Genomic DNA, 57,671 nt, shown 5'->3' with positions numbered 1-57,671 from the left:
ACCTTCGGTGGACGCGTGACAAATATGGACGCGACCGCCATAGTCCCTGGTCATAATGGAATCACGAGCGACAATTGATTCTTCAGCAACGCGTGGCCATCCCCGAAGGCCGAGCTCAGCAGCAACCGTCCCCTCATGGGCAACGGCCCCCTGTGTTAACCGTGCGTCCTCACAATGCTGGGCGAGTAAAACGTCGAGCCCCTTGGCATATTCCACAGCTCGCCGCATCACCTCGGGGTCATTCACGCATGTTCCGTCGTCGGAGAACATCCGGACCTTAGCTTCTGAATCCCGCATCATGCCGAGTTCAGCAAGCTCTTTCCCTTCACGCTGTTTCGTGATGGCACCGACGGGATGGACATCGCAGAGGCCGATATTTTGGCCCTTGTACCACACCGATTCGACGATGGATGGGTCGTCCATCACCGGTTTGGTATTCGGCATGGTGAATACCGCAGTAAAACCGCCACGCGCGGCAGCTTGGGCCCCGGTCAACAACGTTTCTGTATCTTCACGGCCCGGTTCGCGCAGGTGGACATGGATGTCAACGAATCCCGGCAACAAAACCTGACCGGACAAGTCCAAGACTCGAGCACCCTCGGGTGCGTCGATTGTTGGGCCAATTTCCGCGATGACGCCGTCGGTAATCAAAACCGACGTGGGGTCGCCTTCACCATACGGGCGCACTCCTGCGAGAAGGATCGAACCGCGTGCAGGTGGTGCCTGTGTGCCGGTTTCCGGCCACGACTGAGCACTCAATTTATGACTCCTTCGTTGTGTGAGATTGTCCGTGGGTACCGATGATCAGCGAGAACAAGACCGCCATGCGGACGTGGACACCATTGTTGACCTGTTGCAAAACCGCAGTTCGGGGGGCGTCTGCCACGGAGTAATTAATCTCCATGCCACGAAGCATGGGCCCCGGGTGCATGATGATGGCCTTATCTTTCATCTTGGCCTCACGCGCGGTGCTCATTCCGTATAACGTGGCGTATTCGCGGTGGCTGGGGAAGAACCCTCCGGCCATGCGTTCGGCTTGAACGCGCAACATCATGACAGCATCGGCGTCGGCAAGCTCGGAATCCATGTCATAGGAAATTCGGACCGGCCACGTCTCTACCCCGTATGGGAGGAGCGTCGGTGGGGCGACATAAACGACTTCGGCCCCCAGTTTCGTCAATAGTTCGGCATTAGAGCGCGCGACTCGCGAGTGGAGGATATCCCCCACGATCACGATTTTCCGCCCGTTGATTCCACCGAGGCGTTGACGAAGAGTGAGCGCGTCCAACAGTGCCTGCGTCGGGTGTTGATGGGCACCATCACCAGCGTTGATGACGCTGGGTCCGTCCCCGTTGGGAGCCACCCAGTGGGCCAATTGTTGCGCCGCTCCGGAGCTGGGATGGCGGATGATGAGGGCGTCGGCCCCAATCGCCGTGAGAGTTAACCCGGTGTCCTGGAGGGACTCCCCCTTTTTCACGCTTGAGGATGATGCGCTGATGTTGATGACGTCGGCGCTCATCCACTTTCCTGCTGTCTCAAAGCTGGATCGTGTGCGGGTGGAGTTTTCGTAGAACACGGTGAAGATTGTGCGGCCTCGGAGAGTGGGCAGTTTCTTGAGTTCGCGTCCTTCGAGAGCTTCTTTGAAGTTCTGGGCTTCGTCTAAGAGGCCAGTGATTTCATCGGCAGAGAGATCCGCCATCGAGAGAAGGTGCTTCATGAGTTGCTCCCCTCATGAGTGGAGTTCTTTCCCGCTGTTTCGTCCGCCGATGACGATGAACCGCTGGTAGTTGGTCGGCGCAGCACAACACCGTCATGGCCGTCGAGTTCTTCGAGGGAGACGATAACGTCTTCTGAGCGGGATGTCGGAATATTTTTCCCGACGTAGTCCGCGCGGATGGGCAGTTCGCGATGGCCTCGGTCCACCACGACGGCAAGCTGGACGATGCTGGCGCGACCGATATCACGCAGCGCATCTAGCGCTGATCGCACGCTTCGACCGGAGTACAGGACATCGTCGACAAGGATGACGGTTTTTCCGTCGATTCCGTCGTCGGGAATTGATGTGCGTTGGAGAGCGCGGTGTGGTTTATGACGAAGATCATCGCGGTAGAGGGTGATGTCCAACGCCCCCGTGGCTACTGTAACTCCCGCGAATTCGTGAATGAGGTGAGCTAATCGCTCGGCTAAGGGAACGCCCCCACTGGGAATTCCCAAGAGGACGACGCGCTTGGCGTCGTCGGCATCCAGTGCTGTTTTTTCGATTATCTGGTGCGCGATGCGTGCAACAGTACGGCCGACGTCGTCGGATGAGAGAATTTCTGTCTCCATCGCGTCGGCAGGCGGCGTAGACGTACGTGCTGTATTCATCGTGACCTCCTTCCCTGCCTCTCGGTGCAGTCCGTTAAAGGATGTCACTCCTAATGATGTGAAATTGTTGATATCGCTCAGGACTTTACCACGGCCATGAGATGATTGCAGGCTTTCTCAGCCCTCATTTGTGTGTACCTTTGTGTATCGGTTCACGTGCTTTGACGCATATGAACAGTGTTTCTGGATTACGTCGAGTGAAGCCGAGTACCCTCAACACGTTATCTTTTGTCGGTCGACTCTGCTCAGCATTGTCACCTTTTGAAGAGTAAGGATGTCAGGACTATGACAGAAGGAGAACGTCCCACCAGCGTTCCATCTGTGGAGCCCACACACGAAGCTGAGCGATCTCAATCTTCTCGGCCAGCGAAACAGAGTCCGAAAGAGTATCGCCCCATCCTCCCACCGTTCAGGTACATGTCGACGAAACAGCTCACGTTTACCCGTCGGCTTGCTGTCTCTGTGTGGGTACTTGGACTCATAGCGTGGATCACATTTCGAGGATGGCCTTTTGGCCGATCAACGCTCTTTATCGTGTTGACTAGCGGGCTTGCTGCACTGTCGATCGGACGCCGCCACCTCTATCAATTGATCGTTGATTGGAGCCCGTTCTTCCTGTTTCTCGTCGCGTATGACAACACGAGAACATGGTCTTTGCAGCTTGGACTGCCCGTTCATTGGCACTTAGCTCCGGATATCGATAAGGCGATGTTCGGCGCCGTCCCCACGGTCTGGTTGCAGGAGCAGATTCGCTTCGAGAACCCGCCGTGGTGGGAACTTATCTTGGCCATTGTCTACATCTCTTACTTTGTGACGCCATATATTATGGCCTTCGGCGAATGGCTCCGGTCGCGCGCCGATTTCGCGCGCTTCGCTGCCGGCATGTTGACGGTGTCGTTCATTGGTCTTATCGGCTATGTATTCGTTCCTGCCGCGCCCCCCTGGGCTGCTGGTCGATGCGCACCTGCGGATGTTGCCGACGGGCCGCGCAGTGTCCGATGCATGTTCGTCGACGATCACGCTGGTGAGGGATCCATCCTGGGCCCTGTTCACGCAAAGCACGACGACACTCACCCGTGGGTTGAGCGCCTGAGTGCTCGCGGGTGGGAGAAGCTTAATCACCTCAGTTTCTCGGCGGCCGTGGCCCATGCTGAGGAAACCCCGAGCGATGATGAGACCAAGACGATCGCGGCCGATACGTCGGAGGGTGACTCACAGTCGTCGACCTCGACCTCAGACGAATCTTCAGGGATTGGTGCGCTGATAGAACGCGGTCAAAAGGAATCGAACCTTGTGGCGGCTATCCCATCCCTCCATGCTGCGCTCACTATGTACTTAGCGACGTACATGTTTGCGCGACGACGTAAAAAACTCGGTGTTGTGTGCCTTATCTACGCCTTCGCAATGGGCTTTACTCTGGTCTTTTTTGCTGAGCACTACGTGTTTGACATTTTGCTGGGTTGGGGCATCGCGATCGTTGTTCCGTCCGTCGGCGTCACCCTCGAAAAGTGGTGGATTCGGAATAATCTGAGTAGCCGGCTCCCGTGGGAACGTCGCGCATCGAATCCGAACCGCGAACTAGCCAAATCGCTGAGCTAGTGATCAAAGCTCTATCTAAGCCCCCTTAGGGGGCTTTTTTAGTTTGGCCTCGTGTGAGTGCAAACGGAGCCACAACCGGGGTGTCATCCGCCCCCCTCCGACCCGAAGCGTCTGTCACGATCCGCATTTCTCTATCGACCCAGATAGAGCCCCTCCTGCGGCGCGACGCGCTGTGGGGCCGGGATCCACAATGGTGACACCACGTCTACCGCTCCTTTGGCCCCCTTGATGAGCATGGCCCGGAATAGTGGGTAAACGCTGACTGGCTGTGGCTCCGTCGGCATGGCTAGGTTATACGACCGGCAGTCGTTTTCTACATCCAGTTTTACAATGCCTTTCAATAGACCTTTCTGTCTATTATCAGATTAATCTGGCACCGGTTACACAACGATAAGTTATTTCTATTCCAGCCATACTAAAAGTCCAGCTCTTAGCTGTTATCCATCCGTAACTCGTTTGTTACATTGCTAATCGTAGAAACGACCCTCAGGTCCCTTAACTGAATTATGGTGCGAAAATTACCCTATTTCGGGGTTGATTGAGGTGGCAGGAGGACCGGGATAGACCATGCCGCTCACTTGTCGTTGTGACTCAATTACGCCCGACGCATCGTGGTAGCAGAGCACCCCACCATAAGAAAAAGGCCACCCCACCATAAGAAAAAGGCATAGAAAAACTCCGCCGGTGAGTACCGACGGAGCTATTCGACTATGACTATTCCAGGCGCAGAGACTTCCCTACCGCGCACCGAATGTCATGATTCGTCATTCGACTGCGAACGCTGCACTTCTCCAGCGATATCATCCAAAACCGCGTTGACATACGCCGGGGCAACATCCGTTGAATACTCCGAAGCCAACTCGATTCCCTCAGAAACTGCGACCTTCGGAGGCACTTCCTCATTGTGAAGCAACTCCCACGTCGACACCCTCATGACAGCTCGGTCAACAGCAGGGATACGGTCCAAACGCCACGTCGAGGACAAGTGAGAGGCAATCGCGGAATCTATGCCATCCAGGTTCTCTGCAACGCCCGACACGATCGTCGCCGTGTAATCGGACACGGGTAAGACGCCGGATTCCGGATCCTGAGACAGTTCTCGTCGCTGCTCGACGACATACACAGGATCTTGATCTCTAAATTCCGCCTCGAACAAAATGTCGACGGCACGGCGGCGGGCTTTATACCTCGACCCATGCCGCTTGAATCCACTACGAGTGGACTTTGGCCGCTTCTCGGCGGAAGACTGATCACCCTGCCGGGTATGGTCGCCCGTCTCATTCTCTATGGGCGTGTCCGCAGATGAGGGTGCTCCAACGTTGTCGTCTGCCACGTCCACGTTCCTTAGTTATTCACGCGTGAAAGGTAGGAGCCATCACGCGTATCGATTTTCAGGACATTGCCGGTCTCAATGAAGAGAGGAACCTGCACCTCTGCTCCGGTCTCGAGGGTCGCTGGCTTCGTGCCACCCGTCGAACGGTCACCCTGCAAACCGGGATCGGTGTGCTTGACCTTCAGTTCCACGGAGACAGGCAGCTCGACGAACAGGGGCTGATCCTCATAGAAAGAGACCTGGACAGGCATGTTTTCCAACAAGAACCGAGCACCGTCACCCATCAGCTCCGGCGAAAGAGGAATCTGCTCGTAGTTCTTATCGTCCATGACCACGTAATCTGTGCCATCGTTGTAGAGGTACGTCATATCACGGCGGTCTACCGTCGCGGTCTCAACTTTGACACCAGCATTGAAAGTCTTGTCAACGACTTTCCCGGATACAACGTCCTTGAGCTTGGTACGGACGAACGCTGGCCCTTTACCCGGCTTGACGTGCTGAAACTCCACAATCTGCTGAAGTTTGTTGTCAAGTTTCAGAACTAGCCCATTTTTGAAATCGGCAGTAGTTGCCACTGAAAACTCCTCATCCTTCAGGACACACCATGATCCTGAGATATCGATGTCACATAACCTTGGCACTTCGTGAGTGGATATCGACAATCCGGGTTGGCTCAGCCCATTCCACTACCGTGACGAAGACCTCGTACACGATCTACTCTACTAGACGACGGTCAGCGCCGGACTGCTGGTATTGAGTGGCCGCGAACCGTCCTCGGTGACCACCAACGTGTTTTCAATTCGTGCCCCTGACAGACCGGGTACGTAAATTCCGGGTTCGATGGTCAGGGTTTGGCCGGCGTCAATGGTCTTTGATTTGTCGGTACGTGAGGCAGAGTATGGCCTCTCATGGACGTCGAGTCCCACTCCATGACCGGTCGAGTGGACGAAATACTCGCCATAGCCTGCGTCGTCGATAATGTCGCGGCACACCTTATCGATAGCGAACAGACCTGCTCCGGGCCGTAGCGCCTCACAACCGGCAAGGAAAGCACGATAGACAGTGTCCGCAATCTCGCGCTGCTTCTCCGGGGGCTCCCCGACCGATACCAATCGAGTCTGATCAGAAGCGTACCCGTTGAGGTACACACCAAAGTCAATGGTGATGAGGCCCTTCGGGATCGGGTCAGTACTTGCGCTGTGGTGCGGTTTTGCACCATTAACTCCCGACGCCACGATCGTCTCGAAGGAGATTCCGTCTGCGCCGAATTTCCTCATGCGGTACTCGAGTTCGGCAGCCACGATGTTTTCGGGAACGCCTTCGCGGATGACTTCATCCTCAAGAAGTGACAACCATGACTTATCGGCCACGGCAGCTGCAGCGTCAAGAGCGGCAATTTCGGATTCATCTTTGGTCATTCTCAAATCCTCAATGAGATCTTGAGTGACCGTGTACTCGTCTAAACGCTGTGCTTCACCAAGGCTGAGACTGGTTTCAACGCCTATTTTCCCATCGAATGCTTTCCGAACAGCAGGAACTGTGTCGCGTTCGATAAGAACTTCAATGCCGGGGGCTTCGTCGGCGACCTGGGTGGTGTATCGACCATCGGTACCGAGGAGTTCCTTGCCATCAGTGGTCAGCAGGAGTGCTGCGTTTGATCCACTAAACCCCGTGAGATAACGAACATTTTTTAAATTAGTAACTAAAAGAGCAGGTACATCGGCCTTGTTAAGCAACTCTCGCGCCGTATCTCGGCGTTGAGCATAAAGTTTTTCACGATCCATCAATCAATACCTCCTGAATAGTGAAGTATTAGCAAAGTTTTACTTGTCACCGCGCGCAAGGAAATCCAGGGCGTAGGCGTAGCCCTTAACTCCCAAACCCACAATAACCCCGCGGGCAATCGGGCTCAGATAGGAATGCCGTCGGAAATCCTCACGAGAATGCACATTTGAAATGTGGACTTCTATAAAGCCCGCACCGTCAGCGATCTCAGCCAACGCATCGCGGAGGGCCACCGATGTGTGCGTCCATCCCCCCGGATTAATAACGACGGCTTCGCCCTCATCGGCGGCACGATGAATACGATCGATCATGTCGCCCTCGTGGTTCGACTGATAAAAGCTCACGCTAATACCGAGGGATTCAGCGCGTTCGCGGAGCATATTTTGGACGTCCTCGAGCGTCGTGGATCCGTAAATTCCTGGTTCCCGTTTGCCCAGCCGATCCAGGTTGGGGCCGTTGGCAACTAATACTCGCAAGGCTGGCTTCTTATCAGTAGTCACTACGACTCCCCTCTGTTATTCATGCGCATAAAGGCAGTCTGAAGGTCCTCATAACTAGGCCCTGCTAGCCGAATAGGACGTGGGAGCTGGCTGGATTTATCCGCGGCCGACAACCCACTACCCGTGTCACCATCGTGGGAATCCGAATCATGGGAAGAAAGGATCACGAATCGGATCTTGCCGTCCCTGTTCTTCTTATCCATCTTCATGGCATCGATGAGATCATCGAGCGAGGCAGCATCATAGTGTGTAGGCAGACCCAATGATTGAAGAATCGTTCGATGCTGTTGCACGACCGCGTCACTGAGATGCCCCGTCACGCAGGCAAGTTCTGCCTCAAAACACATTCCCACAGCGACCGCATGACCATGAGGCCATGTGTAGTGCTCGACCTTCTCAATGGCGTGGCCAAAAGTGTGACCGTAATTGAGAATTTCACGCAAGCTTGATTCTTTAAGATCTTGCGAGACCACCGAAGCCTTAACAGCGATGCTTCTGCGAATTAACTCGGGTAGGTCTCCGGCTACATCGAGACACTGATCGGGATCACGCTCATAGAGTTTGGTGATCTCCGGATCCGCAATAAACCCGGTTTTCACGATTTCTGCGCTACCCGCGACGATCGCCTCAGAAGGAAGATCGTTAATGAAGTCGAGATCAACGAATACAGCCGATGGCTCGTGGAAAGCACCAACCAAGTTTTTCCCGGCCGGTGTATTAATGCCGGCTTTTCCGCCGACGGCCGCATCGACCATTCCCAATACCGTGGTCGGCACTTGAATGACATCGATACCGCGCATCCATGTCGCTGCCACAAATCCACCGACATCAGTTGCCGCGCCGCCGCCAACGCTGATAATCGCATCCCGTCGGCCCACGCCATGTTTGGCGCACTCGTCCCAGCACCGAGTGACGACGTCGAAGGTTTTCCCTTGTTCAGCGTCGTCAATTTCTACGAGGAAGGAGGATATATCGCGCGCCGCCAACGTATCGCCTATGCGATGGGCTGCGACGGCAACTGTAGGTTGATGGATAATTCCGACTTTTGAGTAGGAATCGGCTGCAGCTCCGATTGAGCCTACGAGGTCGTGGCCTATCACGACGTCATACGGTTTATTGCCGTTCACCGGGATTGTCCACGGTCCTGTACCGCTTGCCGTGTGGATCGACTCACGACTGGGTGTACTCATAGAAATTCCTCTACTGCAACAGCGGATTCGTCAGCGGTGTCGGGGATCATCGACCCCCGGGACTCGCTGGTTTCAAGATAATTCAGAATGCTGGCGACGACTTTCTGGGGGCCACGGCGGTCACTCCGAATGCGAAGAGTCGCGACCTCCTCGTAAAGGGGGCGACGTTGCTCATCCAAATCGCGATAGCGTTGCTCTGGATCCTCTGACTGCAGCACAGGCCGGGTGAGGGAGCCGCGGGTGCGTCGATAACCTTCTTCTGCGGACACTTCCAGGAACACGACTTCATGGCCGACGAGGCGTCGACGAGTCACCGGCGAAACAATTGCCCCCCCACCGAGCGCAACAATGCCTCCGGTAGTCAAGGCATCGGCAATGACGTCCTCTTCCACTAACCTGAATTGCTCTTCACCCAGATGGTCATAAATTCGGCCACACGTCATTCCGCCCCATCGTTGTTCAATGAGTTCATCAGAGTCAACGAGGTCGAGGCCGAGAGCACGGCTAAGCCGACGTCCGATAGTGGACTTCCCGGCACCAGGCAGACCAATCAATACAACCCGTGGTTTCATTCACTCTCCTACCCCTGAGTCAAATCTCAAGCGTTGACTCACCTGATGAAGATAGCTTTGAACATTGTGCTTAGTTTCCGCAAGGCTGTCACCACCGAATTTATCCAAAGCGGCCTGTGCCAACACAAGGGCTGCCATCGCTTCCGCGACGACGCCAGCGGCGGGAACAGCACACACGTCGGAACGCTGGTGGATGGCAGATGCCACGTCACCAGTTTCCATATCAATGGTGGATAATGCTCGCGGGACTGTAGATATTGGTTTCATCGCGGCCCGCACTCGGAGCGTTTCGCCATTGGTCATTCCGCCCTCGAGGCCACCGGCACGGTTCGTCAGCCTTGTGACGTGCCCGTCGTCGCGAACCATTTCATCGTGAGCTTCCGATCCACGCCGACGAGCTTCGGCGAATCCATCGCCTATCTCGACCCCCTTAATGGCCTGAATGCTCATCAATGCGCCAGCTAAACGGGCATCCAAACGAGTCTCTGCCGACACATGCGATCCCAATCCGATAGGAAGGCCGTCGACAATAACCTCAACGACGCCGCCCAAAGTATCCCCGGCTTTTTTGGCCGCCTTGATTTCGTTAATCATGGATTCTTCGGCCCGCGGGCTAAAAGCGCGTACAGGGGATTCGTCGATGCGCGTGAGATCACTAAAGTGCGGCTGGGCTGTGTCGTCGACCTCCGACGCGCCAATACTGACGACGTGGCTAAAGACTTCAACGCCGAATACTTCACGGAGGAAAGAGCGAGCAACGGTGGCGATAGCTACCCTGGCAGCAGTTTCCCGCGCAGAAGCCCGCTCCAAAATATTTCTCGCGTCATGGGCCCCGTACTTCACCATGCCAGCGAAGTCCGCGTGACCAGGACGTGGCCGAGTGAGTTGCGCTCCCCGGCCGGAGTCCAGAGCTGCCTGGACATCTGGATCGTCACGGTCAATTGGATCTTGCGCCATGACGGTGGTCCACTTGGGCCATTCCGTATTGCCAATCACGATGGTGATAGGGCTACCCAACGTGCGGCCGTACCGTACACCAGTGAGAAGTGTGACTTCATCTTGTTCAAATTTCATCCGTGCACCACGGCCGTACCCCAGACGACGTCGTGCTAGATGATAAGCCACGTCCTGTGTTGAGAGTGGGACGCCAGCAACCATGTTTTCCATTGTGGAGACAATCGCTTCACCATGCGATTCTCCGGCGGTGCTCCAACGCAACATACAGTCATTCTTCCACGTAGTAGCCATGTAAAGCTATCAGAATTCTAAATCTACAAGCTTGGGTTGTCAGAGGGACGATAACGGGTGCATCGTTCCTCGCGGGACTGACCCGGTCTGCCTGTATTGAATGTGACCGTTTTACATCATCCCCGTCATAGTGGCGACGACTACCCCACCCATCATCGCTGGAATGTAGGCTATTTCTGGTGGTCCATGGCGGTACACGGTGTACAGGCTGCATACTATCGAAATGATGTTGACGCAGCCTATAGCCACAATGACCAGCAACACTCCCCCATGTGTGAGCCATGCTCCGCATGCCGCACCAACTAACATATCTGCGCCACCAATTCCCGGCCGTCGGGAACCAAGGAATGCCCCCACTAAGCCAACAGAGGCGTAGAGACCTGACCAGATGGCGGAACAGCACAGCACGTCCTTCCACTCGTGAAAAAGCCACGATTCTCCGGCAACGACCATCGCAGAACCGATCAAGGTTAGACGCCATGGGATGAGGCGATATCGACAATCGAACCACACTACCCCCAGCGCCCAGAGGACGCTCACCACAACGAAAGCGGCCACACAAGTGTCATGGGGCGAGAGGGCCGGGCCTAGTAAGAGCGGATGCTCACTCTGTTGCATGGTAGCGATTTCATCACGATCAGAAAGGGCAGAGTGATCCTATTCGCGCTCACGAACACCGAAGCTGTGGATAAAACAAACCTGTGGATAACTTCCGGCACTATCTCACCGGAATAGCTTTAGGTCGTACTTTCTGGAGTATCGAGCACCCCGACGGGGACCCCGGAAGCTTTTTCCAAGGCCTGTCGCATCGCCGCTTGAGGAGCTTGATGCCCGGTGAACTGCTCAAATTGGCTGAGCGATTGGTAAAAAAGCATCGTCGTTCCGCCGACGCACGGCGTTCCTACCGCGAGGCAGTGCGATATCAGTGGCGTCGGCCATGGACTGTAGATCACGTCGCATACCGCCGAAGCCTTCGCTAATGGCTCTGCGTAGGGTTCTGCTGCCATCGATGGGACTGTTGACACCAGGACGTCGGCATTCGCACACGCCTTCTCTGAGTGCTCGAACAGTGTCCATGAAAAGTCGATACTCAGTTCTTCCGCTAGCGGACGGAGTTGTTCCGCGCGCGATGATCGAGCTACCACAGTGACGTTGCGGCACCCCAACTGAGCAAGAGCCCATAAAGCAGGACGTGCGGTACCACCGTTACCCACGATGACAGCATTCGTGACCATCGCTGAATGGGAGTCGTTCCCGGAGGAAGATGAGGTCTTGGCTGTGAGAAGCTCCCGAACGGCTCCTACTACGCCCTCACCATCGGTGTTATCTGCACGCCACTGAGTTGATCCAGAAATGCTACCTCTTGACGGCCCGTCAGCGCCTGCTAAGGGCTTTTTCACCAGCGTATTGGCAGATCCGATGAGCTTCGCGCGTTCAGTGACTTCGTCCGCAAAATCCAGGGCTTCGAATTTGCCCGGCATGGTGACTGAGAAGCCCTCATACTCAGGGCCCAAGGAATTAATCGTGTTTTTGAGTTCGCCTTTGGGGCAACGGATACGTTCGTACGACCAATTCTCGAGTCCAGCCGCCCGAAAGCCGTTGTCGTGGAGCACGGGCGAAAGAGAATGCTGGATAGGATCTCCCAGCACTGCGGCATAATGCCGATTGAGGTCCTTTCGTCTGTCGCTACCTCGACACTCTTCGGAACTAACGGGCACTGTCAAGCACTCCACTTTCTTGGGCTTTTTTAATCGCGGCCTCGTGATCGGAGAAATCGTGGCTAAACACGGTTGTCCCATTCTTGTTGATCGTCACGAAGTACAGCCAATCGCCGTCAGCAGGCTTTTCCATCGCGTGCACCGCAGATAGCGATGGCGATGCGATGGGTGTCGCAGGCAATCCTTCCATTGCGTACGTGTTCCACGGAGTCTTTTTCTCACGGTCCTCGTTAATCGTCGCGACCTCTTGCTCGTCCAACCCGTAGTTAACCGTCGAATCGAACTCGAGTTTCATCGGTTTATCAAGGCGGTTCTTAATAACTCGCGCGACCTTCGCAAAATCCTGCTGGGGCGCTTCACGCTCGACGAGTGACGCAGCTGTCAGTAGTTGATATTCGGATAGCCCCACGGTTTGCGCTGCTGACGATAATCCCGTGCCTTCGTATGCCTTAGCACCTTCGGTGACCAGTGTTTTGAGAATATCTGTGGGCGATGCTGTGGGGTCAAAAATGTGGACGCCGGGGTTGATAAGCCCCTCCAACCGTTTGGAATCGTTTCCACGCGCAGACACTGCTTTGGATGCCCATGATGGAACGCCCAATTCCTCTAAACTGCTATTCGCCGCCGCTTTTTCAAGATCACTAGTAGAAACACAGTCACTATCTTTAGAAACGCACGCTTGTTTAGCAACTAAAGAAAAAATGCCTGCCCGTGTCTGTCCACCGACAACATGGACATCGTGCAAAGTAGCCCCGCTCGGAATGTCGACGACCCCTCGTCGAGCTTCGTCAGACATCAGCGCGTCGATAGCAGCTTGAGACGACATTTTTTGGTGTAGGACATAATAACCTTGCTGCAAGTTAACAGCATTGCCCTTGCTCTTTGCCGCATTCATCAAAGAACGACGCGACGACACGATCTTCTTGTCCACCAACGTCGAGGACAGCGAGGAAATCGTGTCACCTTCATCCACTCTGACCAGGGCCGACGCTGAGTTTCCGTTCCCCGAAAAATCGTCCTTGTCCCCCGCTACGTTGTGGTACACGACGTAAGTAATCACGCCGGCCAACAACACAGCTAATGCCACCGTCACGGCTATGGCGTTTTGTTTATGCCCAGTAAGATGACGGCGACGACGTGTTCGGCTCGATGGCACAAATTCTCCTAGCTCCGGGGACAGGGAAAATAGATACAGGACAAATAGATAACTGTAGCCATTCCACTAAATCAGAGAGCGTGGACGTATTCAACTACCACAAATGCTCTCTGACTGTCGAAGAATTGCTACTTTTGGTTGGCGGTCAACACCATTCCGCTAACGTCGCGGACGCTGATCTAACCAGGTCTGGAGGATCTCAACCGCCGCAGCTTGATCGATAACCGATCGCCCCTCTTTAACACTGATACCAGCGTCGTGGAGGTTGGATTGAGCCATCACGGTAGTCATGCGTTCGTCGACATATCGAATCGGTACATCGACGCCGTCGCGTTCCAGTCGACGACGGACGCGGAAACCCACATCCTGAGCGTGTTTAACCGATGAGCCGGCGGATCCGTCCAACATCCTTGGCAACCCCACGATGACTTCAACCACCGAGTAGTCGTGCGCGAGCTGAACGATGGAATCAATGTCTTCGCCATCGGGCCCACGCCTCTTAGTCGTCCGCGCGACGGTAGAGACCGGCGTGGCAAGAATGCCATCGGGATCACTCACAGCAACGCCGATACGAACCGTGCCAACATCCAACCCCAAGCGGCGACCGGGTCCAGGATCATCCTCTCCTGGACGGTCAGGGACAATGTTTTTCACCAATAAATTATCCCTGCTTCTTAAGGTCATCGAGGACGGCATCCAGTGCGTGCGAGATGCCGGTGGCGTCCTTACCCGAGCCCTGGGCCATATCGGGCTTTCCACCGCCGCGACCATTGACTGATTGGCCGATAGTTTTCACGAGCGAGTTCGCGTTGATCCCGTTTCCGGTTGCCTGTTCGTTCGCTGACACGACGAAGGGCACTTTATCGCCAGTAGAACTGATCAAAATGACGACTGCAGGCTCATTGCCTAACCGGTTTCGGACGTCTAGCGCCATCGGACGCAAATCCTTGGCCTCCACGTCCGACACACTCTCAGCTACCACCGTCACGTTGTTGAGACGCTGGGCATGAGCCACGAACTCGTCCGCCTTAGATTGGAGAGCCTGCTGGTGGGCACGTGCAACAGCACGTTCAGCGTCGTGAAGGCGAGCAGCTAACTGGTCGACGCACTCAGGAACGTCATCGGTTGGTGCCTTGAGCGACGTCGCCACTGTGGTCAGCGTCGACTGCTGCTGAGCCAGGTAACGGAATGAATCCATGCCTGTATAGGCCTCAATGCGGCGAGCACCGGATCCCACTGACGATTCGCCTAGAACAGCGACGGGTCCAACCTGTGATGCGTGGTCAACGTGTGTGCCACCGCAGAGTTCCATAGAGAACGGGCCACCAATTTCGACGACGCGAACCCAGTCACCGTAGCTTTGACCGAAGAGCGCCAGAGCCCCCATCTTCTTTGCCTCGTCGAGGGAGGTCTCAATGGTGTTGACGGTGTAGTCGGCGTCCACCGCGGAATTGGCGATGTCCTGAATATCTTTCAACTGGCCATCGGTAAGCGGGCGATTGAAATTGAAATCGAACCGCAGGTAGCCAGGCTTGTTCATAGACCCAGCCTGGACCGCTGTTGGCCCCAACACCTGCCGCAGAGCAGCGTGAATCAGGTGCGTACCCGAATGGGCTTGGCGTGCAGCATGCCGCCACTGGGGGTCAACTTTGCCCTCCACTTTCATCCCGACGGCGATCTCGCCACCGGTTACCTCGGTCTTGTGCACCCACAGTTTCTTACCGATCTTCTGCACATCGTTGACCTTCAAACGAGCACCGGCCGTCGATAGTTCTCCATGGTCAGCCATTTGCCCGCCGGACTCTGCATAGAAGGGGGTGCGGTCAAGAATGACGTCGACGTGGTCGCCCTCAGTTACTTTTTCAACGAGCTGACCATTGGACACCATCCCCAGGATGGTTCCCTCATCTTCCAGGGTGTCATAGCCGGTAAAGACCGTCGCATGATTGTCGACGAAGGGGCGATACACCGACAGGTTGGCGTGTCCGTGTTTCTTCGCACGGTTGTCGGCCTTAGCCCGGGCTTTCTGGTCCTGCATGTGACGATCGAAGGCGTCACGATCCAAGGTCAGCCCTTGCTCGCTAGCCATTTCTGCAGTCAGGTCGACGGGGAAACCGTGCGTGTCGTGCAGGGTAAAGGCGTCGGAACCGGGGAAAACAGTCTCACCGCGGGCTTTGAGATCCTGCGCAATGGTCGTGAAGAGCTTTTCGCCCGATTCCAGCGTCGCCAAGAATGCGCGTTCCTCGGCTACGGCGGTGGACCGAATGCGCTCCCAGTTGTCTTCGATCTCGGGGTACGAGGGGGTCATGGTGCGACGGACGGTTTCCATGAACCGCTCCATGGTTTCGTGCGTCGCGCCCAAAAGACGAGCGGACCGAACAATACGGCGCAGAAGGCGTCGCAAAATGTAGCCACGGCCCTCGTTGCTGGGGGCAACTCCGTCGAGAATGAGCATCAATGCGGTACGGCAGTGATCGGCGATAACTCGGAATCGGACATCATCTGCGTGACGTGCCCCGTAGCGAGCTCCCGTCAATTCTTCGGCAACGTCGATAACTGGGCGAAGGAGGTCGGTCTCGTAGACGTTGTCAACGCCCTGCAGGATGCAGGCGACTCGCTCGATACCTAAGCCGGTATCAATGTTCTTCTTCGGGAGTGGCCCAAGAATTTCGAAATTCTCCTTGCCGGTCCCCTCGCCGCGCTCTTTTTCCATGAACACGAGGTTCCAGATTTCGATGTAGCGAGTGCCATCGACAACAGGGCCGCCTTCTTTACCGTATTCCGGTCCGCGGTCGTAATAGATTTCGGAGCTGGGGCCACACGGTCCGGGGATTCCCATCGACCAATAGTTATCCGCCATACCCAGACGCTGGATGTGCTCACGCGGAATACCTATCTTGTCGTGCCAAATGTCGCCAGCTTCGTCGTCATCCTGATAGATAGTGACCCACAACCGATCAGGATCAAGGCCGAATCCCCCGTCGTCAATTGAACTGGTGAGCAGCTCCCAGGCGTGGGTAATTGCGCCTTCCTTGAAGTAGTTTCCGAAGGAGAAATTGCCCGCCATCTGGAAAAACGTGTTGTGACGCATTGTGATACCGACTTCGTCGATATCCAGTGTGCGCACACATTTCTGGATAGAGGTAGCCGTATTAAACGGAGGGGTTTGTTGACCCAGGAAGTACGGCTTGAAGGGAACCATTCCCGCGTTAACAAAGAGCAGGTTCGGATCGTCCAGGATCAGCGACGCGCTGGGGACGGACGTGTGCCCAGCTTTAACAAAGTGTTCCGTGAACCGTTCCCTGATCTCGTGTGTGTACACGAACGAACCTCGCTTTATACATGGTGAAGCTCCACAGTCTATCGGCCGCCGTACGACCCCAGAGGGTGAAAGCCACGCAGCGCATGAGCGCCTGATGGTTAACATCCTCGGATGACCGTAGTCCGACAGGTGCGGGCTGACGTTAACAAAATGGTCGGTAAACACTGTACCGTCTAGCCAACAGAGTACAGCGTGCCGCAGTACTAAGGACAACGGGCTTCGGACTATACAGAACGGGATAGATCAAGTGCGTTAGCCGACGGATCTCTGAGCCAAAATACCCACCGGATGTTTGGAAAGCTGCGCTTGGTCTACTTCACGAAGCCTTCCTCGCGGAGCCAATCCCACGCTACCTCAGAGGGTTCATCGCCATCGACGTCGACTTTCGCATTGAGATCTTGAAAAACGTCATTGGTCAGTTTTTGTGCCACCGGCTCGAAAAGGGGCTCTAGCTGCGGATACTTCTTGATGAGGTCAGTCCGGAACACGAGAGCCACATTGTACTTGGGGAAGAAATGCTGATCATCTTCCAGATTTCGCAAGTTCAGCGCTTTAATACGACCATCCGTTGTGAAGACTTCACCAAAATTGCATCCTCCCCGATCAGTTGCGGAATAAATAGCGCCTGTATCCATTAATGAAATGTTGGACGAAGGCACTTGCGGAATCCCGTATTTCGCGAGCATCGGCTGGAAACCGTCATTACGATTGGCAAACTCTGCCTCGAGGCAGAACGTTCGCTCATTCAGGGGAAGATCCTTCAGCTGAGAAATCTTCGTGATATTGAGCTGCTTAGCTTTCCCCTGCCGTATTGCTAACCCATACGTATTGTTCATTGGAGCCGGCGGTAACCAGGTTAAGCCGTTCTTTCTATCAGCATCGCGAACGGCAATGTACTGCTGATGGCTATCCTCAATAGGATCATCGTGACCGAGATACGAGATCCATCCTGTGCCCGTGTATTCCCACTGCATGTCAATATTTCCGCGAAGCATCGCAGATCGAGCACTATTGGATCCTGGGATATTGGTCAGATCGTCAACATGCGCACCCGCAGATTTGAGAAGTGTGACCGCAATTTTCCCCAATACAATTTGCTCAGTGAAGTTTTTGGATCCCACGGCGACATGGGCTCCATCAACAGACTTTCCTTCGACGGGACCCGCTAGCTCACCATTGTGGGTGAACCCTCCCGACGTGCCCAATCCGCACGCAGTTAGCGAACCGATCAAGAACACCGATAATACGGAAGCAACGATCGTGTACACGGCCCTCCCCACTGAGTAAGTAACGCGCTCACCTTTAACCGGCCATCTTCCGCCGTTCGGGGTTTTTGTGCTGGGTGAACGTACATCGAAGTTCTTTGAACGGTTGTGCGGGCCGGATCTCATGATATTCCCTTCGGAGTCACTGCTATCTCAACTATTCGGCCGATCCAATCCACGAACAATGCCAACAGTGCGACGAGTATCGCTCCAGAAACCAAGACACGGTAACGGAATAAGACGATTCCAGATTGGATCAGAGCACCGAGCCCACCAGCGTCAATAAAGGTGGCGAAGGCTCCGACACCTACTAATAAGACCAATGCAGTGCGAACACCATTGAGAATGACAGAGGACGCCAGAGGAATTTCGATGCGCCACAGTATCTGCCACGGCGTCATTCCCATGCCCTGAGCGCTTTCAATAAGTTCTTTGTCCACGCCCTGGAGTCCGGCGATGGTATTCGCCAATACGGGGAGAAATGCATACAAAGAGAGGGACAAGATAGCGACCGGAGTGCCAAAGCCCAACCACATCGCCAGGAGCACGATCACACCAATAACAGGTGCCGATTGCCCCGCATTACCGATTCCGGTGACGATGGAGACTAAAAACTTCATGCGCTGTCGCGTGAGCACGATCCCCAGAGGCAGACCCACAGCGAGCACGATAATCGCTGAGATCACGACGATGCGGAGATGCTCCAGAGTTCGACGACCAATCACTGACCAGGCCAATTGCCGCATTTCCACATCCGTCAGCGTTGTGGTCGTCCGCCATATGAACCAGGCCCCGAACACCACGAGGATAAGGATGGGCGTCCCAAAGACAAGGAGCTTATCCTCCTTAGTCATCTGCACATTGCGCATCTTGCTGGAGAGCCTACGACGTGGTGCGCGATGGGTATTGTGCGATTGCTCTGGTTGAAGGCTTCGTACCGTGGACAAGTCTTGTTGGTCCATCACTTTAGACATCGACATCACGTTCCGAGTCCGAGTTCCAGAGGATGGGTTTTGCCTCATGATCCGGTCGTGTTTGCTGGTGGACATACTGATTAACTTTGTCGTAGTTAATAGTGCCGACGTATCGATCGCGATCTGTCACCATCGCACCCCCATGGCTTGAGGAGAGCATGGAATCTAAGGCATTGTTCAGAGTGGATCGGAGGTCCACGACGGTTTGAAGTTTCACCGTTGGCGTCGGAACAAAGTCAAACCGTGAAATACCGTCGAGATAAACCCAGTCTTTAGGCGTTCCGCGCTCGTCGAGAATGACGACAGAATCTTCTCCAGCGCGCGTTACCCTTTCGGTAACCTCATCGACTCGATCACCTATGTGGCATATTGGCGGCTGATCGAGCTGCATATCCGATACCCTAAGAAGCGCTAACTGCTTTAACCGAGATCCTGATCCCACGAAATCAGCAACAAAATCATTAGCCGGGGATGCCAAAATATTTGGGGCGTGTCATATTGCTCAACAACCCCACCAACGTTAAAGATGACGATTTTGTCGCCTAGCTTGATTGCTTCATCAATGTCGTGAGACACGCAGATGATCGTTTTGTGCAGATCTTCTTGAATAGAAAGAAGCTCATCTTGCAGGTGGTTTCGCGTGATCGGATCCACGGCCCCAAAAGGCTCATCCATCAAAATGACCGGAGGATCAGCAGCAAGACCACGAGCAACCCCCACACGTTGTTGCTGGCCACCAGAGAGTTCACGCGGGTAACGGTCCCGATAGACCGATGGGTCGAGACCAACCATGTCTAAAAGCTCGTCCGTTCGAGCGCTGATATCACTCTTTTTCCACTTCAAAAGTCCAGGAACAAGCCCGACGTTGTCCCCTACTGTGAGGTGTGGGAGAAGACTTCCGCCCTGAATAACGTAACCAATTTTTCGTCGAAGCTCCGTGGCATTTTTCTTGGTCACATCATCACCGTCGATAAAAATATGCCCCGACGTCGGTTCAATAAGCCGGTTAATCATTTTGAGAGAAGTGGTTTTCCCACAACCTGACGGCCCGACGAACATGACGGTGTTACCGGCATTAATGGTGAGATCTAAATGCGTGACAGCCGGCGTCTCTTGGCCTGGAAACTTTTTCTGTACACCGTCGAGCACAATATCGACGCCGGATCGGCCTGAAGTTTCGACGACAGGGTTTGATCCTTGTCTCGCATGACCCGAATCTTGGATCCGGTGATGATGGGTATTTAATGATGACATTTTTACCTTCTCAAGCCTTGCGGGATTGTGAGCCGACCGAATCCAATAAGCGCAAAATCAACAATGAGCGCGACGATAACCACACCTATTGTTCCGACTACGGCGTAGTTCACAGCGTTCGCGCCGCCAATTTGGCTCAATCCGGTGTAGATTTAGCCACCAAGACCAGGCCCTAGTGCGTAGGCGGCGATAGCAGCGACTCCCATGGACATTTGAGCCGATACACGAATACCTGTCATGATAACTGGCCAGGCGATAGGTAACTTTACTTTGGTTAAAATTCCAAATGAGCTCATACCTTGCCCGCGGGCAGCTTCAACTACACTCGGGCTAACTCCATCTAAACCGACCACCGCATTTCGAAGTATCGGTAACGTGGCATAAAAACACACGACGACGATAGACGGTAGAGTCCCAATTCCGACTATTGGAATTAGCATTCCCAAAAGAGCGAATGATGGAATTGTGAGCCCGATAGCAGAAATAGCATTGGCAATAGGCGCTAGTGTGCGGAAAGACGTGACAATAACTGCCAAAATTAAAGCGATAATGGAAGCGATAATCAGCGACTGGATAACGAGACTTCCATGTTGGTAGCACCGGAAAAGAATGTCTTGCCACCGCGCAGAAATGAATTCCGCCATGCTGTGGTCAACTCCTCGATGACCATGACTTCGCAATGGCCATCAATCGTTAGAAGTACGTAGTGACCACTATAGGCCCCATCAAAGAATTCTGCAGAGTATCGAAAAAGAACAGTAAATGAATTTTTCGGGCGTCGAAAAATTCAACAGTTACGAATTCTTTCCTCTCACAATTTTTTCGATGGCCTCGAGACGCGATTGCAGGGCTCGCTCTTCGCCATGCGCGGTAGGCACGTAATAGTGCTGGTCTACCACCTCATCCGGCGGATATTGCTGTGTGACCACGCCACGAGGATCATCATGCGGGTACACGTATCCAACAGCGCTACCAATACGCTTCGCGCCTTCATAGTGGCCGTCACGTAAGTGTCGGGGGATAGCTCCAGCCTTCCCCTTCCTGACATCCTTGATCGCTGAGTCAATGGCCACAATCACCGCATTTGATTTCGCAGCGGTAGCAAGGTGAATGGTCGCTTGGGCAAGCGTGATACGCGCTTCAGGCATACCGATCATGGACACCGCATGCATCGCCGCGACGGCAGTCTGAAGGGCACGGGGATCAGCCATCCCGATATCTTCACTCGCAAGAATGACGAGCCGACGCGCTATAAACCGTGGGTCCTCCCCCGCTTCCACCATCCGCGCCAGATAGTGCAAAGCGGCATCAACGTCAGATCCACGAATGGACTTGATGAAGGCACTAATCACGTCATAGTGCTGATCCCCGTCACGATCGTATTTCACCAGCGCGCGATCAACATTATTGGCGACGATCTCCGGCGTGATGGTCTCACCATCGTCCAGTGACTGTGCTGACGCCTCCACATAGGTCAGTGCGCGTCGAGCGTCGCCCCCTGCCATTGCGACAATCGAGTTCACAGCGTCGTCATCGATACGAATTCTTCCAGCGAGCCCACGCTGTGATGAGACAGAACGGTGAATGACCGTGCGTATAGCCTCGTCATCCAAAGGCTCCAACTGAACTAGCAATGACCGTGAGAGCAGTGGCCCGACGACGGCGAAATTCGGGTTCTCAGTTGTAGCGGCAACAAGCAGCACGGTTCGGTTTTCGACGGCCGCGAGAAGCGCATCCTGCTGGGTTTTCGAGAACCTATGGACCTCGTCGATAAAAAGGACGGTCTGAACACCGTCGATAAGGGCTTGACGTGCTTCTTTGAGGACGCTCCGGATCTCTTTGACTCCAGAACTCAGAGCGGAGAGTACCCGGAAGCGACGGCCTGTCGTGGAGGAAACAAGGGACGCGATCGTCGTTTTACCGGTCCCCGGTGGGCCAAAGAGAATAACCGACGAATCCCCTGCTCCTTCGACGAGGCGGCGTAATGGCGAACCCTGCCCAAGAACGTGCTCTTGGCCGACCACCTCATCCAAGTTACGTGGCCGCATACGCACTGCTAGAGGCGCCGACGACCCGGGATGAAAATAGTCCGCCGACGAATCCGGTGAGAAAGAAGAGGTATCGAGCGGGTTGCCGAACAATCCGGACTGACCCGGGTTCGTGTCATCATCCGTCATATATGGGGTTCCTCATAAGTTACGAGCCGGAGCGCTCCAGATTTCTCACTGCCGTGCAGACCTCTCGGCTAAACGCTGAGACTGCGGGGAATCTGGGATCCTGGCCGCGCTCGGCTAAAGCTCCGAGAGCTTCAAACGTCTGAATAATGTCGCGACGAATGACCAGTTGATCTCGTGTTCGCGCACGACCGTGGAGGATATGCTGTCCCCTAAAATCAATGGACTGGTCCGGATCCGAATCCTCAGAGTCCTTCGTTCCGACGGTTCCACCGGCAGATGTGCTGTCTTCGCCGCTATCAGTGGTGAGCCGTACCTTATCGATCAGCGCGGTGAGTCCTCCAGCTTCCAAGATGGCTAGTGACAGAAGTGACCACCCCACCAGGGCGGTGACTATTCTCGCCCGCAAGCGTTCATCGTTAAGGACATTGGGCCACATTCCGCTCACTTCGTGACGCCACGCATCAACAAACTTGCGGCTGAGTTCTCCGTTAAGAGCAGTGCCCTCGGCGTATTGAGGGAAGCCAGCAATTACGCACGCAACGTCGAAGGTGACATCGCGGAATCCGGCCCACTCAAAGTCGAGATACGTGATCCTGTGGTTTCCACACAGAATGTTGTCGGGTGAGAGGTCGAAGGGAGTAAAGGCCCTGTGCTGCCCCGACGCCAACCGTCGTGATGAGTCGGCAGCAAAGTCTGACACTTCTGCCGGAACAGAAACGCCGAGCTTCCCCACCATGCTCAATCCGTAATCAATGGCGTCAGTAAGGACGCGTCCACGGGCGACGACTAACTCACGGCCGGCTTTTGCGCGGGACATCATGCGGCGGAGTAGCGTTGCGAAATCGTCTTCGGCTCCAGCGGTCGCACGATGCATGCGCCCCAAGGATGTTCCGAGCCGCCTCACCAATTTCGCTTTGTCGTCGTCAGAGCTGGTGTTCCACACCTCGATCAGATTATCGACGGAACCAGCGTCTGTGGTGACCATCAACCGCTTGTCCAGGTCATATGCCAACATGACCGGACCAGGGCGAGATTCGTTCGCCAGCGAATTGGTGAATTGATAAGCGACGATCTCACGAACGAGTGCTGGATCAGGGCCGCTCAGCGACTCTGGCGGCAGTTGCTTAATGATCACTGTTCGTTCATGCAAGAACGGGTTAGTGGCGACGCGCGCACGTAAGACTAACGCAGACCCTGACCCTCCTAGATCCTCTGGATCGGACAGGTGGGGTTGGCCGCCAAGCCTGTTACCCAATAAGTCAGAGGCTGCGCTCATGACCGCATCAGTGGATAGCACTGTGTGCCACTACTCCTTGTCTACGCCGGGACATTCCCGTTCCATCACGTACAGTAAACCCGCCGAAACGCTGTTCGCATGGAAAATCAGTTCTTCGTTTCTTTCTTCTTCGGTTTAGCGTCGATGCCTGATTCTTTGCGCTGCTCAGGAGTGATGGGCGCTGGTGCATCAGTGAGAGGATCGACGCCACCACCGGACTTCGGGAATGCAATGACATCACGAATGGACTCAAAGCCACCCAACAGGGAGACGATACGATCCCATCCGAAGGCGATACCGCCGTGCGGCGGGGCACCGAACTTCATTGCCTCAAGGAGGAATCCGAATTTCTCCTGTGCCTCTTCGTCCGAAATACCCATGACATTGAACACACGCTGCTGCACGTCCGACCGGTGAATACGGATTGAGCCGCCACCGATCTCGTGTCCGTTACAGACGATGTCGTACGCGTAGGACAGTGCAGACCCAGGATCTTTATCAAAGGAGTCCATGCACTCTGGCTTCGGGGACGTGAAGGCGTGGTGGACGGCGGTCCATGCGGAGTGCCCTAAGGCCACGTCGCCTTCTGCCGTCGCGTCAGCTGCCGGCTCAAAGAGCGGAGCATCAACAACCCAGGTAAATGCCCAATCGCCTTCCTTGATAAGGCCCAGCTTCCGGGCAACTTCACCTCGGGCTGCGCCTAACAGCGCGCGAGATGATTTAGCATCGCCGGCCGCGAAGAAAATGCAATCGCCAGGCTTGGCTCCGACATGGTCAGCGATACCTTCGCGTTCAGCGTCGGTAATGTTCTTTGCGACGGGGCCGGAGAGTTGGCCGTCGTCGCCAACGAGAATATAAGCCAGTCCTTTGGCGCCGCGCTGCTTTGCCCAGTCCTGCCAGGCGTCCAGCTGACGTCGCGGCTGGGAAGCTCCACCCTCCATGACGATTGCGCCAACGTAGGGGTTCTGGAAGACACGGAATGTGGTGTTAGCGAAGAACTCCGTGCACTCCACAATCTTGATGTCGAACCGGAGGTCAGGCTTATCCGACCCGTAGTACTTCATGGCGTCGGCGTAGGTCATGCGCGGGATCGGAGTCGGAATGTCGTACCCGATCTCTTTCCAAATGGCGGTGAGGATTTCCTCGGCAACGCTAATGACGTCGTCCTGGTCGACGAAGCTCATCTCGACGTCGAGCTGCGTGAACTCAGGCTGACGATCAGCGCGGAAATCTTCGTCGCGGTAACAGCGAGCGATCTGGAAATACCGTTCCATGCCGCCAACCATCAGCAGCTGCTTAAACAGCTGAGGAGACTGCGGGAGGGCATAGAACGAGCCCGGACGTAAACGAGCGGGAACAAGGAAGTCACGAGCACCCTCCGGCGTCGACCGCGTCAACGTGGGAGTCTCGATTTCGTGGAAGTCGTGCTTCAGGAGCACTGACCGCGCGGCCTGGTTGACATTCGAGCGGAGGACCAAGGCATCGTGCTGGGTTTTCCGTCGAAGATCCAGGTAGCGGTATTTGAGGCGAGTTTCCTCACCAACTTCACCGGATGATGACTGATCATCAATCTGGAAAGGCAACGCGTCCGACGCATTCAAAATGGTCAGTTCATTGACGTTCAACTCGATGGCGCCCGAATCCAAGTTAGGATTCTCGGAGCCCTCGGGACGAGCGTCGACTACACCCGTCACCCGGATGCAGTACTCGCTGCGAAGGTGGTGCGCCTGTGCAGCAACATCAGAATCGCGGAAAACAACCTGCGCCAAACCCGATCGATCGCGTAAGTCAATGAAAATCACGCCACCGTGATCACGACGGCGAGCGACCCAGCCACTCAATGTCACGGTCTGGCCTACATGGTGAGAACGAAGTTCACCGGCAAGGTGTGTGCGATGCACAGGGCAGTCCTTCCAAAATATCGTGAGAGATCTATCACTAGAGTGAGGCGATACCACCTATAAACGGTTGTTGGCACACTCGGCCCATCACTCTACCCGATACCCAATCCTATTTGGCGTCCGGCTCTCTACTTCTGTGCAGCATTTGGCAGAATATGAGACGTGACGTTTAAGAATGATTTTCAGGCCTCGGGCTCGCGCGCTTCCCACGGTGGTGGACGGATCGCCGCAGGTGGTGGCATAGGCTCCATCGTTATAGTCGGCTTATACCTCCTGCTTGGTGGAAATCCGGCTGATCTTATTAATAGCAGTGGCGGGGGTGGACACGACCAAGCCAACCGCGAGGAATGTAAATCTGGTGCTGACGCGAACAAATATGATCACTGCCGCGTCGAATACACAGGTATTTCGCTGGACAGGGTGTGGAGCAGGATTTTGCCCGAACAGGCGAATATCGACTACACCAAGCCGGGCTTAACTCTATTTTCTGGGTCAACCTCGACGGGGTGCGGACAGGCTAGCTCCTCAACCGGCCCGTTCTATTGCCCGTCAGACTCCACAGCCTATTTCGATACGTCATTCTTCCAACAGCTGAAAGACATGGGCGGCTCCAATGGCCCCTTCGCGCAGGAGTACGTCGTTGCCCATGAATTTGGGCACCATATCCAAAACCTTCAGGGCACGCTGGGATTGAGCGACTACAACAACCCCGGGGAAGACTCCAACGCTGTCAAGATGGAGCTTCAGGCGGATTGCTACGCCGGGATATGGGCGAACCATGCTGCTCAAGGTGATGACGCGATCCTTGAACCACTCAGCGATGACCAAGTCCAGCAAGCAGTGACTACTGCCCAAGCCATTGGCGATGACGCCATCCAAAAACAATCAGGCCAGTCCGTCAATCCAGACCAGTGGACACACGGATCATCAGAAGAGCGTAAAAGTTCTTTCCTCAAGGGGTATAAGAACGGCACGATGAGCGCGTGTAAACAATCGTTTAACGAATAACACGGTGGCTCCTTTTATACCGTCGACCACCGTCGAATACTGATTTATTAATCCTTAGGAGTTCACAATGCCCGTCCATGTCCCGACCCCGCACTCGTCGGCTGACTCAGATTTACCAGAATCAGATCGTGATAGGTTGGCTCGCGAGCTCGCCATCCTCGTCGACGATTTTGACGGCACTATTACCTTTGACGACGATGTTATCGCTGCACATTCCCACGACGAAGCTCCCCAACCGACGAGTGGCCGCGCCTTGGCCCTTGTGAGAGCCAGAAGCATCGCCGACGTCCAAGCTGTCGTTCGATTCGCATACGAACACGGCATCCCCGTCGTGCCTCAAGGAGCCCGAACAGGCTTAACTGGTGGAGCTAATGCTAAAGAAAACTGCATTCTGCTCTCGGTGAAGTCGATGGATCGCATCCTGGAGATTAGTGAACTCAACCAGACGGTCACGGTAGAGCCCGGCATTGTTAACCAGGACCTTAAAGATGCGCTCCGGCCGCATGGGCTACTGTATCCACCTGATCCAGGATCGGTGGGAATGTCCACCATCGGGGGAAATATTGCGACCAACGCCGGCGGAATGTGCTGCGTGAAATATGGCGTTACCCGAGATTTCGTGCGTGAACTCAAGGTTGTCCTTCCCGACGGAACTCTGACTCGAGTAGGCCACAAAACTGCGAAAGGCGTTGCAGGGCTCGAGCTCGCTCAGCTTTTCGTCGGTTCAGAAGGAACCCTAGGGGTCATCGTAGAGGCCACCCTTCGGCTAATACCCCTGCCACCTACCCCGTTAACCGCAGTGGCCACATTCCCCTCGGAACGAGATGCTGTAGAAACGGTTGCCGCCTACATGGGGGCCGGGTACCGACCCTCCATGTTTGAGATGCTGGACGGTCTCACCATTTCTATGCTCAATGAACTCGGGGATTTCGGTCTCGACGAAAATGTCGGTGCCATGCTGATCATGCAATCTGATTCGACGACAGCGAAGGAAGACGCCGAAGAATTTACAACTATTGCGGACAAACGCAATGCCATCGACATTGCGTTTTCGGATAACCCCGCAGACAACGATGCTCTTGTTGCCGCTCGACGGATGGTTCATCCGGCCAACGAGTTGTACCAGCGGAATCACGGTGGCGGACAACTGATTGAGGACATTTGCATTCCTCGATCCTCCATGGCGGATTTCTTCGATGGTTTGGCCGAGATTCGGATGAACACCGGGGTCGTCATCGCGGCCATTGCGCATGCTGGCGACGGGAATACGCACCCAGCCTTGTTCTTCGACGCTGATGACCAGGAATCCTGCGCTCGTGCCCAAGACGCGTTTGAGCAGATTATCCACCTCGGGTTATCCCTCGGAGGCACGATTACGGGCGAACATGGCGTCGGAAATCTCAAAAGCAAGTGGCTCCCCCATGAATTGGATGAGGGAGCGCAAAACTTACACCTTGCTATCAAGCAGGCAGTTGACCCGGATTCGATCATGAACCCTGGGGGTATGTACCACTACCTACACTGATAGCCGGCCACGAATTTCTTGAACGACCTGGTCGAGGGGGACAGCAGTTTGTTCACCTTCGTGTAGGTCCTTGACCTGCACGATGGATTTAGCCAGCTCGTCTTCCCCAAGAACCAGTGCAAAACGAGCACCTGCGCGGTCGGCGGCTTTCATCGAGCCTTTGAGCCCACGATGTCCATACGACATGTCCGCGCGCACTCCGGATTGACGGAGGTCATTAATGATAACGGGCATGCGTCGGTGCGCCTCCTCCCCCATGGCCACGCCGTACACGTCCACTCGGCTCCCGTCCGTCACCGTCTTCTTCTCTGTTTCCAACGCGAGAAGTGCGCGCTCCACGCCGAGCCCGAAGCCCACACCAGAGAGGTCACGCCCACCGAGTTCAGCCATCAGACCGTCGTAGCGGCCTCCCCCACCAATGCCAGACTGAGCACCAAGATCATCGTGGACAAACTCGAAGCATGTCTTCGTGTAATAGTCCAGGCCACGCACCATGCGCGGATTGATCGTGTACGGAACCGACAGGTCATCCAAAATTCCAGTGACCGTCTCGAAATGCGCGCGAGCCTCGTCGGAAAGATAATCAAGCATCAGCGGTGCGTCAGCCGTCATTTCCTTGACTTCTGGACGCTTGTCGTCCAAAACCCGGAGCGGATTAAACTTTGCACGGTGCTGTGTTTCTTCATCCAGTGGTAGCGACGTCAGGAAGGTCTGGAGTTTCTCCCGGTATGCAGGCCGGCAGGTGGAATCCCCCAACGATGTCAGTTCCAGCCGGAATCCCGTGAGACCCAACGATGTAAAGCACCGATACGCAAGCGCGATAACCTCGGCATCGAGGGCGGGATCATCAACACCAATGGCCTCAACACCGACTTGCTGGAACTGACGATACCGGCCGGCCTGTGGCCGCTCATAGCGGAAGCACGGCCCTGCATAAACCAGCTTTGCGGGGAGCTGACCACGATCAAGTCCGTGCTCAATGACTGCCCGCATCACTCCAGCTGTGCCTTCGGGACGGAGCGTCATCGAACGTCCGCCTCGGTCTTCGAAGGTGTACATCTCTTTTGTAACGACGTCGCTGGACTCCCCAACTCCCCGAGCAAAGAGCGAAGTATCCTCGAAGATCGGAAGCTCAACTGGCTCATACCCAGCTACCGTCGCACAATGATGAAAAGTCGAGCGAACAGCGTTGAACTCGTGAGAATTCGGCGGAACATAATCAGGAACGCCTTTGGGAGCAGTGAATTTACGTGGCTTCGAGGATGTACTCACGGATTCACACTATAGCGAATAGGGACAATCGGCTGGCCGACCGACGTCGACACCGCGTGCTGTAACCGCCCCTCAACGAGGTCACACTTGCTATAGGCCGCGGAGAAATGGATTCTGCTGAACCTCCTCCTCGATGGAGGTGCTTGGTCCATGCCCAGGAAGAATCATGGTCTTTTGCGAAAGCTTCTTAACGACGTCGGCCAGCGTCGATTTCATGGAGTGCGGATTGGAACCGGGCAAGTCCGTCCGACCAATGCCTCCGCGGAAGAGAACGTCGCCTCCGAAACACGTCTCCCCCAGAAAAAGCATGGTCGAACCAGGGGAATGCCCAGGTGCCCCAACGACTGTGAACGTGCCGACGGCTGTCTCGAGAGTAGTCTGCCCGCCAATAGCGACTTCAGGATAGCTGCCACGCTGCGGATCGGTGACGGAATCATCCATCCACGAAATGTCGTAATGCTCTACACGTTCGGGCTGCTCCATGTGGCTATGGTCAAGAATGCGATCAATGTCCCGGAAGGCGCCATCGCTGTCTTCGAGCATGAATACATCGGCCTCGTGGAGCCAAACTGGAACTGAAAAACGGTTGGCGATAATTCCCGCATCGCGGCTGTGATCCAGATGCCCGTGCGTCAAATACACTCCAGCGACGGTGAGGTCATGGTCATCCATATACGATAAAACGGGTACATGGGCTCCGTATCCCGGGCAATAACGATGGCCTCGTTGCCACGCGTACATATGTAGCAACTCGTGCTTAAGGCTCCGACTGTGGTCATGGTGATAGTCACGTCGTTAGTCATAAGACCATGGTAGGCATAGTAGGATGTCGGAGCGGGAAACTAGTCGCCGCCTATCACGTGCAATTATTATCACGTGCAACTATGGTTCTGCAGCCCCAACCGTCATTCACAAGACTGATAGAAAGTGATTGTTTGTGAGCACCAACAAAGAAAGGCGCGAGGAAGCCTTCTCAGCGCTAGAGAAAGAGCTGAAAAAGCGTAACCGTGTGGAGAAGGCACGGCCCCTCGGAGTCGTCGTCGCTACTGTCGTCATCCTCGTCGCAGTAGCTGGCGGGATTTATTGGGCAGCAACGTCTGGCGGTGACGACCACGACAACACAGCAGCATCCGCTGAAACAACGACCAACGGCGATTCGGTCACGTGTGACTACACCAAGGCCGACCAGCCTGATTCGAAACAAGCCGATCTCCCTAAGAGCGACAACGTGTCGAAAAAGGGAACAGTAAACGTCACCCTGCACACGAACCAGGGCGATATCCCTCTCACCATGGATCGTTCCAAGTCCCCGTGTACGGTCAATGCGATTGAGTCTCTTGCAAAACAAGGGTTCTACAACGACACAGTGTGCCATCGGCTCACTACAGAAGGCATTTTTGTCCTGCAGTGCGGTGACCCCTCAGGCACGGGCAAGGGCGGCCCAGGTTTCACGTTCAAGGATGAATACCCCTCAAACTCCGTGTCCGACAGCGACAAAGAGGGAACATTTGACTACAAGCGCGGGACTCTCGCGATGGCAAACTCCGGTGAGGACACCAACGGATCTCAGTTCTTCCTCGTGTACAAGGATTCACAGCTACCCCCCAAGTACAACATTTTCGGTTCGATTTCCGACGACGGTCTGAAAACCATCGATGGTATTGCCGCCAAGGGCGCAAAGCCTCAGGATGAAAGCGGCAATACCGCGCCGAATGAAGAAGTTAAGATCACCAGTGCTGCAGTGAGCTAGCGCTTAAAGCTCCATCGCGATCGGGCTTCAGAATGCCGGCATCACCTTCGATGTCGGCATTTTTCATATAACAGTGCTGCGATACAAATGTGCCGCGTGACAGCACACGATCAATGTGTCACGCGGCAGCACATCCCCCGCTAGTACCCTCGTTCAATCCACTCCTCGAGATGAGGAGCTTCCTCACCGATCGACGTCGCATCACCGTGCCCCGTGTACACTTCCGTCCGCTGTGGCAGCGTCAGGATCCGTGTCTTCAACGAATCGATAATTGTCGGGAATGATGAAAACGATCGTCCCGTCGCGCCGGGCCCACCGGCGAATAAGGTGTCGCCGGAAAGAAGGACATGTGCCTCGGGAAGGTACAAGCAGCACGACCCCGGTGAATGGCCCGGAGTGTTAATGACCGACATCGCTGTGTCGGCGATGCTGAACTGTTCCCCATCTTCGAGGCCCTCGTGGGCGACTCCGGGATGGGTTTGCTCCCACAACATCTGGTCACCGGGATGGACGAAGATCCGCGTGTCCAGTTTTTCTGCCAACTCTGGCGCGACCGTGATGTGATCGTTGTGCGCGTGGGTGCACACAATACCCTTCACAGTGCGGCCAGCGACGGCATCGATGATCGGATCGGCCGTGTGGGCAGCGTCGATAATGATGCATTCAGAATTGTCGCCGATAACCCAAATGTTGTTATCGACTTCCCACTCGCCACCGTCGAGTGCGAACACACCGTGCGTGACGACCCGGCTAATTTTTAGGCCCGATTCGCTCTGACCTTCAGTTGTCAGTTTCCAGGAATCCATCGTTATACCACCACCACAGAGCGCAAAACATTGCCCTTTTTCATGGTCTCGAAAGCGTCCTCGACTTCATCGATGCCGACGCGCTCGCTGATGAACTTGTCCAAGGGGAATTTCCCTTGCTGGAAGAGAGAGACGTACATGGGGAAATCGCGTTCTGGTAGGCAATCTCCGTACCAGGATGGCTTGATGGCTCCTCCGTGGGAGAAGACGTCCAGGAAAGGTAGCTCGAGTTTCATGGTCGGTGTTGGAACACCAACGAGAACGACGCGGCCAGCGAGATCGCGCATGTAGAACGCCTGAGTAAAGGTCTGCGGGACGCCGACAGCGTCGATGGCGACATCGACACCGAAGCCATCTGTGAGGTCCTTGACCGCCTTGACGACTGGTTGGTCTTCGGGAGAGGCATCCTCATCGTCGCCCTCGGAGGCCAACGACTCGGGGTTGATCGTGTGCGTCGCACCGAACTCCTTGGCTTTTTCTAATTTGTCATCGGAGACGTCGATAACAATGACCTTCGTCGCACCGGCTAAAGCTGCACCAGCAACGGCGGCCATGCCAACACCGCCAGCGCCGATCACGGCGACGGATTCACCGCGCTTGACCTGCCCCGTATTAACGGCTGCGCCGAGTCCTGCCATCACGCCGCACCCCAACAGGCCTGCGGCGGCGGGATCGACGTCGGGATCAACCTTCGTGCACTGCTTCTCATGGACCAGTGTCTTTTCGGCAAAAGCGCCAATTCCCAGCGCTGGTGTCAGCTCGGTTCCGTCGGTCAGTGTCATGGGCTTCGACGCATTGAACGTGTTGAAGCACAGGTGCGGCTCTCCCCGTTTACACGCGCGGCACTCGCCACACACTGCGCGCCAGTTCAAAACGACCGTGTCCCCCTCGGCCACATGAGTGACTCGTGAACCAATCTGCTCGACGACGGCGGTCGCCTCATGCCCGAGTAAAAATGGATAGTCGTCGTTGATACCGCCATCGCGGTACGCCAAGTCCGTGTGGCAAACCCCGCAGGTTTTAATCGATACAATAACGTCGTTATCACCTGGTTCCGGAATAACGATGTCTGTTAACTCAACGGGCTCCTTTTTTGCCCGGGAGATAACGCCCTTCACTGTTTGTGATGCTGCAGTCATAAAACATCGCCCTTTCTCATTAATGGACCGTCATCGAGTGTAATGAAGTCTTGTACACTCCGCTGTGTCATAGAAAAAGGAGATCAATCAGGGCTTATGCGATCGAGGCTGAGACTGCTGTTACCAGCAAATATACATTACTAAATATAAATTATTTTCAATAACGCGTTGTAGTGCCCAATTACAACTTGTGCAGTTACCCCTCTGGAAGAAGTTAAGGAATGCCCGAAGGCCACGTCATTCATCGGCTCGCTTCATCACTGAACCGCGAATTCGCCGGACATGAAACTGTTGTTAGCTCGCCACAGGGGCGATTCGCAACAGAGGCTGATCAGCTCAACCACACCGTGCTTAAGCACGCCGAAGCGCACGGAAAACACTTGTTCATTGACTTCGCGGCTAACCAGGCGGCACATATCGTTTATATTCATTTAGGTCTCATCGGAAGCCTTCGTATCTCTGACCTCGCGGAGCCACGCGGTCAGGTTCGTTTACGAATAGCCTCCGACTCACGGGCAGCTGATTTACGCGGTCCACAGTGGTGCCGGCTCATCACCGATGAAGAAAAAGACACGGCTATTGGGAAACTCGGCGCTGACCCACTCGACCCACACGCCGACCCCAATCGCAGCTTTCAACGAATCAAACGGTCCTCGAAACCGATTAGTACCTTGCTGATGGATCAGCACATCTTCGCAGGCGTCGGAAATATTTACCGCGCCGAAACGCTATTCAGGTTAGGGTTTAACCCTGAGCTGCAGGGTAAAGATCTTACCGACGACGACCTTCATGCGATATGGGATGACCTCGTCGAAACAATGACGATGGGGTTCCGCGTGGGGAAAATCGACACCGTTCGGCCAGAGCACATGCCTGAGGCCATGGGGCGGGAACCACGCGTCGATGCTCATGGTGGCGAGGTTTATGTTTACCGACGCGCCGGACTGCCTTGCTACATCTGCGGAACCACTGTTGTCGAGCGCAAAGTCGACGGCAGAAACCTCTTTTGGTGCCCCACGTGCCAGGCATGACGCCTCTAACCGCCCGACGTGACCCGGAAAACGTCGAAGACACCTTCAACGTTCCTCAGCTGGGTCATCAAGTAGCCAAGCTGTTTGACGTCAGAGACCTCGAACGTGAAACGGACCACCGCAACGCGATCTTCAGCAGTGTGAGAATTCGTCGCCAAGATAGCGACTTTCTGTTCTGACACGGCCCGGGTGACGTCGGATAGCAACCCTTGGCGGTCAAGCCCTTCGATTTGCAGCGTCACCGTGAAGACAGCTCCACTGCGCTCTGCCGCCCATGATACCGAAATCAGGCGTTCAGGTTCTTCTTTCAGCTTCGGAGCGTTAGTGCAGTCTGTGCGGTGGACACTCACCCCGCCACCTCGGGTCACGAATCCGAAAATGTCGTCGCCGGGGACGGGAGTACAGCACTTGGCCAGCTTCGCCATGTAGTCGGCGTCGCCTTCAACAAGAACCCCCGCCGAATAGGCACGAGAATTCTTCTTTGACCTGAGCTGAGACAAAGGAGTGCGGGCGGCAAGCGCATCTTCCGCCTCCTCTTGTCCCCCAAACTGCTCCATTAACAGGTTAACGACGCGACCAGCCGTGATGTTGTTATTGCCAATCGCGGTATACAACTGGTCGACGGAGTTAAAACTCAGTTGGCCAGCGATAGTTTGCATCGATTCGGGAGTAAAGAGCCGATGCATAGGCAGCCCGCCCCGCTGGATTTCCGCGGCGAGCGCATCCCGGCCCGCCTCCAAAGCAACTTCTCGACGCTCCTTCGCGAACCACTGACGAATCTTCGACTTCGCACGCGGCGACACGACGAATGATTCCCAGTCCTTCGATGGGCCGGCGTCCGGATCTTTCGACGTAAAAACCTCGACCCTATCACCAGTGTGGAGCTCCGACTCGAGCGCGAGAAGCTTGCCGTTCACCTTCGCACCGATACACCGGTGCCCCACTTCGGTGTGGACAGCGTAGGCGAAGTCGATAGGCGTCGATCCCGATGGCAGAGTGATCGCGTCCCCTTTCGGGGTAAACACGAAAATCTGGTTTGAGGAGAGATCAAACCGCAGGTTCTCCATGAATTCGTTGGGGTCGGCAGATTCCCGTTGCCAGTCGAGAAGCTGACGCATCCATGCCATCTGGTCCAGTTCTTTTGCAGAACCTTTGTTGTGTCCCTTGGTCTCCTTGTATCGCCAATGCGCCGCAATGCCGAACTCAGCGTTGTAGTGCATTTCATGGGTCCGGATTTGGATCTCGAGAGGTTTATTATCCGGCCCGATCACCGTCGTGTGGAGCGATTCATAAACCCCATAGCGGGGCGTAGAAATATAGTCTTTGAATCTCCCGGGCATCGGCTGATACAGCGTATGTACAGCTCCCAGTGCGGCGTAGCATTCCTGCACGGAGTCGACGAGGACACGGAGTCCGACGAGGTCGAAGATTTCATCAAAGTCTCGGCCGCGAACGATCATCTTTTGGTAGATCGACCAGTAGTGTTTCGGTCGCCCCACGACCTCCGTACTGATGTGGTAGTCCTTGAGCCGGGCTTGTAGCTCTTTCGACACTCGGGCGATATATTCATCGCGCTTCGGCGCCCGATCTGCCACCAATCGCACGATTTCTTGGTACTTCTTGGGGTACAAAATGGCGAAGGAGAGATCTTCTAGCTCCCACTTCACGGTCGCCATGCCCAGCCGGTGAGCCAGCGGAGCAATGACCTCCAAGGTTTGCCGAGCTTTCCTTGCCTGCTTTTCCGGCGGGAGGAAACGCATTGTGCGCATATTGTGCAGGCGATCAGCAACCTTAATGACCAGCACGCCGGGATCGTCGGCCATTGCGACAATCATTTTCCTGATCGTCTCGGCTTCCGCGGCTGACCCCAAGGCCACTTTGTCCAGCTTGGTGACCCCATCCACCAAGTGAGCCACTTCAGGACCAAAGTCGTGCTCAAGTTGTTCGAGCGTGTAATCAGTGTCTTCCACCGTATCGTGCAGCAGCGCTGCGACAATCGTGGTGGTATCCATGCCGATCTCAGCGCAAATCGTCGCTACGGCAAGCGGGTGAGTAATGTACGGTTCGCCAGACTTACGAAAAACACCGTCATGCAATTGCGCCGCGGTCCCATAGGCACGGTTGATGAGAACAACATCCGCTTTCGGGTGAACCTTGCGATGAATAGTCAGCATCGGTTCCAAAACCGGATTATATTTTGCACGATTCTGCCCCGTCAGGCTTCGAGCCAGACGAGCACTCACCGAACCAACCCGAGAGGGCGACCGATCACTCACTACGCTCCCCTACCACCGTTAGAGGAAGGTCGGCCAGGCGTTTCCGACCTTCCAAAGCTTCAACTTCGAGAATAACGGCCAATCCAGCGACATTCGCCCCGGCTTCCTCCAGGAGAGCCCGGGAGGCACACAAGGTGCCACCTGTGGCAAGAACGTCGTCGATAAGAACAATATTCTTTCCCTGAATATTCAGGCCTTCTCGGGGAATTTCCAGTGCCGCATGGCCATATTCCAAGTCATAGCCTCGATGAAAAACCGGCGGCGGGAGTTTACCTTCCTTGCGCACTGCGAGGATCCCGAGCCCCAGTTGGTACGCCACAGCAGAACCCAAAAGGAATCCACGAGCGTCGAGCCCGCCGATGATGTCTGCGTGATAACTCCGAGCAGCCTCGGCTAATTCGTCGACGATTAATCGGAAGGCGCCCGCATCTGCCAGCACCGGAGTGAGGTCTTCAAAAACCACACCTTCAGACGGAAAACCAGGCACGCGGCGAACTAAGTTTGCCACTGCATCGGCTGCGGATGAATACTCACTGTCGGTCATCTAATTCTGATCTTTCTTCCATCGATCCATGTTCCAGCCGACCCCAACATTCGAGGTGCTAGGCACTAGATTACTCACTGCGTTGTGTACGACCACGGCGCGGGGTTCAGCAGACAATGGGATCGTCGGCATGCTATCCCATAATTCTTCTTCCGCTTGCCAACGCTCATCGATGGTTCCACCGACGAATGTCGAGGTCGAAAAGTACGTTGTGGGGTCAACCGCCTGGAGGAAAATGTCGGCTCTGTCCGTTAGAGCAGTGCTATCCGCATGGTCTGTCGAGACATCATCGACGGTAATTCCACTCTCTTGGCAGGACTCGCGAATGGCATTTGCCATGGCAGCGTACCGATCATTCGCGCGGTCGTACGACAAACGAACTGTGGATCCCTTCGCTGCCTTTCGGGCAGCAGCGGTGTCGTGATTTCCATGCTTTAGCGCGACATCGCTGACCGCATCGAAGGACGAGCTCGTCGCCGGCGTCAATCGAAGTTTATAGGCTGGAACCTTTATTGATGAGTGGGCTGACGATGCTTCGGCAACAGCGGCCCAATCAATGCACTGCGATACCGCTTGGCGCATGCGTTTACTTGCCATGACCCCGTGGTCGGCAGGGATGAGCGAGTCAATCCGACGTGAGAGCATTGTCATCGCACCGTATTTCTCCGAATCCACCGTCAAACGTGATGCAGAGGCCGAGGAGCCACCCTCGTGCGGAACTGAGAATGCGGGGAATCCCTAATTATCGTTCGTCGCTGGTTTATTTGCTTCCGACGACGGCATCGCTTCACTGGGAGCGTTAGATGCGGACGAGGTTGGTACCGCTGACGAGGTTGGCGTCGGTGATGAAGATGGAGCAGCTGACGAGGACGTCTCAGATGCTGGCGATGTCCTGGATGGAGATGTCTCGGCTGATTCTGCCGTGGATGGTGACGGCTCAGATAGTTCTGCTGAACCTTTCCCCTGCGATAAACGGAACTCGGAGGGAAGAGCTTGATCATTATCAACGACTCTGAGTGATTTGTGGTGAGCAAGGTCGCTCAGAGACGCTGAGCGAGGATAGACCACGATGTCATCGATTTCCGCCGGGTCACCCCACCAGTGAGGATTCTTTTGAAGCGTTACTGACCGCGTATGTGTAGTCGGATCCTTATCCATGATCGACTTAACCGAATACGGTCCAGTGGACACAATATTCTTAAGATTGTCTTCTTTCAGGAGAAAACTCTTCTTCCACAGATCGCCCACTTTTTTGACTATTTGGTAGTCCGCAGATTCCAGCGCACCAGTTAAATCGTCAACCCCAGCGTGCGAAGCAATGATCTGGGAGGGCATAACGGACCCGGCAGGAAAAAGATTCTGGTATCGGGACCCGTATCCGCGGGCAAAATTCACCCGGAACTTTTTCTCGTTATGCCGGCATGTAACTGATTCAACCTGTTCCAGAAGAGGATTATCGGAATCAAAATATTCTTTTTTATGCTGGGCAAACCATGCCAGGTAAAAGTCATCACAGGTAACCGGTTTGCCATCCGAATATTGGGCCCGTGGGTTGATGACGTATTCAGCACTCCGGTTCTCGTCGGGTGCCTGAATTGACGTGAAAAGATCGTTATTGACGAAGGCCTGACCGTTGGGGCCATCGATGAAAGCTCCGGGATATAAGCGGACGGATAATCGCGCTGCATCGGAGGCCTGTCCTTGTGAACTAGCACCGTTAACAGTGGTGAGGGTGCTGCCACTTACGTAGGCGAACCCGGCGTTTGTGTGGTCATCGCCTGCATCGTCATTGGTATCGCAGGCGGCTAAACCTGTGACTAATAAGGCTCCCGAAAAGGCCGTCATAATCTTGCGGACGCGGGCACGTGGGGAACGCGGTAGTGAAGGCATTGCCGACGGGAACTGGGGACGTGACTTCTTGAATCGCTGTAACACGGATGGAGCCGATCGTGTCAGAAAATGGACGTACAAAGCGCACTGATGCCGTATTCGTAAGAACACAGGATGTGCTGTTAAGAAAAGTTTAGCGCCCTTGCTTCGGATTAATGAGCAAGGGCGCTGTACGGCGGAAATTCTAACTACACGACCGGTTAAGAACGTGCCATGCGGAACGCTAAGCCAGGAAACGCAATGCGTAAATCTTCTATCCGAAGAACACGCGTTGGGTATCGACTCAGCTTCTAGTTTCCATCAAAGGGTGAGTTGTTGCGACGGCGGTTGTCGTCGGGACGCCATGACGCGCCGCCTCCTTCACGACTGTGGAACCTGCCCGCCTCGGGATCTCGATCGGAGTGGTGAACGACACGTGATGAGCCTCTCCTCCGTGAGGAGCGTGCCGATGGCTCTGAATCTGAGCTTTCACTAGGAGTGATCTCTGATCCATCACTGGTTACGGCAACCCGTTCATCCTCTTGGTTCGACGACTCAGCCTTGCGAGATTCTTCGACACGTTTGGTGTGCTCGGAATACTTCTTCTGACGAGACTTGAGCGAAACCAAGATTGGCGTCGCCAAGAAGATGGAGGAGAACGTTCCTTCGATGACACCAAGTAGCTGCACGAGCGAGAGGTCTTTGAGTGTGCCCACGCCGAGCAACCAGACCGCAACGACCATCAATGCGCCGATCGGGAGGATCGAGAACAATGACGTCGAAATGGAACGCATCATCGTCTGGTTGACGGCGAGGTTAGCTTGCTCGGCGTAGGTCGACGTAGTCGTCTTTGTCAGCCCCGCGGTGTTCTCGTGAACCTTGTCGAACACGACCACGGTGTCGTACAGCGAGTAGGACAGGACCGTTAGCAAACCGATAACCGATGCTGGTGACACTTCGAAACCAATGATCGAATACAGCCCTGAGACCACAATCGCGTCAACGGCAAGTGCTGATATAGCCGCAATAGCCATATCGCGTTCAAAGCGAACCGTGATGTACAGGAAGATCAGCGCGAGGAAAACGATCAGCGCTAGAACCATGCGGTGGGTAATCGTCGATCCCCACGAGTTACTCACGGTCGAATCACCGATAGAGTCGGGAGCTTCTTTACCCGAGGCGTCTTTCGGGTGGTATTTCGAGAACAAGGCTTCCCGAGCCTCGGAGATCTCGTCGTCGTTAAGATGCTTTGACTCGATTTCCACATTGCGAGCGTTACCAGAGCCAATGATCTGGACCTGTTGGGCCTCGACCCCAGTGGCTTCGTGGAAGGTGTCGGCGACTTCGGTCTTGGACACGTCACCGGCGGGCATCGTTATCTTGGTACCGCCCTCAAAGTCGATGCCCAAGGTAAATCCACGGAAAATAATGGATACAAGGCAGATCACCAAGATGATGGCGTAAATGCCATACCAGCGACGACGCTGGGCGACGAACTCAATTCCGCCTTCACCGGTGTAGATACGTTCGAAGAAAGGCCGTTTACTCATTACTTCTCCTCCTTCGAGGTATCGACACGCGATGAGCCGCCCGACGATGACTCATCAGTTTCTGAGAGACTATCCGCGAGCTTGATGTGCCGCCGTACAGGTTGATCCTCTTTGGCGTTTTCAGCGCGCTCAACGTCATACGGAAGCTTGATACCGGCAGCACGGCGACGCTCCGCAACACGCATGACCGCTCCGAGCCCGTTCACAGACGGCTTCGAGAAGAATGGCTTGCGCGACGCCAGAATAATCAGCGGTGCCGAAACCAGGAACACCACGAACAGGTCGAAGACTGTCGTTAAACCAAGGGTGAAGGCGAAGCCTTTAACGTCACCAACAGCCAAAATGTACAACACGACAGCTGCGATCAAGGAGACCAAGTTACCGGACAAGATAGTGCGACGAGCACGCTCCCAGGCCTTTGGTACTGCAGATCTGAATGTTCGGCCATCGCGTATCTCATCTTTAATACGCTCGAAGTAGACCACGAAGGAGTCCGCGGTAGTACCGATACCGATGATCAAGCCGGCGATGCCCGCGAGGTCAAGGCTGTAGCCAACCCACCGTCCGAGTAGGACGAGGCTGCCGTAGATGAGTAACGCCGAGAGCAGCAGCGAGAAAATCGTGATGACGCCGAGCCCGCGGTAGTAGGCCAGCGCATAGAGAGCGACCAAGATTAAGCCGATGCCTCCAGCGATAAGTCCTGCTTTCAGCGAAGCAAAACCAAGCGTGGCGGGAATGGTGGTGGCGGTACCACCCTTCTCACCGTTCTCACCAGCGAAGCTGATGGGCAGAGCACCATACTTAAGGTTATTCGCTAAGTCTTTAGCCTCGGCCTCGGAGAACTTACCAGTAATCTGGGTCGTCGAACCGGCGGGCGTCGGTGACTGAATCGTCGGAGCAGAAATCACTTCAGAGTCGAGAGTGATTGCGACCTGCTGGCCCTGATACTTTTGCGTCACTTCGGCCCACGTATCGCCACCCTTATCTTTATTGGATGTCTTGAACTTGAACGTGATGGCCATTTGCCCGCTGTTGGAGTCGTACCCACCAGTAATCGGAGAATTGGTATCGATTTCCTCACCAGTGAGCCGCTGGGGATCTTTCTTCCCCTCCTGCCCCACTAAAACTGGTGCGGCATCAAGCAGGTGAACGCTCTTATCTTGATCACACGTCACGAGCGGTTTGGCCGGATCATCTTGGCCTGCCAATGGATCCGATCCCTTACATTCCAACAAGGATCCCGCTGCTTGCAAAGTAGTCGGATCTTCTGATTGCCGATCCTTGAGCAGCATGGCAGATGTTTGTTCACGCTGCTTGTTTTCTTCGATGGAGTTGGCTGGCTTAGCCTCTGGCTTCGCCGTGATCTTCATCAACTCGGGAATAGCAAAAGCCTCTTGCCCCTGGGCTTGACCACTGCTGTTGTATTGCTCCAAATGCTTCTTCAGCTCGTCAAGGGCTTTCTGGGCATTATCCGGTGAAATCACATCCGCTTTTACCCATCGATTAGCCATATCGGCGACGGTCTGCGCCAGCTTGCCCCGATCAACTTCCTGGGCAGCAGCTTGTTGGTTAAGCACTGGGCGGAACAACAATTGGGATGTCTGTCCCAAGTTCCTCGCTTGAGCGGAATCATCGCCAGGGACGGTAATGACGAGTGTGTTCCCGTCGGTCTGCACTGTTGCCCCGGAGACGCCCATGCCATTGACGCGGTTTTCGAGGATTTTCCGGGCCTGCTCGAGCTGATCGTTGGACGGCTGAGAACCTTGAGGCACCAAAGTCACTCGGGTTCCGCCCTGAAGGTCAATGCCTAACTTAGGTTCAGGCTTTTTATTTCCCGTGAGGAACACCAGAAGGTACACCGCTACGAGGAAAATGACGAAGATACCGATGGCACGATACGGCCATCGGGATTTTGTGGAGCGAGCTCTGTTCTTCCGGGCTGCCAAAAGAGTCTCCCGTCGTATGAAGGTCACATTAGGCTCATGTCGGCCTATTCAAACTTCAGAAAGTCTACCCCTAGGCTTCACGCTGCATCGTCTTACCCCGGGGGTCGGCGTTTCGCGTATAGCGTTCGAACCAGCGTGAAGCCGAAGGTTATGTCATGTCTGCTGTCGATGTACTGTACTCGCGCATCTACTCTGCGCGATTGTCAGTCACGACTGGGCACTATCGATTGCGATTTTATTTATCGGTGGTCGACGAGTCCGTGGAGGCATCGATGCTGCCATTGTTCTGGACCGGCGAGTGGTGGTGGGAGTCAACAGCAGCCTCATCACTAGCGCTCGGCTCGCCGGTTGAACCGTGATCTGTCGACGTCTCCTGCATCGACACAGTTGACTGCCCCTGGGACTCACCAGCGGCTGACTCAGTAGTGCTTGGCGATTCCTGTTGCGCAACTGGTCCCAAAATGCCTTTGACGGCCCACTCAACGACAACCCCAGGCGCAATTTGCAAGTCGAGGACGTCGCCCCGTACCGCAACGACGCGACCGTGCAAACCTCCGGCTGTCTCAACAGCCATGCCAGGCTGCAGTTGGGAGCGAAAATCCTGGATGCGCTTCATGCTCTTGTTCTGCCGGACAATTTGCATGATGGACAACGCCAGGAAAAGGATGAGGATAATTATCCATAGACCGTTCATGGCACCATCTTGGCATAGAGCAGGGACATTGAGTCAATTCTTTTAACTTGGCGGACTATCTGGCAAGCGTCCCGGAAAGCTTTACTCCTGGATAACGCTGTCTTGATCCAGAGGAACCTTAGAAAAAGGCACCAATTGTCCCCTCTGGAGGCTCCAGCCCCTGATGTTTCCATGCTTCGGCTGTGGCAACACGGCCACGCGGAGTGCGAGCAATCATCCCAGCCCTAATCAAATACGGTTCGCACACCTCCTCGACCGTGGTGGGCTCTTCGCCTACGGCGAGCGCCAATGTCGACACACCGACGGGTCCACCCCCATGTCCCCGGACGAGCGCGTCGAGAACAGCACGGTCGAGACGGTCGAGGCCCTTCTCGTCGACGTCGAACACCAAGAGCGCAGCCTTCGCTGCTTCTACTGTGATCACGCCCCCAGAGTGGACGTCGGCGTAGTCCCTCACCCGTCGCAGCAAACGGTTAGCAATACGGGGTGTACCGCGACTCCGCGACGCAATTTCCTTGGCAGCGTCGGCCTTAATGTCGATGTCGAGTAGACGTGCCGCACGCGTGACAACTTTTGTGAGGTCAGCCGCCGAGTAAAACTCCATCTGCGCGGTGAATCCAAAACGGTCACGCAGCGGCCCCGTCAACATTCCTGCTCGGGTGGTCGCCCCCACCAAGGTGAAGGGGGGTAAATCCAAGGGAATGCTCGTTGCACCCGGGCCTTTTCCGACGATAACGTCGATGCGGAAATCCTCCATCGCCATGTACAGCATTTCTTCTGCCGGGCGGGCCATGCGGTGAATTTCGTCGATGAAGAGGACATCCCCCTCCATCAAATTCGACAGCATGGCGGCGAGATCACCGGTCTTTTCCAGCGCAGGGCCCGACGTCATCCGCAGTGACGTACCCATCTCCTGGGCAATAATCATCGCCATGGTTGTCTTACCCAAGCCCGGCGGGCCAGCCAAGAGAATGTGATCAGGGACCACTCGACGAGCCTTGGCCCCAGAGAGAACCAACTCTAATTGCTCCCGGACCTTGGACTGCCCAATGAACTCGTCCAAGCTACGCGGACGCAGTGACAATTCGGCATCGGCATCGTCGCTTTGTTCGGTCGGATCAACAGGACGAATTCCGGAAGCAAATTCGTCATCTTTTCCCATTATGCCCGCCGGCCCGCCCCGATTCTGAGAGCGACCTTTGTCATCGGGTAGTTGGAACTCAGTTTTTTCGATGTTGCCCATCTTTTAGTTCCTCTCGGATGACATCGATCGCAAGGCGCGCTTCAGAATCTCCGACACAGATCCTCCCTCAGCCGCAGCGGACGTGGCAGTCTTTTCGGCCTGTTTTTCCGGAAAACCTAGTTCGACGAGGGCTTGAGTAACCGTACCCACAACGCCACTGTCTGCGTCGGCCTCCGAATTTCCGCCCACTCCCGATTGCGGTTCGTTAGCCGAATCTCCAGAATCGAATACAGCCGCCTTCGACTTTAAATCGACGATGATCCTCTCTGCTGTTCTTTTACCTATGCCCTTGACATTTCTTAGTTCAGCGTCATCCTCGTTGGTAATTATTCGAGCAAATTCGTCGGGCTTAAAAATGGAGCAAATCGCCATTGCGGATGTGGGCCCTACCCCCGACACCTTACGGAGCATCGCAAACATCTGACGGGCCTCATCGGATTCAAAAGCGTAAAGGTCAATCCCATCGTCGCGAACATTCATCGTGACAAGGATTCGAGCGTCCTCCCCTTTGCGCAGTGTCCCCAGCAATGAGGGCGCCGCAGTTGCTCGGTAGCCGACGCCCGAACATTCAATCACGACATAATTAAGACCGACATGAAGAACCTCGCCATGCAATGAATCGATCACAGGGACCCCTTTTCTCTACTCACGATCGTCACATCACGACATCGGCCGCAACTGTGACGTCACTTATGCCGTGAAGCGCTCCAACCCGGATTCTGCCCGCCGGATAGCCCCAACATGGGAGCGCGCCAGCAATGGCAAATAGCAAGCGCCAGAGCATCGGCCGCATCGGCGGGACGTGGTGGTTCAGCCAAGCCCAAGACCCGCGTAACCATCGCGGTGACTTGCTTTTTATCTGCACGTCCGTTCCCCGACACAGCTTTTTTCACTTCACTGGGCGTGTACATATAAACCGGAATATCTCTCCGCGCTGCACAAACAATAATCACACCCACCGCATGGGCGGTATGCATGACAGTAGAGACTACACCACGTTCAAATACACGTTCGATTGCCAGCATATCCGGATGATACTCATCCATCCACTCATCAATCTTCACGGAAATGTCGAGAAGACGGGTGGAGAGATCGTCGGATGCGTCTGTTCGAATAACCCCCACCGCAACAGGTAGGACGGAGCGCCCCCGCCCAGCTTGAACCGTAGATATTCCGCACCGGGTTAACCCGGGGTCAACCCCCATGACGCGGGTCCCCTCTAAGGAGCGCGATCCACCCTTAGACGTGGTATTCACGGGCACTGGATCGCTACTCCTATCTGCACAATCGCCAACCGCCTATTCGACACACGCTGAGGGCTTTCAACTAGTTGTCGAGTTCAGCCAGAACCTCGTCGGAAAGATCCATATTGGTGTAGACGTTCTGGACATCATCCGACTCTTCCAGTGCATCGATCAGATGGAAGATCTTCCGAGCTCCAGACGCGTCAAGTTGAACTTTAACGTCTGCTCGGTAGTCCGGCTCTGCAGAATCGTACTCCAGCCCGGCTTCCTTCAATGCGTCGCGAACGGCAGAGAGATCCCCGGCTGCGGACACGACCTCGAAGCTTTGGCCGAGGTCATTAACTTCTTCAGCACCGGCATCCAGGACGGCCATCAGGATGTCATCCTCAGTATTGCCTTCCTTCGGCAACTGAACGACGCCCTTACGGTTGAACATATAGGCCACGGAACCAGCATCCGCCATGTTTCCGCCGTTCTTGTTCATCGCGGTACGCACATCCGTCGCAGCACGGTTACGGTTATCGGTCAAGCACTCGATAAGGATCGCTACCCCGCCGTTGCCATAACCTTCATAGGTGACGGTCTCCCAGTCTGCGCCACCGGCTTCCTCGCCAGAACCGCGCTTGCGGGCTCGCTCGATATTGTCATTGGGAACCGACGCCTTTTTGGCCTTTTTAATCATGTCATCCAGGGTCGGATTCGCTGAGGGGTCACCGCCGCCGGTGCGAGCAGCTACCTCAATGTTCTTAATCAGCTTGGCAAATTCTTTACCACGCTTGGCATCGTTCGCAGCTTTCTTATGCTTCGTCGTTGCCCATTTAGAGTGCCCACTCATATTTTTGTACTCCCTCAGTTGCTAACACACATGCAAGCCCCACGAAGGGGATAATCGCAACCAGTCTAATACCCGGTCCCGACATCCCCTGGCATGGCACTGCCACCAATACGTCTTTTGTTGGGTTACGCCATCGATTCCTCGACCATCGACACAAAATAGTCGTGGACACGGTCGTCGTCGGTCACTTCAGGATGGAACGACGTAGCAAGTACGTTTCCCCTACCGTGACCGGAGCGAACTGCAACAATAGCGCCCTTATCGTCGTCGGCAGGTACACGAGCAAGAACCTCGGTGTCGTCGCCGACTGATTCGACCCACGGTGCGCGAATAAAAACGGCGTGAACAGGTTGACTAATCCCTTTAAAATCGAGATCCGTTTCAAAGGAGTCGACCTGACGACCAAATGCGTTCCGTCGAACCGTGATGTCGAGCGCGGATAGGCAGTGAGCGTCCGGGCGTGTCCCCTTAACCCCACTGGCCAGCAAAATCATACCGGCGCACGTGCCGAATGTCGGCGTCCCGTTGTGAATCTTTGCCGTCAGGAGTCCGAGCAATCCGCCCAGCTCGAGAAGCTTCGACATCGTCGTCGACTCTCCTCCAGGAAGAATTAACCCATCAACCCCGTCGAGATGAGCAGGACGACGTACCAGCCGCGACCGAACCCCGAGGCGCTCTAGAGTGCGCTGGTGTTCGATAACGCCACCCTGTACAGCGAGAACCCCGATAAGTGGGGTTCTCTCTTCGTTGCTACTATCCACTCGTTTACCAACCACGCTCTGCTAAACGGTGCGGCTTCGGGATCTCGTCGACGTTGATGCCCACCATCGCTTCACCCAAGCCACGCGAAACATTGGCGATCGTCTCGGGATCATCGTAGTTCTGCGTTGCCTGGACGATGGCGCGCGCACGATGCTCCGGGTCACCAGACTTAAAGATGCCAGAACCAACGAACACACCCTCAGCGCCTAATTGCATCATCATCGCTGCGTCGGCTGGAGTGGCAATACCGCCGGCCGTGAACAGCACAACCGGGAGAGATGCACGCTCGGCTACCTCACGCACCAACTCGTAGGGAGCTTGGAGTTCTTTGGCAGCAACATAGAGCTCATCAGGCGCCATCGACTTCAACTTATTAATAGAAGCCCGGATGGTCCGCATGTGGGTCACGGCGTTGGATACGTCGCCAGTTCCCGCTTCACCCTTGGAACGAATCATGGCAGCGCCCTCATTGATCCGTCGAAGTGCTTCGCCGAGATTGGTCGCTCCACAGACAAAGGGCACCGTGAAGTCGAATTTATCGATGTGGTTGGAATAATCCGCCGGTGTCAGCACCTCAGATTCGTCGATAAAGTCAACGCCCAGCGACTGCAAAACCTGCGCCTCAACGAAGTGACCGATGCGAGCCTTCGCCATAACCGGGATGGACACAGCGTTAATAATGCCTTCGATCATGTCGGGGTCCGACATGCGAGACACCCCACCCTCAGCACGAATATCAGCGGGGACGCGCTCCAACGCCATCACGGCTGTTGCGCCGGCATCCTCAGCGATCTTGGCCTGCTCAGGGGTGACGACGTCCATAATGACGCCGCCTTTTAACATCTCCGCCAGGCCGCGCTTTACTCGTGCAGTCCCGTGGGTTGTCTCATTCGAGGAGGAGTGGGCAGCCCCGCGTGGATTGTCCGTAGCATGCCGTCCGTTTTGATTTGCATTATTGCTCATATTGTCGTTCTTCTCCTTAAAACTGGACTGGCCTGTCTAGAATACGCTGAAGCCTACAGTGTACTTACTCGCCTCTGGAGCCGGAAAACACACCGACCAATTCTTGAGGCTACATAGTGATTTACGACGCCGGAATGTCGGATTCAATACCTGCCACCTCAAAATACTCTGGTGGCGACGCATGACCGCCGAGATGGAAAAACCTCACGAGCGGGCGTAGTCGCAATGTCCGGGTGTCCGAGACGGCATCATTATAAAAGCGCATTGCGAGTTCTACTCGTGTGTGGGCGTCGGCTAGTGTTCTCGCACCATTAACCGTCACCGAGTCGTCATCGAGATCGTGAATGCGCATGGCAAACCGGTTCTCAGCCAGTGCTCGATCCGTCGTGCACGAAGTGTCGAAAGAGATACGTTCCGTTGCTTCGGCCTCATCCGCAAGTTCTGGCCACAATGCTGACACCACCGCAGCCCGACGACCCAAGGCAGCATCCAGGCTTAACGCTGCTTCATCCGTCCGAATGTTCAATCGATGCAAGCGGGTGGCGATGAACGAAGCCCACATACCCGCTAAGAGAACGGCCATCAGACCAACGATGACGATGGCGACCCATACCGGTATCACGACGAAAAGTTCCTTTCCCCCTGAGGACCCAGCACAGTTTCATATACCCTCTCGACTTCTATCGTAACGTGGCTCCAATCAAACCGTTGGGACCGCTCAAAGCCCTTATGCGCGAGTTCGTGCCGCTTGTCTTTGTCCGAAAACAACTCGGTGACAGCAGCCACCAAAGCATCCGTATCCCCAGGAGGAAATAGCCAACCAGCGTCGCCGTCATCGCACACAGCACGAAATGCCGGAATATCACTGGCGACGACCGCCGCACCGGCAGCCATCGCTTCGACGAGGACGATTCCAAAGCTCTCCCCGCCGAGATGAGGTGCCACATAGACGTCCGATGCGTTAAAGGCACGAGCCTTGTCGCTATTAGACAACCGGCCAAGGATCGTGATCGAGTCTCGGACATGGGCTACGCGCCGCGACAGAGCCTTGGCATCACCAGTCCCCACGACAACGACTTCGATACCTGGAATTGCTCGTGAGATCCGTGGCATCGCTTCGATCAGCACATCGAGCCCTTTACGTGGTTCATCAAAGCGCCCCAAGAAGATAATTCGCGGGCGGTCTGGATCGAAGCGAGAGATCGCATCATCGGCTCCTGCCCATGGGTCCGCCGATGAGAAAAACTTCGTATCGACGCCGTTGGGGATGAGAATGGGATCTCCTCCCAGCTGTTCCACTTGCCACCGACGGGCCATCTCCGAGACCGCGATCCCTGCACGAACGCGCTCGAGCATCGGCGTGAGAACCGGAATAAACGTTTCCAACACACGAGACCGATCAGCCGATGCATGATACGTCGCCACGACGGGAATCTTCGCCATTTTCAGCGCAATCATGGACACGCTGGGGGCGTTAGGCTCATGTATGTGGACAAGGTCGAATTCGTGATTGTTCAACCACCTACGGACAGCATGAAATGCCGACGCTGTGAAACTCAGGCGGGCGACCGATCCGTTATACGGGATAGGAATTGAGCGCCCCGCCCGGACGACGAAGTCCGGGACATGAGTTTTTAGCGACGCTGGGGCCAGCAGGCTTACGGTGTGACCGCGCCGGATTAACTGTTCCGATAGCTCAATTGCGTGAGCTTGAACACCGCCAGGGTCGTCCATGGAATACGGACACACCATCCCGATTCGCACTCGGCCTCCACACTCTCAGTCTTCATTCCAGATGCGTTGGAGCATATGCCAATCTTCAGGATGCTCCGAAATATTTTTCTCAAAAACGTTTGCTAGGTCTTGAACAACCTCGGGCATTGGTTTATCTGTATCCAGTGGCTCACCGACACTATGGCCCCAGCCGTCGGGGGTAAACCAGCAGTGAACGCCGTGTAAGGCCGCCCCCGTTTCTTGAGCAAGCCGTACCGCCCCAACCGGCATGGTTGTTCTAGAACCGAAAAAGTCAACGCTGACACCGTGATGCGAAAGATCACGTTCGCCCAACAAGGCAACAACTCCACCGGACTCTAAAGTCGCGCGGAGACCATCCATCGGCTTTTGTGAACCACCGGTGAGCGGGAACACGGTAAAACCGAGTCCTTTGCGATAGTCCACGAATGCATCGAACAATTTCTCCGGCTTGAGCCGCTCTGCCACAGTAGAAAACGTACCGTAGCGCTGGGCAAGCCACAGCCCAGCCATATCCCAATTCCCACTGTGTGGCAGAGCGAGAATCACTCCCCGCCCCTGGCGATATGACTTATCAAACAAGTCCACGCCCTGAATACCTGACTCGATTGTGTCCACTAGTGAGTCCAGTGACGATGAGTGAATGATGGACGGCAAACGGAAAGCTTCCATCCAATATCGGGCATATGATCTCATCGCGTTCCGCACCACGACATCAAGCTCTCGCTCATCCGTGAGACCGGTCACCTTGGCAAGGTTCAACCGTAACCTCGCCGGTTGTTTCCCCCTGTGAGAAGCAATATCGGCACCGAGCATGAATAATTTCCGCGCGACCGGGGCGGGAATTCGGGTGATTCCTTTCCAGGCCCACACATACGACTCCGCGATAAGATCCTCTTTGGATAAGCCGAAGGGTCGTGTCACGTGTCGTCCTTACTTCGTCGGGAATTCTTTGGCCCCATGGGGCGCGGCGATTTTATCGTTCGCGTGCGGAGATTTGCTGGCCATGACCATGCGCTGGATCACCGTGAAAATGGAACCTATCGCAAGAATCCAGAGCGCAATACTTAACACATGCGGCACCCCCAAGCCTTCAAGGCCTAAGCCGACCAAACCGATGATCAGCCGTTCAGGGCGCTCCACCAATCCCCCGACGATGTCGAGACCGCCCGCCTCTGCCCGAGCTTTGACATAAGAAATGACCTGGCTGGTGACCAACACAATCAACGCCGCGATCAGTTGGTGACGTTCTCCCTGCTGAGCGGAGACGATCCACCAGACGATAGCAGCGAAAACAGCACCGTCGGTAATCCGGTCGCAGCTAGCATCCAGCGTCGCTCCGAACGTCGTTCCCCCGCCACGTAAACGAGCCATGGTGCCGTCGACCATATCTACAGCTGTTAAAAGCCCGATAATTATTGCGGCGGCAAAGAGATGACCAGTGGGGATCAGGATTAACGCTGCTACGCACGCGCCGAGAGTGCCGACGACGGTCACTGTGTTAGGGGAAATTCCCGCCTTAACCAGTGATCGCGCAATCGGTTCGATGACAACTGTAGCCGGTTTTCGGCCATGAACGCCAAGCATTATTCTCCCTTATTCCGACTCGGAAGTGTCCAATGATGCCCAGGCTTCCGCAAGCAACGACCGTGTCTCACGGAGAAGCTGTGGCAGGACCTTCACGCCACCAATGACGGTCATGAAGTTAGCATCGCCAGCCCATCGCGGAACTATGTGAACGTGAAGATGCTCCTCGATAGAGCCGCCCGATGCTTTCCCCAGGTTCATTCCCACATTAACGGCATTGGGATGCGACACAGCTTTTAACGAACGGATAGCTTTTTTCGTGAACGCCATCAGTTCAGCCGTCTCATCGGGGTTCAGGTCCTCAAGGTTCTTCACCCGACGATAAGGAACAACCATCATGTGCCCCGAGTTATAGGGGAACAGGTTGAGCAAGCAGTACACGGTCTCACCGCGCGCGATGATCAGCCCTTCTTCGTCCGAGCCTTGCGGAATGTCTTCGAACGGGTCACTGCTGTTCCGATTGTCGTCGGCAATATACGACATCCGGTAGGGTGCCCACAGCCGGGTCAATCGGTCAGCGTCACCAGCACCTGAGTCAACAAAAGTATCGTTATCCGCGGACACGAGCCTCAATCAACTCCTTTGTCGGCTGCTCGTTGTTATGCTCTTCAATCCAGGTTGAGATCACATCAACAGCCTTCTCGACGGGAACGCCGTTCACTTGGGAACCATCGAGGAATCGGAAACTCACCGCACCTGCTTCCGCATCGCGACCGCCAGCGAGAAGCATGAACGGGGCTTTATGAGTCGTATGGTTGCGAATCTTCTTTTGCATCCGATCATCCGAGGTATCGACCTCGGCGCGGACACCCCGAGCACGCAGCTTATCCACGACCTCACCCAAGTACGGCGAAAACTCATCGGCGACCGGAATTCCGACGACCTGATGTGGAGCCAGCCATGCTGGGAAGGCTCCCGCATAGTGCTCCAGGAGAACCCCGAAGAAGCGTTCAATCGAACCAAAGAGGGCGCGGTGGATCATAATGGGGCGCTGCTTAGAGCCGTCGGGGGCCGTGTACTCCAATTCGAAACGCTCAGGCAGGTTAAAGTCCAACTGAACGGTCGACATCTGCCACGTACGCCCGATCGCGTCACGAGCCTGAACCGAAATCTTCGGACCGTAGAAAGCAGCTCCGCCCGGATCAGGAACAAGGTCGAGGCCGGATTTATCTGCTACGCGTCGGAGAATCTCCGTTGAGCGCTCCCAGATCTCATCAGAACCAACGAACTTGTTCGGATCTTTCGTTGACAGCTCAAGATAGAAATCATCGAGCCCGTAATCCTTCAGCAGCGAAATGATGAAATCAAGAACCGTGCTGAGTTCATTTTCAAGCTGATCCGCGGTGCAGTAGATATGGGCATCGTCCTGCGTGAATCCACGGGCTCGAGTGAGGCCATGAATGACGCCTGATTTTTCATACCGATACACCGTGCCGAATTCGAACAAGCGCAAAGGCAACTCGCGGTACGACCGGCCCTTAGATGCGAAGATCAGGTTGTGCATCGGGCAGTTCATCGGCTTGGCGTAGTAATCCTGAGCCGGCTTTGTGATGTTTCCCTCTGCATCCCGTTCCTCATCCAACTTCATCGGAGGGAACATGCCATCCTTGTAAAAATCAAGGTGGCCCGATTTTTGGAACAAATCTCCCTTGGTCAGATGCGGAGTGTAAACAAAGGAATATCCAGCTTCGATGTGACGCCGCCGCGAGTGCTGCTCCATTTCATTGCGGACGATACCGCCGTCAGGATGGAAGACAGGGAAACCTGAGCCGATTTCATCCGGGAAGCTGAAAAGATTCAGTTCAGCGCCGAGACGGCGGTGGTCACGGCGTTCTGCCTCCTCCATCCGCTGCTGATACTCTTGCAGCGCTTCTTTCGACTCGAAAGCCGTCCCGTAGATCCTTTGCATACCGTCGTTGTTTTGATCACCACGCCAGTACGCAGCAGAACTCCGCTGAAGGGCGAAAGCGGCGATGTATTTCGTCGTCGGCACGTGAGGACCACGACACAGGTCGAACCACTCGACCTCGCCGGTCCGAGGATTGACATTGTTATAAGCAGTTAACTCGCCAGCGGTGTCAAGGTCTGCGTCCTCATCGAGAACGGTGCCCTTTGACTTATCGTCGATAAGCTCCAACTTGTATGGCTCATCTTTCAACGCTTCGCGGGCGTCATCAAGAGACTTCCACACAACGCGCTCGAACCGCTGTCCCGATTTAATGATCTTCTTCATCCGCTTTTCAATGCGTTTGAGATCGTCGGGAGTGAACGCGTGGTCGGTGCCAAAATCGTAGTAGAAGCCGTCCGCTATAGCGGGGCCGATTCCAAGTTTGGTACCTGGGAATTCCGCCTGAACTGCCTGCGCCATCACATGGGTACAACTGTGTCGAATGACGGCTCGTCCTTCATCGCTTGCTGCGATAACCGTGGTGACTTCAGTGTCCTCAGTAGGGGCGAATGATAGATCGCGGATGGTTCCATCATTAGTCTTCACGCAAACCACTGCCTCGGGCCCCTTGGTGGGAAGGCCCAGTGGCTTCATCGCTGCCCCTGCTGGTGTACCAGCAGGGACCTGAAACGATACTGATGAGGCGCTTTTTTCCGATGACGACAGTGCAGACACTGATTGCACTCCTTAGTGGTGACATGGCTATCACATACCTGGTAACAGCCGGGGACGGATCAAAACTCTACCGCATGACCGGAGAGCACGCGTAGCACCGTCGGGGAACCGGACGAACACAGTCATTGTGGCGACCATTCGTCGTCACGAATGGAACGGGTCACGCCAAGAGATCATCCGCCCAATAATTGTCTTCACCTGCGGTGCCGTGAGGAACGGCGTAGACAGCAGAACCGATGTGGGTTATCCACTCATTGAGACGATCTGACTGATCTAACCGTTTTTGAATCGGTGTGAATTGAGTGTCTGGATTCTGCTGGAAGCAGGTAAAAATCAATCCAGCGTCAGAAATCGGCGAGTGCGGCCCAGACACCGGAAGGCTGTAGTTGAAGGCACGACGCAATATCTGCTCATGAGTATTGTTCCCCTCATAGTGGGCTCGCGCAATATGCGATTCCGGATCAATGATCGGAAGACCTGTGCTATCGACTTTGTCGAAATCGGGGTCGTCGAACTCTTTCTCCCCTGTAAGAGGAGCCCCGGATTTCAGTTTTCGCCCGAAGACTACTTCTCGTGATGAGCGATCCAAAATGTCCCAGCTATCGAGATTGAGGGAAATACGACGGACGACCATCGCCGTTCCCCCTCGTACCCAGGCAGGCCCATCACTTATCCATACGATATCGGACAGTTCCTTATCGGAACGCGGGTTAACGGTGCCGTCGAGAACACCGAACAAGTTACGCGGAGTGGAACCTTTCGCTTGGGCTCCCGCCGCATAAAGAAAGCCCTGTTGTTCCCAGACAGGCTCGGTGTACCGTTGCCCGGCCCGAAGAATGAACCGTCGTGCATGAGCCAATGTGGTGGGGTCATCTGAACAGATCTGCAATGCTATATCCGTTTGTCCCCATGCATCGTCGAGACGGTCCCGATCAAAAGCAGGAATGTCATGAAGCCACGACGGGATCTTGTCCTGCATCTGTAGCTTGTCGAGCAGAGGACGGCCGAACCCAATAGTGACAGTGAGGTTGGCGGGCCGAGAGACCATCTCCGGTTCAAGTTCAGCCAGCGGCGGTTGACCTTGGGTCAGCTTTCGGGACGTAGACGTCCATACCTCCATGAGGCGCTGCATGGCCTTCTTATCGATGCTCTCAATGCAATTAATCCCCACGACGTTGACATACGCCTGCGACGGAGTATCGATACCCGCCTGATGCGGTCCATCAAATGGGACAGTCTGATCAGCAATTCCCGTGAGACCTGCTGCGTTGCTGACCGCGTCCGCAGCATTTTTCTCCCGCTGATCTAAAGCTTCCGACGATGACGTCGTGGCGTTATCGTCTTCGTGACCGCAAGCAGCTAATCCTGATGCCCCCAGCGCAACCCCCGCCCCTAGGCCACCGGTGAGGAAAGAACGGCGTCGTAGCAGATGGCGAAAAACGTTGCGTCGGGTGCTGTCTGCACCTCGGTCGTTTCTTTCGTCCGGTGTATTGCTTCGTTCACCATCGCTTGAGCGCTCATCGTCGTTAGAGCGTTGTACACGAGCGTTTGCGTCATCTGCGGAATTATGAGGCAAAGAGTTCATCTTCTTCGTCGAAATGATGTTGTCTCGAAATGATGTTGTGTGGGGTAAAATTCCTGCTGACGTGGAGTTTTCCCTGATCGCTGGACGACACCACACGGCGTGGGACGCCGACCGTAACCGTAGGGGCGGATAAGGCCAGCGCTCAAACGTCGGCATCAGCAGAAATCAGTAACCAGATGATGCCTCGAATATCGCGACATCAACCGGCTGATGTAGCTGATCTAGTGGGAATGCCCGTGCATGGAGTGGTCTGCTTGGCCACCTGGCTGAGCCGAATCACTCATACCTGGCATGTCTGACATACCTGACATGTCAGAGCTGTCGTCGCCGCCGTAGTTTTCCTCACCCGAAGGCTGTTCACGGACAGGAATAGACACTTTCTCCGTGGAACCGTCTTTGAACTTCAACTGCACATTAACTTTGTCCCCGGCAGCTAATTCATCATGATTGTCCATAATCATGATGTGCTCCCCACCGGGTTTCATCTCCAAAGTCCCATTTGCGGGGAGCTTAAACCCTTCTTTTTGCTCGACCATTTTTCCGTCGACAACGGTGTGCAGTTCGAAATTACCTTTGACATCGGACGACGACACCGACTCGAGGACTTTCTCTTTATCGGTGTTGTTCTTCAGAGTTCCGAAAATCGCGGTCATCGCTTTATCCGGGGTCTTCGACTTCACATAGCCCTGATCCAATGAAACATCGCCGGAAGCTTTTTCTGTGCTGCTCGCGGACGACGACGTTGTTGTCGTTGCGGCCGATTGTGAGCCGTCTTTATCCGAATCTTCGTCGGCAGAACACGCAGCGAGCCCCAGTGACAGGGCCAGAACTGAAGCTCCGGCGACACGAACAGCCAGCCGAGATGTTGACCGTGATGTACTCATTTTCTATAACTCCTCATTTTCGTTTGTGGAACAGAACCCGCCCCACAATGTGATATTCGGATTCTCGGAGACGTCCTCCGAGGACCTACTGCATGGTGTTCTATCGTGAGTCTCGATCGTCAGAGCTTGAGTCACGAAGACGTCGTAACGCAACCACGAGAGCACCGATAATGACGATGATAACGGCGATAGATAGCCACAGGGCTTTCGATCCAAATGGCGACGACGACGTCGAGGATGATGAGTCTGTGTCTTGGGAGGTTCCGTCGTTAGCATTCGCGGAGGGGACAGAAGAACCGCCGGATTCATCTGTATTCCCCTCCGACTCCCCCGCCGACGCGGACTGCGCTGCAGATTCTCCCTCGTCAGAATCCCCAGAATATGTGAAGGAAATTGACCCACGTGTCGAATGTCCATCAGAACTGGTGATCTGGAACCCCACGACGTATGTGCCCGGCGAGGCATCGACATCCTCAAGAACTGTGAATGAAATAACATTTCCCGAGATAGTGGGTGTTCCTTTGGCAATGACCTTCCCCGACGACTTATTCGACACCGCTATGGTGTTGAAATTATCTCTCGGGTTGCCTGACATTGTCAGCTGAATGTCGTGAGGAAACTCCGATACTGTCGAACCATCCTCGGGCGACGACGACACCACGCTGTCATGAGCCCAGGCCTGCGGAGAAAATGCTACCACCCCCACCACGATAAGGATGAGGGATACGATAAGGCCACCCGCACTTCGGAACCGTACAGTTCGACTGTCGCTCATCTCAGCCCTCCCAGAGCTGCGTAAAACCAACTACTTCTCTCCATCGTGGCACACAAAATCTCTTAATCTCTACACGCCACGCTGCCACTTGGTGCTCAGGTACGAAACCACCACGGATGTGGCGATATATAACGCTTCCAAGCTGCCCGGTGCCCACTCGCAAACCGCGTAGACACTAGTCGTCGAAACGTGTCAGGAAGTTCCCCGCTATCCGCGCCACTTCACCCCCACTACGTTTGCGCCGGCCACCAGCGGCAGGACCCAGATATGCGAAAACCCGGACACCGCGTGGTGCCCGGGCTGTCTGTGGTCTCAGCTGGGATCGAACCAGCGACCTTTCCGGTGTGAACGGAACGCTCTTCCACTGAGCC

General features: G+C 55.1%; 51 protein-coding genes, 1 tRNA gene and 2 pseudogenes (2 of these 54 cut by a window edge). 5 read left to right on the top strand and 49 right to left on the bottom strand.

The window, feature by feature from the left end; translation table 11 throughout:
* The 3 genes in view from ACWORE_RS03220 to pyrR are tightly spaced (at most 1 nt apart) and all read right to left on the bottom strand, a layout consistent with a single transcriptional unit that may run on beyond the window.
* Window positions 1-759: the 5' portion of a dihydroorotase gene (locus tag ACWORE_RS03220; RefSeq protein WP_455302522.1), read on the bottom strand. 606 nt of this gene lie to the left of the window's left edge; the window shows 759 of its 1,365 coding nt (coding positions 1-759); it begins with the start codon at window positions 757-759; its stop codon lies off the left edge, out of view.
* A 1-nt stretch (window position 760) separates the two neighbouring features.
* Window positions 761-1,717, bottom strand: coding sequence for an aspartate carbamoyltransferase catalytic subunit (locus ACWORE_RS03215; protein ID WP_406604585.1), 957 nt, complete (start codon window positions 1,715-1,717; stop codon window positions 761-763).
* A complete protein-coding gene (pyrR, locus tag ACWORE_RS03210) occupies window positions 1,714-2,367 on the bottom strand; it encodes a bifunctional pyr operon transcriptional regulator/uracil phosphoribosyltransferase PyrR (RefSeq protein ID WP_455302521.1) in 654 nt (217 codons plus the stop codon). Before pyrR ends, ACWORE_RS03215 begins: the two co-directional genes overlap by 4 nt.
* A gap of 417 nt (window positions 2,368-2,784) precedes the next feature.
* On the opposite strand from pyrR, the gene ACWORE_RS03205 reads away from it, so the two are divergent.
* Window positions 2,785-3,966 carry a phosphatase PAP2 family protein gene (locus tag ACWORE_RS03205; protein WP_455302519.1) on the top strand — a complete coding sequence of 394 codons (1,182 nt, stop codon included), beginning with the start codon at window positions 2,785-2,787 and terminating at the stop codon, window positions 3,964-3,966.
* A 754-nt stretch (window positions 3,967-4,720) separates the two neighbouring features.
* Here ACWORE_RS03205 and nusB read toward each other — a convergent pair.
* From nusB to aspS, 19 genes and pseudogenes are all read right to left on the bottom strand, one after another.
* Complete coding sequence (nusB, locus tag ACWORE_RS03200; RefSeq protein WP_455302518.1) at window positions 4,721-5,299, bottom strand: transcription antitermination factor NusB; 579 nt, start codon at window positions 5,297-5,299, stop codon at window positions 4,721-4,723.
* Window positions 5,300-5,310: 11 nt separating this feature from the next.
* Complete coding sequence (gene efp, locus ACWORE_RS03195) at window positions 5,311-5,874, bottom strand: elongation factor P (RefSeq protein WP_012731637.1); 564 nt, start codon at window positions 5,872-5,874, stop codon at window positions 5,311-5,313.
* Between the two features lie 147 nt (window positions 5,875-6,021).
* Window positions 6,022-7,083, bottom strand: a complete 1,062-nt coding sequence (locus tag ACWORE_RS03190; RefSeq protein ID WP_455302517.1) for a M24 family metallopeptidase — start codon at window positions 7,081-7,083, stop codon at window positions 6,022-6,024.
* Between the two features lie 39 nt (window positions 7,084-7,122).
* Window positions 7,123-7,560: a type II 3-dehydroquinate dehydratase gene (gene aroQ, locus ACWORE_RS03185; RefSeq protein ID WP_406606067.1), complete on the bottom strand. Its 438-nt coding sequence runs from the start codon at window positions 7,558-7,560 to the stop codon at window positions 7,123-7,125.
* A gap of 23 nt (window positions 7,561-7,583) precedes the next feature.
* On the bottom strand, window positions 7,584-8,774 hold the full coding sequence (gene aroB, locus ACWORE_RS03180) for a 3-dehydroquinate synthase (protein WP_455302516.1): 1,191 nt from the start codon (window positions 8,772-8,774) through the stop codon (window positions 7,584-7,586).
* The gene (locus tag ACWORE_RS03175; protein WP_406604588.1) at window positions 8,771-9,346 is read right to left on the bottom strand and encodes a shikimate kinase; all 576 of its coding nucleotides are present in this window, start codon (window positions 9,344-9,346) and stop codon (window positions 8,771-8,773) included. Before ACWORE_RS03175 ends, aroB begins: the two co-directional genes overlap by 4 nt.
* Complete coding sequence (gene aroC, locus ACWORE_RS03170; RefSeq protein WP_455302515.1) at window positions 9,347-10,567, bottom strand: chorismate synthase; 1,221 nt, start codon at window positions 10,565-10,567, stop codon at window positions 9,347-9,349. It lies immediately after the preceding gene.
* A 138-nt stretch (window positions 10,568-10,705) separates the two neighbouring features.
* A complete protein-coding gene (locus ACWORE_RS03165; RefSeq protein WP_455302514.1) occupies window positions 10,706-11,212 on the bottom strand; it encodes a prepilin peptidase in 507 nt (168 codons plus the stop codon).
* 119 nt (window positions 11,213-11,331) lie between these two features.
* The gene (locus ACWORE_RS03160) at window positions 11,332-12,312 is read right to left on the bottom strand and encodes a shikimate dehydrogenase (protein WP_455302513.1); all 981 of its coding nucleotides are present in this window, start codon (window positions 12,310-12,312) and stop codon (window positions 11,332-11,334) included.
* Entirely contained in the window at window positions 12,302-13,468 is a 1,167-nt protein-coding gene (gene mltG / locus ACWORE_RS03155; RefSeq protein ID WP_455302512.1) for an endolytic transglycosylase MltG, read from the bottom strand. Before mltG ends, ACWORE_RS03160 begins: the two co-directional genes overlap by 11 nt.
* 159 nt (window positions 13,469-13,627) lie before the next feature.
* Complete coding sequence (ruvX, locus tag ACWORE_RS03150; RefSeq protein WP_455302511.1) at window positions 13,628-14,152, bottom strand: Holliday junction resolvase RuvX; 525 nt, start codon at window positions 14,150-14,152, stop codon at window positions 13,628-13,630.
* Window positions 14,130-16,790: an alanine--tRNA ligase gene (alaS, locus tag ACWORE_RS03145; RefSeq protein WP_455302510.1), complete on the bottom strand. Its 2,661-nt coding sequence runs from the start codon at window positions 16,788-16,790 to the stop codon at window positions 14,130-14,132. Before alaS ends, ruvX begins: the two co-directional genes overlap by 23 nt.
* A 311-nt stretch (window positions 16,791-17,101) precedes the next feature.
* Window positions 17,102-18,049 carry a glycine betaine ABC transporter substrate-binding protein gene (locus ACWORE_RS03140; RefSeq protein WP_455302621.1) on the bottom strand — a complete coding sequence of 316 codons (948 nt, stop codon included), beginning with the start codon at window positions 18,047-18,049 and terminating at the stop codon, window positions 17,102-17,104.
* Between the two features lie 128 nt (window positions 18,050-18,177).
* Window positions 18,178-18,909 (bottom strand): ABC transporter permease, encoded by a 732-nt coding sequence (locus tag ACWORE_RS03135; RefSeq protein WP_455302509.1) that lies wholly within the window; start codon window positions 18,907-18,909, stop codon window positions 18,178-18,180.
* Window positions 18,910-19,021: 112 nt separating this feature from the next.
* Window positions 19,022-20,283, bottom strand: a pseudogene (locus tag ACWORE_RS03130) (ABC transporter ATP-binding protein).
* Between the two features lie 2 nt (window positions 20,284-20,285).
* A pseudogene (locus ACWORE_RS03125) lies at window positions 20,286-20,927 on the bottom strand (ABC transporter permease).
* 150 nt (window positions 20,928-21,077) lie between these two features.
* On the bottom strand, window positions 21,078-22,460 hold the full coding sequence (locus ACWORE_RS03120) for a replication-associated recombination protein A (protein ID WP_406604597.1): 1,383 nt from the start codon (window positions 22,458-22,460) through the stop codon (window positions 21,078-21,080).
* Window positions 22,461-22,479: 19 nt separating this feature from the next.
* Complete coding sequence (locus ACWORE_RS03115; RefSeq protein ID WP_455302508.1) at window positions 22,480-23,757, bottom strand: phosphotransferase family protein; 1,278 nt, start codon at window positions 23,755-23,757, stop codon at window positions 22,480-22,482.
* Window positions 23,758-23,843: 86 nt separating this feature from the next.
* Window positions 23,844-25,637 (bottom strand): aspartate--tRNA ligase, encoded by a 1,794-nt coding sequence (gene aspS, locus ACWORE_RS03110; RefSeq protein WP_406604599.1) that lies wholly within the window; start codon window positions 25,635-25,637, stop codon window positions 23,844-23,846.
* A 162-nt stretch (window positions 25,638-25,799) separates the two neighbouring features.
* Between aspS and ypfJ the strand changes: the two genes are divergently transcribed.
* Together ypfJ and ACWORE_RS03100 are read left to right on the top strand one after the other, a co-directional pair.
* A complete protein-coding gene (gene ypfJ / locus ACWORE_RS03105) occupies window positions 25,800-26,645 on the top strand; it encodes a KPN_02809 family neutral zinc metallopeptidase (protein ID WP_012731655.1) in 846 nt (281 codons plus the stop codon).
* A 67-nt stretch (window positions 26,646-26,712) separates the two neighbouring features.
* The gene (locus tag ACWORE_RS03100) at window positions 26,713-28,170 is read left to right on the top strand and encodes an FAD-binding oxidoreductase (protein WP_455302506.1); all 1,458 of its coding nucleotides are present in this window, start codon (window positions 26,713-26,715) and stop codon (window positions 28,168-28,170) included.
* Here ACWORE_RS03100 and hisS read toward each other — a convergent pair.
* Both hisS and ACWORE_RS03090 read right to left on the bottom strand, forming a co-directional pair.
* Window positions 28,162-29,442: a histidine--tRNA ligase gene (gene hisS / locus ACWORE_RS03095; RefSeq protein ID WP_455302505.1), complete on the bottom strand. Its 1,281-nt coding sequence runs from the start codon at window positions 29,440-29,442 to the stop codon at window positions 28,162-28,164. The genes ACWORE_RS03100 and hisS overlap by 9 nt on opposite strands.
* Before the next feature lie 90 nt (window positions 29,443-29,532).
* Window positions 29,533-30,183: an MBL fold metallo-hydrolase gene (locus ACWORE_RS03090; protein ID WP_455302504.1), complete on the bottom strand. Its 651-nt coding sequence runs from the start codon at window positions 30,181-30,183 to the stop codon at window positions 29,533-29,535.
* 196 nt (window positions 30,184-30,379) lie between these two features.
* On the opposite strand from ACWORE_RS03090, the gene ACWORE_RS03085 reads away from it, so the two are divergent.
* A complete protein-coding gene (locus ACWORE_RS03085) occupies window positions 30,380-31,192 on the top strand; it encodes a peptidylprolyl isomerase (RefSeq protein ID WP_455302503.1) in 813 nt (270 codons plus the stop codon).
* Window positions 31,193-31,332: 140 nt separating this feature from the next.
* On the opposite strand, the gene ACWORE_RS03080 is transcribed toward ACWORE_RS03085, so the two are convergent.
* Together ACWORE_RS03080 and ACWORE_RS03075 are read right to left on the bottom strand one after the other, a co-directional pair.
* Window positions 31,333-31,998, bottom strand: a complete 666-nt coding sequence (locus tag ACWORE_RS03080) for an MBL fold metallo-hydrolase (protein ID WP_455302502.1) — start codon at window positions 31,996-31,998, stop codon at window positions 31,333-31,335.
* A 2-nt stretch (window positions 31,999-32,000) separates the two neighbouring features.
* The gene (locus tag ACWORE_RS03075; protein ID WP_455302501.1) at window positions 32,001-33,137 is read right to left on the bottom strand and encodes an S-(hydroxymethyl)mycothiol dehydrogenase; all 1,137 of its coding nucleotides are present in this window, start codon (window positions 33,135-33,137) and stop codon (window positions 32,001-32,003) included.
* 221 nt (window positions 33,138-33,358) lie between these two features.
* On the opposite strand from ACWORE_RS03075, the gene ACWORE_RS03070 reads away from it, so the two are divergent.
* Complete coding sequence (locus tag ACWORE_RS03070) at window positions 33,359-34,168, top strand: Fpg/Nei family DNA glycosylase (protein ID WP_455302500.1); 810 nt, start codon at window positions 33,359-33,361, stop codon at window positions 34,166-34,168.
* A gap of 5 nt (window positions 34,169-34,173) precedes the next feature.
* On the opposite strand, the gene ACWORE_RS03065 is transcribed toward ACWORE_RS03070, so the two are convergent.
* From ACWORE_RS03065 to ACWORE_RS02955, 23 genes are all read right to left on the bottom strand, one after another.
* Window positions 34,174-36,444 (bottom strand): RelA/SpoT family protein, encoded by a 2,271-nt coding sequence (locus ACWORE_RS03065; RefSeq protein ID WP_455302499.1) that lies wholly within the window; start codon window positions 36,442-36,444, stop codon window positions 34,174-34,176.
* On the bottom strand, window positions 36,437-36,988 hold the full coding sequence (locus ACWORE_RS03060) for an adenine phosphoribosyltransferase (RefSeq protein WP_012731664.1): 552 nt from the start codon (window positions 36,986-36,988) through the stop codon (window positions 36,437-36,439). The genes ACWORE_RS03065 and ACWORE_RS03060 overlap by 8 nt, the downstream gene beginning before the upstream one ends.
* Window positions 36,989-37,639 carry a hypothetical protein gene (locus tag ACWORE_RS03055; protein WP_455302497.1) on the bottom strand — a complete coding sequence of 217 codons (651 nt, stop codon included), beginning with the start codon at window positions 37,637-37,639 and terminating at the stop codon, window positions 36,989-36,991. It lies immediately after the preceding gene.
* Between the two features lie 87 nt (window positions 37,640-37,726).
* Window positions 37,727-38,923 carry an ABC transporter substrate-binding protein gene (locus ACWORE_RS03050; RefSeq protein WP_455302495.1) on the bottom strand — a complete coding sequence of 399 codons (1,197 nt, stop codon included), beginning with the start codon at window positions 38,921-38,923 and terminating at the stop codon, window positions 37,727-37,729.
* Window positions 38,924-39,168: 245 nt separating this feature from the next.
* Entirely contained in the window at window positions 39,169-40,407 is a 1,239-nt protein-coding gene (secF, locus tag ACWORE_RS03045) for a protein translocase subunit SecF (protein WP_455302493.1), read from the bottom strand.
* A complete protein-coding gene (gene secD / locus ACWORE_RS03040) occupies window positions 40,407-42,353 on the bottom strand; it encodes a protein translocase subunit SecD (RefSeq protein ID WP_455302619.1) in 1,947 nt (648 codons plus the stop codon). Before secD ends, secF begins: the two co-directional genes overlap by 1 nt.
* A gap of 235 nt (window positions 42,354-42,588) precedes the next feature.
* Window positions 42,589-43,047, bottom strand: a complete 459-nt coding sequence (locus tag ACWORE_RS03035; RefSeq protein ID WP_455302491.1) for a preprotein translocase subunit YajC — start codon at window positions 43,045-43,047, stop codon at window positions 42,589-42,591.
* A gap of 118 nt (window positions 43,048-43,165) precedes the next feature.
* On the bottom strand, window positions 43,166-44,290 hold the full coding sequence (gene ruvB, locus ACWORE_RS03030; protein ID WP_406604611.1) for a Holliday junction branch migration DNA helicase RuvB: 1,125 nt from the start codon (window positions 44,288-44,290) through the stop codon (window positions 43,166-43,168).
* A gap of 3 nt (window positions 44,291-44,293) precedes the next feature.
* Window positions 44,294-44,917: a Holliday junction branch migration protein RuvA gene (gene ruvA, locus ACWORE_RS03025; RefSeq protein ID WP_455302489.1), complete on the bottom strand. Its 624-nt coding sequence runs from the start codon at window positions 44,915-44,917 to the stop codon at window positions 44,294-44,296.
* 59 nt (window positions 44,918-44,976) lie between these two features.
* The gene (gene ruvC / locus ACWORE_RS03020; protein WP_296136626.1) at window positions 44,977-45,495 is read right to left on the bottom strand and encodes a crossover junction endodeoxyribonuclease RuvC; all 519 of its coding nucleotides are present in this window, start codon (window positions 45,493-45,495) and stop codon (window positions 44,977-44,979) included.
* Between the two features lie 121 nt (window positions 45,496-45,616).
* The gene (locus ACWORE_RS03015; RefSeq protein ID WP_046202252.1) at window positions 45,617-46,369 is read right to left on the bottom strand and encodes a YebC/PmpR family DNA-binding transcriptional regulator; all 753 of its coding nucleotides are present in this window, start codon (window positions 46,367-46,369) and stop codon (window positions 45,617-45,619) included.
* A 125-nt stretch (window positions 46,370-46,494) separates the two neighbouring features.
* Window positions 46,495-47,130 (bottom strand): pyridoxal 5'-phosphate synthase glutaminase subunit PdxT, encoded by a 636-nt coding sequence (gene pdxT / locus ACWORE_RS03010; RefSeq protein ID WP_406604613.1) that lies wholly within the window; start codon window positions 47,128-47,130, stop codon window positions 46,495-46,497.
* A 4-nt stretch (window positions 47,131-47,134) separates the two neighbouring features.
* A complete protein-coding gene (pdxS, locus tag ACWORE_RS03005; protein WP_455302486.1) occupies window positions 47,135-48,094 on the bottom strand; it encodes a pyridoxal 5'-phosphate synthase lyase subunit PdxS in 960 nt (319 codons plus the stop codon).
* A 121-nt stretch (window positions 48,095-48,215) separates the two neighbouring features.
* Window positions 48,216-48,716, bottom strand: coding sequence for an NUDIX hydrolase (locus ACWORE_RS03000; protein WP_406604614.1), 501 nt, complete (start codon window positions 48,714-48,716; stop codon window positions 48,216-48,218).
* Window positions 48,713-49,858: a glycosyltransferase family 4 protein gene (locus ACWORE_RS02995; protein WP_455302484.1), complete on the bottom strand. Its 1,146-nt coding sequence runs from the start codon at window positions 49,856-49,858 to the stop codon at window positions 48,713-48,715. The genes ACWORE_RS03000 and ACWORE_RS02995 overlap by 4 nt, the downstream gene beginning before the upstream one ends.
* Window positions 49,859-49,873: 15 nt before the next feature.
* Window positions 49,874-50,770 carry a phosphatidylinositol mannoside acyltransferase gene (locus ACWORE_RS02990; protein ID WP_296135695.1) on the bottom strand — a complete coding sequence of 299 codons (897 nt, stop codon included), beginning with the start codon at window positions 50,768-50,770 and terminating at the stop codon, window positions 49,874-49,876.
* Window positions 50,771-50,779: 9 nt separating this feature from the next.
* Window positions 50,780-51,433 (bottom strand): phosphatidylinositol phosphate synthase, encoded by a 654-nt coding sequence (gene pgsA, locus ACWORE_RS02985; RefSeq protein WP_455302482.1) that lies wholly within the window; start codon window positions 51,431-51,433, stop codon window positions 50,780-50,782.
* A gap of 9 nt (window positions 51,434-51,442) precedes the next feature.
* Window positions 51,443-51,916 carry an HIT family protein gene (locus ACWORE_RS02980; RefSeq protein ID WP_455302618.1) on the bottom strand — a complete coding sequence of 158 codons (474 nt, stop codon included), beginning with the start codon at window positions 51,914-51,916 and terminating at the stop codon, window positions 51,443-51,445.
* Window positions 51,917-51,983: 67 nt separating this feature from the next.
* A complete protein-coding gene (gene thrS / locus ACWORE_RS02975; protein WP_455302617.1) occupies window positions 51,984-53,975 on the bottom strand; it encodes a threonine--tRNA ligase in 1,992 nt (663 codons plus the stop codon).
* Window positions 53,976-54,216: 241 nt separating this feature from the next.
* The gene (locus ACWORE_RS02970) at window positions 54,217-55,485 is read right to left on the bottom strand and encodes a Dyp-type peroxidase (protein WP_406606074.1); all 1,269 of its coding nucleotides are present in this window, start codon (window positions 55,483-55,485) and stop codon (window positions 54,217-54,219) included.
* A 377-nt stretch (window positions 55,486-55,862) separates the two neighbouring features.
* The gene (locus ACWORE_RS02965) at window positions 55,863-56,525 is read right to left on the bottom strand and encodes a copper chaperone PCu(A)C (RefSeq protein WP_455302480.1); all 663 of its coding nucleotides are present in this window, start codon (window positions 56,523-56,525) and stop codon (window positions 55,863-55,865) included.
* A gap of 100 nt (window positions 56,526-56,625) precedes the next feature.
* Window positions 56,626-57,300, bottom strand: a complete 675-nt coding sequence (locus ACWORE_RS02960) for a copper resistance CopC family protein (RefSeq protein WP_406604618.1) — start codon at window positions 57,298-57,300, stop codon at window positions 56,626-56,628.
* A gap of 307 nt (window positions 57,301-57,607) precedes the next feature.
* Window positions 57,608-57,671: transfer RNA gene (locus tag ACWORE_RS02955), tRNA-Val, on the bottom strand (it continues 8 nt past the right edge of the window).

The sequence above is a fragment of the Corynebacterium sp. c7Ub_26 genome (assembly GCF_053760365.1).
The sequence above is the reverse complement of the archived record's forward strand: the minus strand, read 5'-3'. Positions and strand labels throughout refer to the sequence as shown.

Excerpts from the sequence above, each read along its gene's own strand:
- ruvB (WP_406604611.1), bottom strand. The coding sequence starts at position 44,290 with ATGGGCAACATCGAAAAAACTGAGTTCCAACTACCCGATGACAAAGGT.
- pyrR (WP_455302521.1), bottom strand. The coding sequence starts at position 2,367 with ATGAATACAGCACGTACGTCTACGCCGCCTGCCGACGCGATGGAGACA.
- ACWORE_RS03080 (WP_455302502.1), bottom strand. The coding sequence starts at position 31,998 with ATGGATTCCTGGAAACTGACAACTGAAGGTCAGAGCGAATCGGGCCTA.
- ACWORE_RS03060 (WP_012731664.1), bottom strand. The coding sequence starts at position 36,988 with ATGACCGACAGTGAGTATTCATCCGCAGCCGATGCAGTGGCAAACTTA.
- ACWORE_RS03215 (WP_406604585.1), bottom strand. The coding sequence starts at position 1,717 with ATGAAGCACCTTCTCTCGATGGCGGATCTCTCTGCCGATGAAATCACT.
- ACWORE_RS03165 (WP_455302514.1), bottom strand. The coding sequence starts at position 11,212 with ATGCAACAGAGTGAGCATCCGCTCTTACTAGGCCCGGCCCTCTCGCCC.
- ruvC (WP_296136626.1), bottom strand. The coding sequence starts at position 45,495 with ATGGGGGTTGACCCCGGGTTAACCCGGTGCGGAATATCTACGGTTCAA.
- ruvX (WP_455302511.1), bottom strand. The coding sequence starts at position 14,152 with ATGACCTTAAGAAGCAGGGATAATTTATTGGTGAAAAACATTGTCCCT.
- ACWORE_RS03135 (WP_455302509.1), bottom strand. The coding sequence starts at position 18,909 with ATGACTAAGGAGGATAAGCTCCTTGTCTTTGGGACGCCCATCCTTATC.
- ACWORE_RS03090 (WP_455302504.1), bottom strand. The coding sequence starts at position 30,183 with ATGTACGCGTGGCAACGAGGCCATCGTTATTGCCCGGGATACGGAGCC.
- ACWORE_RS03190 (WP_455302517.1), bottom strand. The coding sequence starts at position 7,083 with ATGGATCGTGAAAAACTTTATGCTCAACGCCGAGATACGGCGCGAGAG.
- secF (WP_455302493.1), bottom strand. The coding sequence starts at position 40,407 with ATGAGTAAACGGCCTTTCTTCGAACGTATCTACACCGGTGAAGGCGGA.
- ACWORE_RS02965 (WP_455302480.1), bottom strand. The coding sequence starts at position 56,525 with ATGAGTACATCACGGTCAACATCTCGGCTGGCTGTTCGTGTCGCCGGA.
- aroC (WP_455302515.1), bottom strand. The coding sequence starts at position 10,567 with ATGTTGCGTTGGAGCACCGCCGGAGAATCGCATGGTGAAGCGATTGTC.
- ACWORE_RS03070 (WP_455302500.1), top strand. The coding sequence starts at position 33,359 with ATGCCCGAAGGCCACGTCATTCATCGGCTCGCTTCATCACTGAACCGC.
- ACWORE_RS02960 (WP_406604618.1), bottom strand. The coding sequence starts at position 57,300 with ATGAGCGACAGTCGAACTGTACGGTTCCGAAGTGCGGGTGGCCTTATC.
- ACWORE_RS03175 (WP_406604588.1), bottom strand. The coding sequence starts at position 9,346 with ATGAAACCACGGGTTGTATTGATTGGTCTGCCTGGTGCCGGGAAGTCC.
- aroB (WP_455302516.1), bottom strand. The coding sequence starts at position 8,774 with ATGAGTACACCCAGTCGTGAGTCGATCCACACGGCAAGCGGTACAGGA.
- ACWORE_RS03075 (WP_455302501.1), bottom strand. The coding sequence starts at position 33,137 with ATGACTGCAGCATCACAAACAGTGAAGGGCGTTATCTCCCGGGCAAAA.
- thrS (WP_455302617.1), bottom strand. The coding sequence starts at position 53,975 with ATGAAGCCACTGGGCCTTCCCACCAAGGGGCCCGAGGCAGTGGTTTGC.
- ACWORE_RS03205 (WP_455302519.1), top strand. The coding sequence starts at position 2,785 with ATGTCGACGAAACAGCTCACGTTTACCCGTCGGCTTGCTGTCTCTGTG.
- ACWORE_RS03120 (WP_406604597.1), bottom strand. The coding sequence starts at position 22,460 with ATGACGGATGATGACACGAACCCGGGTCAGTCCGGATTGTTCGGCAAC.
- ACWORE_RS02980 (WP_455302618.1), bottom strand. The coding sequence starts at position 51,916 with ATGTCGTATATTGCCGACGACAATCGGAACAGCAGTGACCCGTTCGAA.
- ACWORE_RS03100 (WP_455302506.1), top strand. The coding sequence starts at position 26,713 with ATGCCCGTCCATGTCCCGACCCCGCACTCGTCGGCTGACTCAGATTTA.
- pdxS (WP_455302486.1), bottom strand. The coding sequence starts at position 48,094 with ATGAGCAATAATGCAAATCAAAACGGACGGCATGCTACGGACAATCCA.
- ACWORE_RS03035 (WP_455302491.1), bottom strand. The coding sequence starts at position 43,047 with ATGAACGGTCTATGGATAATTATCCTCATCCTTTTCCTGGCGTTGTCC.
- ACWORE_RS03055 (WP_455302497.1), bottom strand. The coding sequence starts at position 37,639 with ATGACAATGCTCTCACGTCGGATTGACTCGCTCATCCCTGCCGACCAC.
- ACWORE_RS03015 (WP_046202252.1), bottom strand. The coding sequence starts at position 46,369 with ATGAGTGGGCACTCTAAATGGGCAACGACGAAGCATAAGAAAGCTGCG.
- pgsA (WP_455302482.1), bottom strand. The coding sequence starts at position 51,433 with ATGCTTGGCGTTCATGGCCGAAAACCGGCTACAGTTGTCATCGAACCG.